This is a genomic window from Metabacillus sp. KH_069, assembly GCF_057838075.1.
In genome coordinates this window covers 4,353,481-4,411,151 of record NZ_CM174460.1, presented here as the reverse complement: position 1 = coordinate 4,411,151, position 57,671 = coordinate 4,353,481, and the positions used below count along the sequence as shown (strand labels likewise).

At 42.4% G+C, this 57,671-nt stretch carries 47 protein-coding genes, 1 tRNA gene, 1 pseudogene and 2 riboswitches (2 of these 51 only partly in view); of the genes and pseudogenes, 33 read left to right on the top strand and 16 right to left on the bottom strand.

Annotated elements, in window-relative coordinates:
- The 17 genes from AC3ISE_RS22070 to AC3ISE_RS21990 form a co-directional block, all read left to right on the top strand.
- A protein-coding gene (locus AC3ISE_RS22070) for a DHH family phosphoesterase (protein ID WP_489222628.1) crosses the window boundary here: on the top strand, nt 1–202 show its 3' portion. It extends 1,778 nt beyond the left edge of the window; the window shows 202 of its 1,980 coding nt (coding positions 1,779–1,980); its start codon lies off the left edge, out of view; it ends in the stop codon at nt 200–202.
- On the top strand, nt 199–648 hold the full coding sequence (gene rplI, locus AC3ISE_RS22065; RefSeq protein ID WP_489222627.1) for a 50S ribosomal protein L9: 450 nt from the start codon (nt 199–201) through the stop codon (nt 646–648). The genes AC3ISE_RS22070 and rplI overlap by 4 nt, the downstream gene beginning before the upstream one ends.
- A 176-nt stretch (nt 649–824) precedes the next feature.
- Nucleotides 825–2,189 (top strand): replicative DNA helicase, encoded by a 1,365-nt coding sequence (gene dnaB, locus AC3ISE_RS22060; protein WP_070878898.1) that lies wholly within the window; start codon nt 825–827, stop codon nt 2,187–2,189.
- Between the two features lie 692 nt (nt 2,190–2,881).
- Nucleotides 2,882–4,168 (top strand): adenylosuccinate synthase, encoded by a 1,287-nt coding sequence (locus tag AC3ISE_RS22055; protein ID WP_191557527.1) that lies wholly within the window; start codon nt 2,882–2,884, stop codon nt 4,166–4,168.
- Between the two features lie 450 nt (nt 4,169–4,618).
- Nucleotides 4,619–4,691, top strand: a tRNA-Phe gene (locus AC3ISE_RS22050).
- 281 nt (nt 4,692–4,972) lie between these two features.
- A complete protein-coding gene (locus AC3ISE_RS22045; RefSeq protein ID WP_489222626.1) occupies nt 4,973–6,427 on the top strand; it encodes a peptidoglycan DD-metalloendopeptidase family protein in 1,455 nt (484 codons plus the stop codon).
- A gap of 258 nt (nt 6,428–6,685) precedes the next feature.
- Entirely contained in the window at nt 6,686–7,390 is a 705-nt protein-coding gene (gene yycF, locus AC3ISE_RS22040; RefSeq protein ID WP_070878896.1) for a response regulator YycF, read from the top strand.
- A gap of 5 nt (nt 7,391–7,395) precedes the next feature.
- Nucleotides 7,396–9,240, top strand: coding sequence for a cell wall metabolism sensor histidine kinase WalK (walK, locus tag AC3ISE_RS22035; RefSeq protein WP_489222625.1), 1,845 nt, complete (start codon nt 7,396–7,398; stop codon nt 9,238–9,240).
- Nucleotides 9,230–10,576, top strand: a complete 1,347-nt coding sequence (locus AC3ISE_RS22030; RefSeq protein WP_489222624.1) for a YycH family regulatory protein — start codon at nt 9,230–9,232, stop codon at nt 10,574–10,576. Before walK ends, AC3ISE_RS22030 begins: the two co-directional genes overlap by 11 nt.
- Nucleotides 10,563–11,369, top strand: coding sequence for a two-component system regulatory protein YycI (locus tag AC3ISE_RS22025; protein WP_489222623.1), 807 nt, complete (start codon nt 10,563–10,565; stop codon nt 11,367–11,369). Before AC3ISE_RS22030 ends, AC3ISE_RS22025 begins: the two co-directional genes overlap by 14 nt.
- Before the next feature lie 6 nt (nt 11,370–11,375).
- Nucleotides 11,376–12,170 (top strand): MBL fold metallo-hydrolase, encoded by a 795-nt coding sequence (locus AC3ISE_RS22020; RefSeq protein ID WP_489222622.1) that lies wholly within the window; start codon nt 11,376–11,378, stop codon nt 12,168–12,170.
- A gap of 104 nt (nt 12,171–12,274) precedes the next feature.
- A complete protein-coding gene (locus AC3ISE_RS22015) occupies nt 12,275–13,495 on the top strand; it encodes a S1C family serine protease (protein WP_489222621.1) in 1,221 nt (406 codons plus the stop codon).
- Nucleotides 13,496–13,555: 60 nt separating this feature from the next.
- The gene (locus AC3ISE_RS22010) at nt 13,556–13,711 is read left to right on the top strand and encodes a CxxH/CxxC protein (protein ID WP_070878890.1); all 156 of its coding nucleotides are present in this window, start codon (nt 13,556–13,558) and stop codon (nt 13,709–13,711) included.
- 82 nt (nt 13,712–13,793) lie between these two features.
- Complete coding sequence (rlmH, locus tag AC3ISE_RS22005; protein WP_133312999.1) at nt 13,794–14,273, top strand: 23S rRNA (pseudouridine(1915)-N(3))-methyltransferase RlmH; 480 nt, start codon at nt 13,794–13,796, stop codon at nt 14,271–14,273.
- A gap of 171 nt (nt 14,274–14,444) precedes the next feature.
- Complete coding sequence (locus AC3ISE_RS22000) at nt 14,445–15,542, top strand: L-dopachrome tautomerase-related protein (protein WP_489222620.1); 1,098 nt, start codon at nt 14,445–14,447, stop codon at nt 15,540–15,542.
- 173 nt (nt 15,543–15,715) lie between these two features.
- Complete coding sequence (locus AC3ISE_RS21995) at nt 15,716–16,357, top strand: GNAT family N-acetyltransferase (protein WP_489222619.1); 642 nt, start codon at nt 15,716–15,718, stop codon at nt 16,355–16,357.
- A 505-nt stretch (nt 16,358–16,862) separates the two neighbouring features.
- Nucleotides 16,863–18,083, top strand: coding sequence for a TerD family protein (locus AC3ISE_RS21990; protein ID WP_489222618.1), 1,221 nt, complete (start codon nt 16,863–16,865; stop codon nt 18,081–18,083).
- A gap of 98 nt (nt 18,084–18,181) precedes the next feature.
- Here the strand turns inward: AC3ISE_RS21990 and AC3ISE_RS21985 are convergent, their stop codons facing one another.
- Complete coding sequence (locus tag AC3ISE_RS21985) at nt 18,182–19,477, bottom strand: MFS transporter (protein WP_489222617.1); 1,296 nt, start codon at nt 19,475–19,477, stop codon at nt 18,182–18,184.
- A 121-nt stretch (nt 19,478–19,598) separates the two neighbouring features.
- Here AC3ISE_RS21985 and AC3ISE_RS21980 point away from each other — a divergent pair, with 121 nt between their 5' ends.
- Both AC3ISE_RS21980 and AC3ISE_RS21975 read left to right on the top strand, forming a co-directional pair.
- Nucleotides 19,599–20,822, top strand: coding sequence for a helix-turn-helix domain-containing protein (locus AC3ISE_RS21980; RefSeq protein ID WP_489222616.1), 1,224 nt, complete (start codon nt 19,599–19,601; stop codon nt 20,820–20,822).
- Between the two features lie 129 nt (nt 20,823–20,951).
- Nucleotides 20,952–21,031, top strand: a riboswitch (glycine riboswitch).
- A gap of 130 nt (nt 21,032–21,161) precedes the next feature.
- Nucleotides 21,162–22,515, top strand: a pseudogene (locus AC3ISE_RS21975) (amino acid permease).
- A gap of 326 nt (nt 22,516–22,841) precedes the next feature.
- Here AC3ISE_RS21975 and AC3ISE_RS21970 read toward each other — a convergent pair.
- Nucleotides 22,842–24,056 (bottom strand): MFS transporter, encoded by a 1,215-nt coding sequence (locus AC3ISE_RS21970; protein WP_489222615.1) that lies wholly within the window; start codon nt 24,054–24,056, stop codon nt 22,842–22,844.
- A 509-nt stretch (nt 24,057–24,565) separates the two neighbouring features.
- On the opposite strand from AC3ISE_RS21970, the gene AC3ISE_RS21965 reads away from it, so the two are divergent.
- Nucleotides 24,566–25,870 carry an aldehyde dehydrogenase gene (locus AC3ISE_RS21965; RefSeq protein ID WP_489222614.1) on the top strand — a complete coding sequence of 435 codons (1,305 nt, stop codon included), beginning with the start codon at nt 24,566–24,568 and terminating at the stop codon, nt 25,868–25,870.
- A gap of 82 nt (nt 25,871–25,952) precedes the next feature.
- Here the strand turns inward: AC3ISE_RS21965 and rluF are convergent, their stop codons facing one another.
- Nucleotides 25,953–26,660: a 23S rRNA pseudouridine(2604) synthase RluF gene (gene rluF / locus AC3ISE_RS21960; RefSeq protein ID WP_070878879.1), complete on the bottom strand. Its 708-nt coding sequence runs from the start codon at nt 26,658–26,660 to the stop codon at nt 25,953–25,955.
- Nucleotides 26,661–27,143: 483 nt separating this feature from the next.
- Between rluF and AC3ISE_RS21955 the strand changes: the two genes are divergently transcribed.
- From AC3ISE_RS21955 to AC3ISE_RS21940, 4 genes are all read left to right on the top strand, one after another.
- Nucleotides 27,144–27,335: a hypothetical protein gene (locus tag AC3ISE_RS21955; RefSeq protein ID WP_489222613.1), complete on the top strand. Its 192-nt coding sequence runs from the start codon at nt 27,144–27,146 to the stop codon at nt 27,333–27,335.
- Nucleotides 27,336–27,662: 327 nt separating this feature from the next.
- The gene (locus AC3ISE_RS21950; RefSeq protein ID WP_489222612.1) at nt 27,663–29,162 is read left to right on the top strand and encodes a malate:quinone oxidoreductase; all 1,500 of its coding nucleotides are present in this window, start codon (nt 27,663–27,665) and stop codon (nt 29,160–29,162) included.
- 623 nt (nt 29,163–29,785) lie between these two features.
- Nucleotides 29,786–30,481 carry an AraC family transcriptional regulator gene (locus AC3ISE_RS21945; protein WP_489222611.1) on the top strand — a complete coding sequence of 232 codons (696 nt, stop codon included), beginning with the start codon at nt 29,786–29,788 and terminating at the stop codon, nt 30,479–30,481.
- An 84-nt stretch (nt 30,482–30,565) separates the two neighbouring features.
- Nucleotides 30,566–31,429 carry an EamA family transporter gene (locus tag AC3ISE_RS21940; protein ID WP_489222610.1) on the top strand — a complete coding sequence of 288 codons (864 nt, stop codon included), beginning with the start codon at nt 30,566–30,568 and terminating at the stop codon, nt 31,427–31,429.
- An 88-nt stretch (nt 31,430–31,517) separates the two neighbouring features.
- Here the strand turns inward: AC3ISE_RS21940 and AC3ISE_RS21935 are convergent, their stop codons facing one another.
- The 4 genes from AC3ISE_RS21935 to AC3ISE_RS21920 form a co-directional block, all read right to left on the bottom strand.
- A complete protein-coding gene (locus AC3ISE_RS21935; protein WP_489222609.1) occupies nt 31,518–33,461 on the bottom strand; it encodes an FtsX-like permease family protein in 1,944 nt (647 codons plus the stop codon).
- The gene (locus tag AC3ISE_RS21930) at nt 33,451–34,212 is read right to left on the bottom strand and encodes an ABC transporter ATP-binding protein (protein WP_489222608.1); all 762 of its coding nucleotides are present in this window, start codon (nt 34,210–34,212) and stop codon (nt 33,451–33,453) included. Before AC3ISE_RS21930 ends, AC3ISE_RS21935 begins: the two co-directional genes overlap by 11 nt.
- Nucleotides 34,213–34,313: 101 nt before the next feature.
- Complete coding sequence (locus AC3ISE_RS21925; protein WP_489222607.1) at nt 34,314–35,318, bottom strand: sensor histidine kinase; 1,005 nt, start codon at nt 35,316–35,318, stop codon at nt 34,314–34,316.
- Complete coding sequence (locus AC3ISE_RS21920; protein ID WP_489222606.1) at nt 35,315–36,004, bottom strand: response regulator transcription factor; 690 nt, start codon at nt 36,002–36,004, stop codon at nt 35,315–35,317. The genes AC3ISE_RS21925 and AC3ISE_RS21920 overlap by 4 nt, the downstream gene beginning before the upstream one ends.
- Nucleotides 36,005–36,144: 140 nt before the next feature.
- Nucleotides 36,145–36,249, top strand: a riboswitch (SAM riboswitch).
- 80 nt (nt 36,250–36,329) lie between these two features.
- Between AC3ISE_RS21920 and mmuP the strand changes: the two genes are divergently transcribed.
- Both mmuP and mmuM read left to right on the top strand, forming a co-directional pair.
- Nucleotides 36,330–37,733, top strand: coding sequence for an S-methylmethionine permease (gene mmuP, locus AC3ISE_RS21915; protein ID WP_489222605.1), 1,404 nt, complete (start codon nt 36,330–36,332; stop codon nt 37,731–37,733).
- A complete protein-coding gene (gene mmuM, locus AC3ISE_RS21910; RefSeq protein ID WP_489222604.1) occupies nt 37,708–38,667 on the top strand; it encodes a homocysteine S-methyltransferase in 960 nt (319 codons plus the stop codon). Before mmuP ends, mmuM begins: the two co-directional genes overlap by 26 nt.
- Nucleotides 38,668–39,086: 419 nt before the next feature.
- On the opposite strand, the gene AC3ISE_RS21905 is transcribed toward mmuM, so the two are convergent.
- Nucleotides 39,087–40,295 (bottom strand): MFS transporter, encoded by a 1,209-nt coding sequence (locus AC3ISE_RS21905; RefSeq protein ID WP_489222603.1) that lies wholly within the window; start codon nt 40,293–40,295, stop codon nt 39,087–39,089.
- A 12-nt stretch (nt 40,296–40,307) separates the two neighbouring features.
- Entirely contained in the window at nt 40,308–40,736 is a 429-nt protein-coding gene (locus tag AC3ISE_RS21900; RefSeq protein WP_489222602.1) for a MarR family winged helix-turn-helix transcriptional regulator, read from the bottom strand.
- Between the two features lie 191 nt (nt 40,737–40,927).
- Here AC3ISE_RS21900 and htpG point away from each other — a divergent pair, with 191 nt between their 5' ends.
- On the top strand, nt 40,928–42,805 hold the full coding sequence (htpG, locus tag AC3ISE_RS21895; protein WP_489222601.1) for a molecular chaperone HtpG: 1,878 nt from the start codon (nt 40,928–40,930) through the stop codon (nt 42,803–42,805).
- Nucleotides 42,806–42,849: 44 nt separating this feature from the next.
- Here the strand turns inward: htpG and AC3ISE_RS21890 are convergent, their stop codons facing one another.
- The 6 genes from AC3ISE_RS21890 to AC3ISE_RS21865 form a co-directional block, all read right to left on the bottom strand.
- Complete coding sequence (locus tag AC3ISE_RS21890) at nt 42,850–43,923, bottom strand: ABC transporter substrate-binding protein (protein WP_489222600.1); 1,074 nt, start codon at nt 43,921–43,923, stop codon at nt 42,850–42,852.
- The gene (locus AC3ISE_RS21885) at nt 43,920–44,723 is read right to left on the bottom strand and encodes an ABC transporter permease (RefSeq protein ID WP_133312960.1); all 804 of its coding nucleotides are present in this window, start codon (nt 44,721–44,723) and stop codon (nt 43,920–43,922) included. Before AC3ISE_RS21885 ends, AC3ISE_RS21890 begins: the two co-directional genes overlap by 4 nt.
- Entirely contained in the window at nt 44,716–45,528 is an 813-nt protein-coding gene (locus AC3ISE_RS21880; protein WP_489222599.1) for an ABC transporter permease, read from the bottom strand. Before AC3ISE_RS21880 ends, AC3ISE_RS21885 begins: the two co-directional genes overlap by 8 nt.
- On the bottom strand, nt 45,518–46,624 hold the full coding sequence (locus AC3ISE_RS21875; protein ID WP_489222598.1) for an ABC transporter ATP-binding protein: 1,107 nt from the start codon (nt 46,622–46,624) through the stop codon (nt 45,518–45,520). The genes AC3ISE_RS21880 and AC3ISE_RS21875 overlap by 11 nt, the downstream gene beginning before the upstream one ends.
- Before the next feature lie 209 nt (nt 46,625–46,833).
- Entirely contained in the window at nt 46,834–48,072 is a 1,239-nt protein-coding gene (pepT, locus tag AC3ISE_RS21870; protein ID WP_489222597.1) for a peptidase T, read from the bottom strand.
- Between the two features lie 16 nt (nt 48,073–48,088).
- Nucleotides 48,089–49,030, bottom strand: coding sequence for a Gfo/Idh/MocA family protein (locus AC3ISE_RS21865; RefSeq protein WP_489222596.1), 942 nt, complete (start codon nt 49,028–49,030; stop codon nt 48,089–48,091).
- 159 nt (nt 49,031–49,189) lie between these two features.
- Here AC3ISE_RS21865 and AC3ISE_RS21860 point away from each other — a divergent pair, with 159 nt between their 5' ends.
- From AC3ISE_RS21860 to AC3ISE_RS21840, 5 genes are all read left to right on the top strand, one after another.
- Complete coding sequence (locus tag AC3ISE_RS21860) at nt 49,190–50,134, top strand: AraC family transcriptional regulator (protein ID WP_489222595.1); 945 nt, start codon at nt 49,190–49,192, stop codon at nt 50,132–50,134.
- A 25-nt stretch (nt 50,135–50,159) separates the two neighbouring features.
- Entirely contained in the window at nt 50,160–50,555 is a 396-nt protein-coding gene (locus tag AC3ISE_RS21855) for a DUF1761 domain-containing protein (protein WP_489222594.1), read from the top strand.
- A gap of 97 nt (nt 50,556–50,652) precedes the next feature.
- Nucleotides 50,653–51,264: a DNA-3-methyladenine glycosylase gene (locus AC3ISE_RS21850; protein ID WP_489222593.1), complete on the top strand. Its 612-nt coding sequence runs from the start codon at nt 50,653–50,655 to the stop codon at nt 51,262–51,264.
- 429 nt (nt 51,265–51,693) lie between these two features.
- Nucleotides 51,694–52,386 (top strand): response regulator transcription factor, encoded by a 693-nt coding sequence (locus tag AC3ISE_RS21845; protein ID WP_489222592.1) that lies wholly within the window; start codon nt 51,694–51,696, stop codon nt 52,384–52,386.
- Nucleotides 52,364–54,580 carry a sensor histidine kinase gene (locus tag AC3ISE_RS21840; protein WP_489222591.1) on the top strand — a complete coding sequence of 739 codons (2,217 nt, stop codon included), beginning with the start codon at nt 52,364–52,366 and terminating at the stop codon, nt 54,578–54,580. Before AC3ISE_RS21845 ends, AC3ISE_RS21840 begins: the two co-directional genes overlap by 23 nt.
- 46 nt (nt 54,581–54,626) lie before the next feature.
- Here AC3ISE_RS21840 and AC3ISE_RS21835 read toward each other — a convergent pair whose 3' ends face one another.
- Nucleotides 54,627–56,093, bottom strand: coding sequence for an alpha-amylase (locus AC3ISE_RS21835; RefSeq protein ID WP_489222590.1), 1,467 nt, complete (start codon nt 56,091–56,093; stop codon nt 54,627–54,629).
- A 200-nt stretch (nt 56,094–56,293) separates the two neighbouring features.
- Between AC3ISE_RS21835 and AC3ISE_RS21830 the strand changes: the two genes are divergently transcribed.
- Nucleotides 56,294–57,671: the 5' portion of an AbgT family transporter gene (locus AC3ISE_RS21830; protein ID WP_489222589.1), read on the top strand. 158 nt of this gene lie beyond the right edge of the window; the window shows 1,378 of its 1,536 coding nt (coding positions 1–1,378); the start codon lies at nt 56,294–56,296; the stop codon falls past the right edge of the window.

Here is a 57,671-nt window from a genome sequence, read left to right as displayed (position 1 = left end):
TGCAAGAAGAAATGAGCACACAATCGGCATCAGTGCCCGTTCCCTTGGGGATATCAATGTGCAGCTGATCATGGAAGCCTTAGACGGCGGAGGTCACCTCACAAATGCAGCTACACAGCTTGAGCATGTATCGCTGCTTGAAGCGGAAGAAAGATTAAAACATGCGATTGAAGAGTATTTAGAAGGAGGAACTAAGTCGTGAAAGTTATTTTCTTGAAAGATGTAAAAGGTAAAGGGAAAAAAGGGGAAGTTAAAAATGTAGCTGACGGCTACGCACATAACTTTTTAATTAAACAAGGACTTGCGATTGAAGCCAATCAGGCAGAAATCAGCAAGCTTCAAGGCCAAAAGAAAAAAGAAGAAAAAGAAGCTGCAGCAGAGCTTGAAAAATCTGTCGAGCTAAAAGAAACGCTTGAAAGCTTAACGGTTGAGCTTAAGGCGAAATCAGGCGAGGGCGGCCGCTTATTCGGATCCATTACAAGCAAGCAAATTGCGGATGAGCTCCTGAAATCCCATGGCCATAAAGTGGATAAACGCAAAATTGATCTTCCAGATGCGATCCGTGCTCTAGGCTATACAAATGTGCCGGTAAAACTGCATCCGGAAGTAACAGCCACTGTTAAGGTGCATGTAACAGAACAAAAATAATCATATTTAAAATGTGATGTGTGAATGGATGCTGCTTCTTTTCGCAGCATCACATTTTTTCTTAGTATAGATAAATAGAGCTGCAGAGCCTTACTCCTCATTCAGAACGGACTGCCTGGAGGAACTGACCAAGGCGTGCTCAATTCTAATTAAATCAAAGAAGGACGGTGATCATCATGAATGAAATGTTTGATGATCGGATTCCCCCGCAAAATATTGAGGCGGAGCAAGCTGTACTCGGAGCGATTTTTCTAGAACCCGCATCTTTAATCACCGCGTCTGAAATTCTGATTCCAGAAGATTTTTACAGAGCATCTCATCAGAAGATTTACAATGTGATGCTGAAGCTTGCGGATAAAGGGGAGCCTGTTGACTTAGTAACAGTAACCTCTGAGCTTGCGGATGCCAATTTATTAGAGGAAATCGGCGGAGTATCGTATTTAAGTGATTTGGCAAATGCGGTACCGACTGCTGCCAATATCGAATATTACGGAAGAATCGTAGAAGAGAAGTCGATTTTGCGGAGATTGATCCGAACAGCTACAACGATTGCTCAAGACGGTTATTCCCGTGAAGATGAAGTGGATGTTTTATTAAATGAAGCAGAAAAAAACATCATGGAGGTCTCACAGCGGAAAAACGCGGGAGCTTTCCAGAATATTAAAGACGTACTTGTTCAAACGTACGATAACATTGAATTGCTCCACACAAGAAAAGGTGACATTACCGGAATAGCCACGGGCTTTACAGAGCTTGACAGAATGACAGCGGGATTTCAGCGAAATGATCTGATTATCGTAGCTGCCCGTCCGTCTGTTGGTAAGACCGCTTTTGCCTTGAATATCGCGCAAAACGTGGCCACGAAAACAGATGAAAACGTCGCGATCTTCAGTCTTGAGATGGGGGCAGATCAGCTCGTCATGAGGATGCTTTGTGCAGAAGGCAATATTAATGCACAGAATTTGCGTACCGGCAACTTAACTCCTGAAGATTGGGGCAAGCTCACCATGGCGATGGGAAGCTTGTCGGATTCAGGTATATTTATTGATGATACACCAGGTATCCGGGTAAGCGAAATCCGTGCAAAATGCCGTCGCCTCAAACAGGAAAGCGGCCTTGGCATGATTCTGATTGACTATCTGCAGCTGATTCAGGGAAGCGGACGAAATAAAGATAACCGTCAGCAGGAAGTATCTGAAATTTCCCGGACACTTAAGTCGCTCGCAAGGGAATTAAAAGTGCCTGTAATCGCCTTATCCCAGCTATCACGCGGAGTTGAGCAGCGCCAGGACAAGCGTCCTATGATGTCAGATATCCGTGAATCAGGAAGTATCGAGCAGGATGCGGATATTGTTGCTTTCTTATATCGTGATGATTACTACGATAAGGAATCCGAAAATAAAAATATCATCGAAATTATCATTGCAAAACAGCGTAACGGTCCAGTCGGAACGGTCAGTCTTGCTTTCGTAAAAGAATACAATAAATTCGTTAACCTGGAACGGCGATTCGATGATGCCGGCGTTCCGCCAGGTGCTTAGAGCTGTCGCTGCAGACAGCTTTTTTTTGTGGAGATAGATGATGATAAGCGATGATAGGGGATTTGTTTAGGGGGATATTGCAGTGAATTGAGTTGTGAGCACTTTTCTCGGTGTTGCGCACTCATAATGTGCTGCCAACTCGGTTATGAAGCACTATCCTGTGTCTTAGCTTAGATTAAGTGCTGCCAACTCGGTTATGGAGCACTTCCCACGGTGTTGTCACCTACATAAAGTGTAGCAAACTCGGTTATGAAACACTTCCCCCGTGCTGTAACCCACATTAAGTGTTTCAAACTCGGTTATGAAACACTTCCCACGTGTTGTCACCTACATTAAGTGCTGAAAATGCGATCATGGACCACTTATTTTATACGGGATCCCTTATTATTTGCTGCAAACTTGGTTATGACACACTTATATAAAAAACAGATCTCCATTTATTGTTTCAACTACAATTTTCAAACGTTCTCCTACGGCACACATCCTCCCTTTGGAATGAAACCCTAAAACAAGGGGAATCTATGTAAAGATGAACAAAATCATTCGCAATTACGATATATTACGAACGAAATTAAAATGTAATCTTATTAATGTTCGTCTTTTCGTTGACTTTCGATTCGTTTGCTGGTAAAATTAGCTTGTTTGATCGTGCGAAAAAAGAAAGAGTTGCAAAAAACCGGAGGTGCACATTAATGTCTTCAGTAGTAGTAGTTGGAACACAATGGGGAGATGAAGGTAAAGGAAAGATTACCGACTTCCTTTCAGAAAATGCAGAGGTTATTGCTCGTTATCAAGGCGGGAATAACGCTGGACATACGATAAAATTTAACGGTGAAACATATAAGCTCCACTTAATTCCATCAGGTATCTTTTACAGTGAAAAGACCTGTGTAATCGGCAATGGAATGGTAGTAGACCCGAAAGCTCTTATTACGGAGCTTGCTTATCTTCATGAGCGCGGAGTAAGCACAGACAATCTTCGCATCAGCAATCGTGCGCATGTTATTCTTCCTTACCATTTAAAACTTGATGAAGTAGAAGAAGAACGCAAAGGTGCCAACAAGATCGGTACGACTAAAAAAGGAATCGGCCCTGCATACATGGACAAAGCAGCGCGTGTAGGAATCCGCATCGCTGACTTATTGGACCGTGAGGCTTTCGAAGAAAAGTTAACTAGAAACCTTGAAGAAAAGAACCGCATGCTTGAAAAGTACTACGAAACAGAAGGATTCACCATTGAAGAAATCCTTGATGAGTACTATGAGTATGGTCAGCAGTTCAAGCAGTACGTTTGCGACACAGCTGTTGTCTTGAATGATGCTCTTGACGGAGGCAGACGCGTACTATTTGAAGGTGCTCAGGGTGTTATGCTTGATATCGATCAAGGTACGTATCCATTTGTTACTTCTTCAAACCCGGTAGCGGGAGGAGTAACAATCGGTTCTGGTGTAGGACCAACGAAAATCAACCATGTTGTCGGTGTTTCCAAAGCATACACAACACGTGTTGGAGACGGCCCGTTCCCTACTGAACTCGATAACGAAATCGGACATCATATCCGCGAAGTCGGCCGTGAATACGGTACAACTACAGGCCGCGCACGCCGCGTAGGCTGGTTTGACAGCGTTGTTGTCCGTCATGCACGCCGTGTCAGCGGAATTACAGATTTATCATTAAACTCCATTGATGTTTTAACTGGCATCGAAACATTGAAGATTTGTACAGCATACAAATACAAAGGCGAAATCATGGAATCTTTCCCTGCAAGCCTTAAAGTACTTGCTGAGTGTGAGCCTGTCTATGAAGAGCTTCCAGGCTGGACTGAAGACATCACAGGCGTCCGCGACCTTGGTGAGCTTCCGCAAAACGCACGCAACTACATCGAGCGTGTATCACAGCTTACAGGCATCCCTCTTTCGGTATTTTCAGTGGGACCTGACAGAACACAAACAAACGTTGTAAGAAGCGTATATAGCTAAGCAAAGGATCGAAAGGGGCTTGCCTCCTTTCGATTTTTTAGATTAAGGAGTCGAGATAGCCTTTTTCTATCAGTCTAAATCTTGATTCTAGCAATATTTTCTCTCATTCACTATAACAAGTTTCTTTATATTAAATAATTTCCTTGTGTTTCCGCGAATCATGAATTATAATAATAAAGGTCCGGTGTTAAACAACGTTTTACATAACATTGTGAAAAGATTATATAAAGGTTCGGCAGCCTGAAATTCGGGCGAAGGTCCCAAGAACAAAAACAACGATGTACTTCATACTTAAACATGGCTCGGTAGCTCAGTCGGTAGAGCACGATCGAATAAGCTGCGAAGCATTCACATCAGCGCACAAATTGAGCCGCTGCTTGGTTAAGCTTCCTGAAATTTGGGCGAAGGTCCCAAGAACAAAAACAACTATTGTACTGCATACTTTTATATGGCTCGGTAGCTCAGTCGGTAGAGCAAAGGACTGAAAATCCTTGTGTCGGCGGTTCGATTCCGTCCCGAGCCACTCAAAAAAGACATGATCCTTATAGGGTGCATGTCTTTTTATTTTGTGACTTTCGCGGCATGAGAAATCCTGCTTATATGGGCATATATTGACAGGAAACAGTAAATTATGTCACCAATAATACAGAAATGTTACATTTTGCAAAATGACTAGGTAATTGTCTGATAATATGCTAATTTAATATAGTGATAAAAAAATAGAATTTTGTCGAAATAGAACTATTTGCTTATAAAATGATAGATAAAGTACTTAGCAGTGGTTAATTGGGAGGAAATTAAATCGTGTTTAAGCGCATAAATGGATTCGTTGGAAACAACGTTCAATATACAAAAAACAGCATAATGAAGAAGGCTTTTTTTAGTTTGGGATTTGCCGGAGCACTGTCGTTTGGCATTGGATCTGCATCTGCGGAAGAAAAGCTTGAAACGGTCTATCATGTTTATTTAGATGGAGAAAGAATTGGTACAGTCGACAGTCAGCAGTTAATTGATGACCTTTCAAAGCAGAAAGTTGAAGAGGCCAAAAAGAACTATAAAGATTATCAATTAACGGTTGAAGAAATTGAAATGATCCCTGAGCAAATGTTTCGTCCTGTTTCTAACAACGAAGAAACAGTAAACAAGCTGAATGCAGAAATGGATGTTGTAGCAGAAGCTGCATCCATTAAAGTAGACGACCAAAACGTTGCTTACTTCAAAAACAAAGAAGAAGCCGAAAGTGTATTGAACAAATTTAAAGGCAAATATGTTTCCGAGGACGTTTTGAAACAGCTGGATACGATGAAAGATTCCACCGTGCCTCTGCAGCCTATTAAAGAAAATCAATCACGTATATTAGACGTTTCCTTTTCTGATAAAGTTTCAGTTTCAGAAGAAAAAATTTCTCCCGATAAGCTGATTACGGCTGAGGAAGGCTTAAAGCTTCTTGAAAAAGGAACACTTGAAGAGAAAAAACATAAAGTCGATGGTACCGATGTACTCAGTACAGTAGCTGCTGAATATAAACTTACTGTAGAAGAACTTCTTGCACTTAATCCAAGTTTAGAAGATGAAGATGTCATTAAACCTGGTGACGAACTGAATGTAAAAGAGTATAAACCATTTACAAATGTTCTTGTAAAAGAAGAAGTATCTAAGAAAGAAGCAATTGCCTATGAAACAGAAGTGATCGAAGATTCTTCTATGTTCAAAGGTGACAAGAAAACGAAACAAGAAGGCAAAGACGGTCAAAAGCTGTTAAATTATATTGTTTATAAAGAAAACGGCAATGAAGTGAAACGCGATACAACAAAGGATGAAACACTTACTGAGCCGGTAAAAGAAATTATCGTTAAAGGCACGAAAGTCGTTCCTTCACGCGGCAACGGATCTTTAGCATGGCCTGCTGTCGGCGGAACTGTAACAAGCAAACTTGGAACTCGCTGGGGCAAAATGCATAAAGGAATAGATATCGCAGGTGTAAGTGATCGTACGATTAAAGCTGCCGATAATGGGAAAATTGTTTATGCAAGAAACTCAGGAGCTTATGGAAACAAAGTCGAGATTGACCACGGAAATGGCATGAAAACAGTTTACGCACATCTAAACTCTATTTCTGTCTCTGTAGGTCAAACCGTATCTCAAGGCCATAAAATCGGTGTAATGGGATCTACTGGACGTTCAACAGGCGTTCATTTGCATTTCGAAGTTTACCAAAATGGAAACTTGAAAAATCCGCTCAATTACTTGAAAAAATAACCTCTAGCTTTGCTAGAGGTTTTCCTTATTTCAGCTCGGCAATATGCCGGGTTTTTGTCTTTCCTGAAAGAAATAATTTTTAGCGGTAAGTTTTCAGTGAGTTCATGATGAACCTCTTTTCACGCTGCAGCTGACTTACTGCAGCACATTTAGGAAATAGCTAAAAAGAAATACGCCTTGAAAAGGTGAATCTGTTTAGTAGAAGTGGTAAATTAAGAATAAGGAAAGAAACACCTTATGTAAAAGGGGCGATTGGCCATGGAAAAGAAGATCTTAGTTGTTGATGATGAAAAGCCGATTGCAGACATTCTGCAATTTAACTTAAAAAAAGAAGGCTATGAAGTATTTTGTGCCTACGATGGAAACGAAGCAGTCGAAATGGTAGAAGAAATTCAGCCTGATCTCATTCTTTTAGATATTATGCTCCCGAATAAGGACGGAATGGAAGTATGCCGTGAAGTCCGAAAAAAATATGAAATTCCCATTATCATGCTGACAGCGAAAGATTCTGAAATCGATAAAGTGCTTGGACTTGAACTCGGAGCTGATGACTATGTCACAAAGCCTTTCAGCACCAGAGAGCTTTTAGCACGTGTGAAAGCGAATTTAAGAAGATTGCAGGCTCTTCCTCCAGAACAGCAATCAGATAAAAATGAAATTGAAATCGGCTCATTAACGATTCATCCGGATGCCTATGTCGTCTCTAAACGCGGTGAAACGATTGAACTGACTCATCGTGAGTTTGAGCTGCTTCATTATTTAGCTAAACATATTGGACAAGTTATGACGCGTGAACACCTCCTTCAAACCGTTTGGGGCTATGATTACTTTGGTGACGTCCGCACTGTAGATGTGACCGTGCGCAGACTAAGGGAGAAGATCGAAGATAACCCTAGTCATCCGACTTGGATTGTGACACGAAGAGGTGTCGGGTATTACTTGCGAAACCCTGAACAGGAGTAGGTTTCATGAATAAAGTAGGTTTTTTTAGATCGATCCATTTCAAATTTGTAATGGTTTATGTGCTCCTGATTATGATTGCCATGCAGATCATAGGAGTTTATTTTGTGCAGCAGCTAGAAAGATCTTTGACAGAAAACTTCAATACCTCCATTACGCAAAGAATCAATTTTATTAATTACAGCATTGAACAGGAAATGACGAAAGAACGGACAGAGGATCCATCAGGCACCCTTCCGACGCTTGAGGAAGACATCACCGCTATATTAAAGGACTTTGCAAAGGATGAAATCCAGGAAATCAGAGTCATTGATAAAAATAGCCGCGTGATTGCTACGTCAGATCCTAATAATAGCGATATTATTGGAAAACGGACGACGGAAGTTCTTGTAAAACGGACGCTTGTTTTCGAAAAACCGGATGAAAAAGTCTATATAGAACGCGACACAAGCAGGCGTGTATGGGTTTCCTCAACGCCTATTAAAAATATTGACCAAGAAACCATCGGTGCATTGTATCTTGTAGCTTCGATGGAAGAAGTATTTTCTCAGATGAGGGTTATCAATGGAATCTTAGCCACAGGAACCGGTATTTCCTTGGCAATCACCGCAGCATTAGGTGTTTTTCTTGCGCGTACGATTACTAGGCCAATGTCTGATATGAGAAAGCAGGCAATTGAGTTATCCAAAGGTAATTTTTCAAGGAAAGTTAGAGTTTACGGCGAGGATGAAATTGGCCAGCTTGCCATTACGTTTAATAATCTGACAGATAAACTTGAAGAAGCTCAGGCCTCTACTGAAGGAGAACGTAAAAAGCTGGCATCTGTTATTGCGCATATGACGGATGGCGTCATCGCAACGAACCGAACTGGGGAAGTTATTTTGGTCAACAATCCGGCCTTGGAAATGCTTAACGTTTCACGTGAAACCGTTTATGAGGTGCCGATTACGAAAATACTCGGGATTGAAGACGAGTATACGTTTGATAGTTTAATTGAGCAGCAGGACTCCCTTATTTTAGATGCAAGCACTGAGGATAAGCCATACATCCTGAGAGTGAATTTCTCTGTTATTCAAAAAGAGCAAAAACGAAATAATGGTCTGATTGCTGTCATTTATGATATTACGGAACAGGAAAAAATTGATGAGGAAAGACGTGAATTTGTAGCTAACGTATCTCATGAACTAAGAACACCGCTTACGACGATGCGAAGCTACCTGGAAGCACTTGCCGATGGAGCCTGGGAAGATAAAGAAATTGCTCCTCAATTTTTAAACGTCACTCAAAATGAGACAGAACGGATGATTCGTCTTGTAAATGATTTGCTGCAGCTTTCAAAACTGGACAGCAAAGATTACCGCATCAATAAAGAATGGATTAACTTTACTACTTTCTTTAATCAAATTATTGACCGGTTTGAGATGACAAAGGAACAGCACGTGACCTTCCTGCGCAAGCTCCCGGACGAAAAACTCTATGTGGACATTGATCCTGATAAGATTACACAAGTGCTGGATAATATTATTTCAAATGCTCTCAAATATTCGCCAGAGGGCGGTCTGATTACATTTAAGGTTGAAGTGCAAGAGGATAAGCTTCAAATCAGCGTAACAGACCAGGGAATGGGCATTCCAAAAGGAACCGAGAACAAAATATTCGAGCGGTTTTACCGTGTGGACAAAGCGCGGACAAGAAAGCTCGGGGGAACAGGTCTCGGCCTTGCTATCGCAAAAGAGATGATTGGCGCGCATGATGGGGAAATATGGGCAAAAAGTGTGGAAGGCAAAGGAACAACGATCTTGTTTACTCTTCCATTTACCCGGGATCAAGAGGATGATTGGGATGAATCGTGAACAAGCAAAAACAGTCATATTAGTGCTGCTTGTCTGCTGCAGTGTGTTTTTTACGTATAACCTGTGGACCTTTAAGCCTAACTATGACTTTATACAAAATAGCCAGTATCTAGAAAATGCACCTATCAGTCAAGTGAAAAACGAGCCGGCTAACGTGATCCGTCCCTATCAGATGTTTGTCCATCAAAATGCCGAGCATTACGGAACGTTTAAAGCTGAAAATATTGATTTCCTGTGGAACCAGCTGCGAAACTGGAATATCAGCGAAGTGAAAAATGTCTCGAGCAGATACACGTCTGATCAGCTTGATGAATGGCTGAATGGGAAAAGCGAATCGAAAAAAATAGAATTTGTTTTCAGTGACAAAATTCCGTTTGAAATCTTTCAATCTATCTTTCAATATAAATCGCAGAAAACCATTTACTCTTCTTTTGACCGGATTGTCCTGCCTCAGGCAAAAGCCAATCAGCCGCAAAAAATTATTTTTGTTTCTGTCGAACAAAGACTTGTATATGAGGCATCTATCAGCAATGAAAACGCAAGAAACATCATTGCTTCCATCATTGAAAAAAAGGAAAACTTGGATCCATACCTTTCGATCGATCTTTTAGAAGATAAGAACTTGCTTCTGCCTGAGGGCAAGATTGAATTGAATCAGATGAAGTATATTATTAATTCGATCAGCGGTGAGAATTTCAAACAGGCGCTCTTTACAAATCCAAGCTATGTAAGAAGAGAAATGAAGCCTACACAAAACGTCTATACAGACGGAACAAGCCTGCTGACCGTTTACCCAAGCCAGGAGAGATTAAGATTTGTCAATCCGACCATCGATCCGAGCATGTTTATTGAACGGGGAAAAGCTATGAAACAAAGCATAGAGTTCTTAAATAATCATGGCGGCTGGACAGATGACTACCAGTTTTACAATATGGATTCCGACAGCCAGCTCGTCTCGTTTCGTCTGATGGTTGACTCTGTTCCCGTGTTTGAAAATAACACAAATACGTTTGGACCTACTGAGATTTCGATGCGGTGGGGAAATAATGAAATTGCGACCTATTTGCGCCCTCTCTATGATTTAGATACAGAATTTGTTCCAAATGCAGTGAAGATGCCAAATGGCAAAGAAGTCATGAATCTGCTTGAGCAGAGAAAGACGATTGAAAAAGAAAATGTGAAGCGGGTATTTCCTGCTTATGAAATGTCTGCAACAGCAGAGCCGAGAATTGTGGCCGTTAAACCGTACTGGTACGTAGAAACCGAAAGCGGCCAATTCGTTAAGCTGCAGGCAGGAAATGATACGCTTGGAGGTAACAGCGATGGATTGGAGTAAGACGAAATCCATTTTTATACTGGCATTTCTCGTTCTGAATACGTTTTTAGCAATTCAATATTTTAATATTATCATTACAAACAGCAGGTACGATGTGATTCAAAAAGCAACAGTTGAAGAACAGCTTGCAGCTGAAGGAATTACTTATGGAGAGCTGCCTAAAGGTAATGAAAAAGGTGCTTACATTACAGCTGAAAGCAAGGTTTTCTCTGAGGAAGAACTGAAGGCTTTATCCAATCAGGAGATTCTTAATGTTGAAACTAACTTCACCGGTTTAAAAGCTGAATTTGAAAAACCGATTGGACTGCCTGAGACGAATACCCAGAGTAAATTGAATCAGATTGTCCGCGAGAACATCCTTTACGGAGATCAATATGCGCTATGGAAGACGGATAAGGTAAAAAATACAATCGTCTATATTCAAACATATAATGATAGAATGGTCTTTCAGGACCTTTCTACTGACCAGAACATCGGGATGCTGACCCTTTATTTAAATGATAAGAATCAGATTGTCAGCTATGAGCAGACCATGCTTGAAAATATTGAGGATTTGGAAGAAAGACAGGACACCCTCCCTGCCCTTAAGGCACTGGAGGCTCTCTACAATAAAAATGATTTAAAGCCAAACAGCAAAGTAACAGAGGTGCAATTTGGCTACTATACACCTTTTCCCTTATCAGGAGAACAGATATTGGCACCGACATGGCATATCGTTGTAAATGAAAAAGAGGATTATTACGTAAATGCATTAGAAGGACAAGTGATCCGTTCTAATGAAAAATTGGAGTGAGAAACGATGAGCTTGCAATTCAGTGTTCTCGCAAGCGGAAGCACGGGCAATGCCACTTATATAGAAACAGATCAGCATTCATTGCTCGTTGATGCGGGATTCAGCGGTAAACAAATGGAAGTGCTGTTTCAGCTGATTGGGAAAAAAATCAATCAGTTATCCGGTATTCTTGTTACCCACGAGCACAGTGATCATATTAAAGGTTTGGGGATTCTTGCAAGAAAATACAAGCTTCCGATTTATGCAAATGAGAAAACGTGGAATGCAATGGAAGGGCTGATCGGAGCCATTCATCCCGATCAGAAGTTTATTTTCCAGACAGGCACCGTTCGGTCATTTGGAGGACTTGATGTAGAATCGTTTGGCGTGTCGCATGATGCTGCTGAGCCGATGTTTTATGCTTTTCATCATGAAGACAAGAAGCTGGCATTAATCACGGATACAGGGTACGTCAGTGACAGAATGAAGGGGATCATTGATAATGCGGATGCCTTCGTTTTTGAAAGCAACCATGATGTGGACATGCTCAGAATGGGTCACTATCCATGGAGTGTAAAACGCCGGATCCTGAGTGATGTCGGCCATGTATCAAATGAGGATGCTGCCCTTGCAATGACCGATGTGATCGGAGACAAAACAAAAAGAATTTACCTGGCCCATTTAAGCAAAGACAACAATATGAAAGAGCTCGCAAGAATGTCTGTACAGCAGACGCTTGCAAGCAAAGGGTTCATGTCCGGCGAACAGTTTGAACTGTACGATACAGATCCTAAAAACCCAACGCCTCTCGTTACTGTCTAAGATATAAAAATAGATTTTTTTGGATATCCTTGAGTATAATATTGCTAAGATATACACACTATTCATACAGGGTTTGTTTGTGTGAAAGGATGGGTGAAAAAGCGATGGGGTATTACGATCAGGACTATGAACAGTATAATCGAAAACAAAAAGGAAACCGGGGCGGAAAGTTCCTGCCAGGCCTCCTTGGCGCAATTTTAGGAGGGCTTCTCGTCATTTTCTCCATTCCTGTGCTTGCGAATATGGACATCCTTCCATATGACCTGGCTTTAGGAGATGACGACGAGGAAACTGGCGAGGATCAGACTCCGAACGAAACCGAACCTTCCAAAAACATTTCAGTCGATGTAAGCACAGCTGTTACCCAAGCTGTCGACAAAGTCTCAAAAGCTGTCGTTGGTGTGGTGAATATTCAGGAAGCCGGCTTCTGGAATGAAAAAGGCGAAGCGGGAACAGGATCAGGTGTCATTTACAAAAAAGAAGGCGGCAATGCTTTTGTCGTCACGAACTATCATGTTATCGCCGGTGCATCTCAGATTGAACTGAGCTTAAGCGATGGAACCCGTGTACCTGCTGAGGTCCTCGGAAGCGATGAGCTCATGGATCTGGCTGTTCTCAGAACAGAAAGCAAACCAGTGGAGCAAGTCGCGGAATTCGCAAACTCAGATAATGTGAAGCCTGGAGAACCCGTCATTGCCATCGGTAACCCTTTAGGCCTTCAATTTTCAGGGTCTGTCACACAGGGCATCATTTCCGGTACAGAAAGAGCGATTCCCGTGGATTCCAATAATGACGGCGAGGTTGACTGGAACGCAGAAGTTCTTCAGACAGATGCAGCCATCAACCCTGGAAACAGCGGCGGAGCACTCGTGAATATCGACGGAAAATTAATTGGCATCAACTCAATGAAAATTGCTCAATCAGCAGTAGAAGGCATCGGGCTTGCGATTCCAATTAATCTAGCTGCTCCAATCATTGATGACTTAGAAAAGTATGGTGAAGTCAGACGCCCATTCCTTGGCATCGGCATGCGTTCATTAAATGAAGTATCAAGCTACCATTGGGAGCAAACGCTGAAGCTTCCGGCAAAAGTAAAGTCAGGTGTAGTGGTCATGAGTGTGAATCCAGTATCACCGGCAGGCCAGGCTGGACTGAAAGAGATGGATGTCATAACAGAATTTGACGGCAAAGAATTAAAAGATATCATCGACCTTCGAAAACAGTTATATAAGAAAGCTGTTGGAGAAAGTGTAGAACTTGTTTTTTACCGAGAAGGGAAAAAACAATCAGTGAAGCTGAAGCTTGGAGAAGAACAGGAGGGGTAAGTTTCTCCTGTTTTTTCTTTGTACGAATAAATCCACATTGTGGATAAACGGAGGAAAATCATGAAATGCTGTGAAGAACACATCGAATTAGCGATAGATATGTATGTAGACGAGCATGAAATTGCGCCAGAAATCGAAAAAATCAGAGAAATCAACAAGTTATCCACAACCTGTGAATTGTGCACAAACCCTGCTGTATATATAGTGGGGAACTAATATTCGCACACTAAATGTGGATAAGTTGTGCACAAATGTGGATAAAATCTGTTGGTAATCTGTTCTTAAGTGGGGATAGCCTGTGAATATAACAATTTGTACAATCGGAAAGTTAAAAGAGAAATATCTAAAACAAGGAATCGACGAATTTTTAAAGCGTTTAACACCGTACGCAAAAGTCGACATCATCGAACTCCCGGACGAAAAAGCACCTGAAAACCTCAGCGAATCCGAAATGGAAATGGTCAAGCAAAAAGAAGGCGAACGCATCCTTTCGAAGATCTCCGATGACACTCATGTCATTGCGCTGGCAATAGAAGGGAAAATGAAATCATCTGAGCAGCTTGCAGCTGATTTAGATCGTTTAGCTACATATGGAAAAAGTAAAGTGGCGTTTGTAATCGGCGGATCGCTGGGGCTGAGCAATGAAGTTATGAAGCGGGCGAATGATACATTGTCTTTTTCGAAGATGACGTTTCCTCATCAATTAATGAGGCTTATCTTAGTGGAGCAAGTTTATAGGGCTTTTAGGATTAATCGGGGGGAACCATATCATAAGTGAATGAGGTTCTTAAATAACTTCATTCTAGCGTTAATAAAACCAGCATTTTTAGTAATGGGAAGTTGAAACCCACAGCATCCATATGATTGAAAATTTATCAAGAACCAGGCACTACAAAAAATTTTCATCATATATAGGTTATATCCGTTCGGATTTGATGAGGAGGATATCATGCAACCTATGTTACCTATGGAGAAATATTTTGGGCAGTTTGAACTGGTGCATGCTTTTTATGGGGCTATGCCTACAGGTGTCAGCGTTTCCGAAACCGGTCGTATTTTTGTTTGCTTTCCGAAATGGGGAGACGACGTTCAATATACTGTGGCGGAAATTGTTGAGGGTGAATTGCAGCCTTATCCCAGTTTAGAAACCAATGTGGTTAATACTGGGAATATTACGATGTCTTTCGTCAGTGTCCAAAGTATCGTTGCTGATGGAAGAGGAACACTTTGGGTACTAGATACAGGGGCACCAAATTTTTCTGAACCTATTCAAGGGGGAGCAAAATTAGTTGCTGTTGATTTAAGCACGAATACAATAAGGAGAGTATATACCTTTACAGAAGATGTTGTCTTGCCAACAACTTATCTGAATGATGTCCGTTTGGATTTTCGGGTTGGAAGAGCAGGCTATGCATATATAACGGATTCTTCTTCCAGAGGGCCAGGGGCTATTATCGTCGTAGATTTAGAAAATGGAAACGCGTTTAGACGGTTAAATGGGGCAATATCAACTTCACCTGATCCCTATTTTTTACCGAAAGTAGAAGGTGAAATTTTGATGAATCGAAATCCGGACGGCTCGACTTTCCCATTTAGGTTGGCTTCCGATAGCTTAGCGATTTCTCCTGATGGAAAGGTTTTATTTTATGCTCCGCTAGCCAGCCGTCAGCTGTTCTCTATCTCAACAGAAGCCCTAAGAGACAGAAGGATACAGGACATGAATTTATCCCAATATGTGCAGTATTGGGGGGAAAAAGGTGCGTCTGATGGAATGATCACCGGCGCAAAAGGAACCGTTTATGCGGGAGACTATGAAAACAACAGTATCCGGAAGATATTGCCGAATGGCGCAATGGAAACCATCGCACATGACCCGAGAATTTTATGGCCGGATACTTTTTCAATTGGCCCCGATCAATACTTATATGTCATTGTGAATCAATTACATCGGCAGGCGAGATTTCATTATGGAAGAGACCTGCGGGAAAAACCATATAGTTTACTTCGTATGAGAATTGATGAATTCCCTGCTCCTACCTTTTCATAATAATCTTAAACGAAGGTAGCTATCCTCATCAGGGAGCTGCCTTTTTTGGAGCATAAGTCAGCATTTGAGGGAAAGACAATGCAGAAGCATTAATGCCCCTTTAGCACCATTTCGAACAAGGTCAGTTCACAAAGTGTTTTGAAGCTTAAAAAATGAGAAAGGAGAAAAAATACTTGCTGGAAAAAATTGAAGATAAAAATTTGTTTATGATGTGTAAAGAGGTCCGCCAAGAGGCTTTTTCAGATATACCTGCTGATTATTCTTTGCGATGCTGCAGGCAAGAGGAATTAGCGATTTGGAAAAGGATGCAGTTTGATTCTGCAGAAGATGCTGCAAGCTATGACGGATTTATGAATCAGTTTTTTCAACAAGTTTATGGAGGACAGGAAGAGCAATTTTTTGAACGCTGCCTTTTCATTTGTGACAAGGAGAATCGTCCGGTCGGAACTTGTTTCATCTGGAAAGCTTACGGGCAAATTTCCACTATCCATTGGTTTAAAGTAGTGAAAGAACAGGAAGGAAAAGGTCTTGGACGAGCATTGTTAACAGCTGTGATGAAACAAGCAGGAAAAGAAGACTATCCTGTCTTTCTTCATACACACCCTGGCAGCCTGCGGGCAATCAAGTTGTATAGTGATATGGGTTTTTCCTTGCTGACAGACCCGGTTATTGGACATCGGATAAACGACTTGGAAGCCTGTTTGCCAATAATGAAGGATTACTTATCATCAGATGCTTGGAACGGATTAACGTATGCATCAGCTCCTGCTTCCTTCTTAAAGATTGTAAAGGAATCGGAATCAGACGAGTTTTAAGCAGTCCCAGTAACTCCAAAAAATGCTATATCTGGAGTTTGACAGGTGATTTTTGCCTGAAATCCCTTAATAACTTACGAAAACAGCCTTAATACAAAAATAGAAGTACCAAAGAACACCTCAAACGTTCTTAGTACTTCTTTTTATTTAGTCTTTTATCTATGACATTCCCTCAACCTACCCGCAGCTTCTCCCCACTAACCCTCTTTTTCTGCTTCTGATCCAAACGATAACTCAAGAAAGTCAATAGACTTGCTGCGACGGCAACAATTCCTTGAAACGCCGTATACGCGAACCGTACGTACGGTATTGTGAGAGGGGCGAAAATAAACTACTTTATTGTCCCTCTACTCGATTTTCTAGTAGTATTAACCCGCAAATTTTCAATAAAATGGTATAATTCACAGTGGAATGATAGACATAGTCAATGGTATAGAAGCTGCATGCAGAAACCTCTTTTGCAGTGGGATAATAATAGATTAATAGAAACAAGGAGTGGTCATAAATGAACGCATTGCTTCAAATGGGCGGAAATACCGTCTTAAGTTCCCCAAAAGGCTATTTAACTGTGAGCTATGATCGGTCAAATACGATCGATATTTCTTTAACGGCTTTTCTTTTAACAGATACAGATAAAGTCCAGGGGGACAGCGGAATTATCTTTTATAATCAACCGAATGGCCCTTCCGGTGTTGCAACTTTATTGCCATCTGAGAATGCGGGAAATACGGTAGTACATAATCTTGAATTTGATATGAGCAAAGCTCCTGCTGGAATCAGCAAGATTGCCATTACGCTGACAGAGGATAACCACACGGGGTTTGCGAATGTGCGGAATTTAAAAGCCCAGGTGCGCTCGGGTGACAAGGTGGTCGAGTTAACTCCCTCCAGTTTTTCAAAGGAAAATGGGATTGTGGTTTTAGAGTTATATGTGAGGAATGGCCAGACAAAGGCGAAATCAATCTGGCGCGGATTTGATTCCGGGCTTGAAGGCTTATGTAAGAATTACGGTGTGGAAGTGGAACCGGAGGAAGGGACTAAGCCTTCCGAGCAGAAACCGGTTCAGAAGCAACCCGTTAAAGAACCTGTAAAGGCGCCTGTTCCTGAGAAAAAAATCGTTCTCGAAAAGGTAAAGGGCAAGATCAATCTCGACAAAGGCCAGAAGCCGGTCATGATTGAAAAAACACCGGAAATTACGGCTACGGTATCTTGGAAAACTGGAACTGATTACGATATCTATGCGCTGGTTTATACGAAGGATGGCAGGCAGGTCGATGTCGCGATGTTTGGGGCAAAAGGAACACCACCTCTCAGAAGGTTCGCAGGCGGAGCGGTGGAACATATGGGAGATGTCGGGAGAGACAGCCGGGCAACGAAGACAGAAGTGATCAAACTAAGGTTAACGAACGACATCCTCGCAGTCGTGCCTGTCGTATACTCTGCCCAGTCTAACGGAGCAGGTTCCTTCTACCGATACAAGGTGTCGATGAGCATCGATAATCACAATGGAACCTCCGTTACGATTTCCGCCAAAAACGCCAATGACAACGACCGGATCTATACCTGTGTGCCCGGAATCCTCCATAATACGCAAGATGGAGTGATCATAAGTCCGCTGGAGCTGTATAGTATACCCAACTCAGAGTATAGGCCTAAACTTAGGATGGGCGCTTCCAATATGGTCGAAGTCGTCATGGATGCCGGTCCGATTAATGATTATAAATAAAGTAGGAATACATTAAAAAAAGTGGACTTACCTTTAAATTAGTAAGTCCGCTTTTTGCTTATTTTAGATTTATAGCATGCTATTTATAAAAACTACTTTTACACAACAGTCCCAGCTTCAGCCAAAACTCTCTTTTCCCTATCCAGGTCCGGATGCACCTTCCTCACCACACTCGGCCTTGCCAGAGTAATGACAACCCCAATTAGTATTGCTGCAGAGGCAAGCAGGATGTACTGTCCCGGTACGGCGTCGTACAGGAATCCGAATATAATCATTCCGAGGGGCATGAGAGCCATGGCCATCGTTTCGATAAGGGAGAAGACGCGGCCTTTGTAGTCGTCTTCGATCATTTTCTGCATCATGACCTGAATTGGTGTATTGATGATGATGATCATGGCACCGAAACTGAACATGAGAATCATGTAAAAGGTGAAGATGGCCCAGTAGGACAAGTCAATCATCAATGGCATCGCAGTGGCTCCGAGGATGATGCCAATGGCTAGTATGCCGCGTTTTGAGACGAGAAACGGGTACTTGACTTCTTTTCGGACAGAGAAGTAGATAGATAGGACGAGCATGCCGGCGGCGAAGGCTCCCTGGGTAAATCCGAAATGCCGGGACGCCAGGTTCAACTTTTCGATCAGGACGTAGGAGTAGCCTACCTCAAAGGCCCCAAACAGGAAGTTGATGATGAGGGAGAGCCAGATCAGGGTCATGAGCACCTGCTTTGTTTTTAAGTAATGCAGTCCTGCTCTCATGCTCTGCCACATGGATTCTTTCGGCTTCCCTTCTGTTCTGCGCTTTGCGAAGAGGGTAAAGTTCATGGTTGATTCAAGGAGTACGGCTATGATGGAAGCGGCGATGTAGATGATAAGAAAGGTCTCCATTGAGACGGCTCCATACAACAATCCGCCGGCTGCCGGGCTGCCGATTGCGGCGAATGACATGGCGATTTGGTTCAGTGACATTGCCCGCTGGATGCGTGCTTCATCAACTAAACCGGTGATGGATGACGAAAACGTGACGGAAGAAAAGGTGGATGCGATGGCAAGGATGCTTGTTGTGATGTAGATGGCGGTCAATGAGAGTCCATAGGTCAGGCTTACGTAAAGAAGTCCGCTGATGGCAAGGGTAGTCGAGATCTGTGCGAGGATGACAATTTTTTTCCGTGAGTATTTGTCTGCGGCATAGCCTGCAAAGGGTGAAATCAGCGTCCGCGGCAGAATGTTGCAGAGCAGGTTTGCGGCAAAGCTTGTGGCCGATCCTGTGATCTGCAGGATGTGGAAGCTGATGGCAAAGGCATACACCTGTGCGCCGAACGTTGAGATGAGCTTGCTGATGGTGAAGGTGAACAAATGGTAGGTCGCCATTTTTAATTTTCTTATTTCTTCCATTAAAAACCCTCCATATTTCAAAAGTTTAATTTAATTAAACAAATTATACCGCATTCTGCTATTCCATTTCAAGCGAAAGTTTAATAAAATTAAACTAATTAGAAAAATTGGGGTGTTAACCATGATTGGGGAACGAATACGAAACCTGCGGAAGCAGAAAAAGCTGACACTTGCAGAGCTTGCGGGATCAGAGCTGACAAAAGGGATGCTCAGCCTGATTGAGAACAATAAGGCGAATCCGTCCATGGAAAGCCTGGCCTATATCGCGAAGCGTCTTGAGGTGGATGTGTCACAGCTGGTAAATGAGGTTAACGTGGTTGAGCTGAGAGAAGTACTAAATGAAGCAGAGAAAGAATACAGCGTAAGCAAGGAAGATCCAGCCGATAAGTATGAAAAACTCATTCAGCTTATAGAGCCCCATGTCCATAAGCTCCAGCAGGGATATGAAGCGGCAAGGCTGCTCGACCTCTATGGGCGCAGTTTGTACCGGGAAGAGAAGGAATGGAAGGAACCGATTGATAAAGCGGCGGCACTGTATGAGCAGATGAACCTTACTCAAAAGCGGGCGAGTATTGGACTGTTTAGGAGTATTGTTCATTTTATCCGTCACCATTATGAAAAAGCGCTGGAGGTTCTGCTTTTTGAGCGGAAAATGATCGAAGAAAGGTTTGCCTATATCGATCCGATCACGCGTCTTGATCTCGATTATCATGAAGCGGTTTTTCACTTTGCAGTCGGCAGCACAGAGTCTGCAAAGCGCGTGATGAATGATGCGATCGCCTTTTCAAAAGAGAATAAAACGTATTACCTGATCGATGATTTGTACCGGCTGGCGGCTGCTTCCGCCCAAATGGCTGAGGACACAGAGCTGTATAACTACTACATCATGAAATTGAAGCAATATGCTGAATTCTCAGAAGATGAAGGCTCCTGGCTGAGCTATCACATTTTCAGCATCGAATCTCTCATTTCGGTCAAGCACGATTACCATTCCGCACTGGAGATCATCGATTCGTACTTAGAGGATGCTGATTCTATCCTGAAATTCAAGGAATGGTTCTATCTTGAAAAAGGGAAAGCCCTGCATGGCCTCGGGGAATATGAAGAAGCCATCCGGTATTTGGATCAGGCGGAAGTTCCGCCCTACCATCACCACCCGTTTGATCTGTCCCAGTTTTATTTGAGCAATACGTACAAAGCCCTTTGCTATGAAAAGCTTGGGAATTCAGATAAAGCTTTGGCAGCCGCCGGGACAGCGGTGGAACAGTTTGAGTCGATGCCGGATTCGCCGTATAAGGAGTTTAGCAGGAAGACTTATGAGGAGCTTGGCGGAATGAGTGGGTAAACCTGCTAATAGGAAGATAACCTGAATTCATTGACAAACCCCTCCCCACCCCCTACAATTAATCATTATTCAGAAATACTCAAATTTAATATAAAGCAAGCTATGATGGCTGTGGATCACACTACAGCCGGAGCAGCTTCTGGAGAGACCGCTGATAGTGGCGGCGCCGAAGGGTTCACAATCTCAGGCAAAAGGACAGAAGAGTATGAAATTGGGGTTTGGTTTACTCGTTTTTGCGGGGCGGCAAATGCTATTTTGGTATTCTTCAAAAAGAGATTGGGATTCTTCCAGTCTCTTTTTTTATTGGATTTTTTTACAGCTTAGAAGGAGGAGTTCAGAATGGCACAGCAGGAATTGAAGAGAGATTTGGCGAACCGCCATGTGCAGCTGATTGCAATTGGCGGAACGATTGGAACGGGGTTGTTTTTAGGTTCGGGCAAGGCGATTCAGCTTGCGGGACCGTCGATTATATTCGCTTATTTGATTGTCGGGGTTGCATTGTTTTTTATGATGAGGGCGCTTGGGGAAGCTGCTGCTGTCAAAGGCGGGATATGAATCGTTTACGGATATTGCGGAAGATTATCTTGGGCCGCGGGCGGCGTTTGTGACAGGGTGGACGTATTGGTTCTGCTGGATCATGACGGCGATGGCCGATGTGATTGCGGTCGGTGTGTACGTGCAATACTGGTATGACATTCCGCAGTGGGTTCCGGCGCTTGTGTGTTTGCTTCTTTTACTTGGGCTCAATCTCCTCACGGTGAAGCTCTTTGGGGAATTGGAGTTCTGGTTCGCGCTGATCAAGGTGGTGACGATTCTTGCTCTGATCGTGGTCGGGGTGATCTTGATTGTGATGGGCTTTCAGACAGATGCGGGAGCTGTTACGGTGAGCAATCTGTGGGAGCACGGCGGCTTGTTTCCAAACGGAATGAGCGGATTTTTGCTTTCGTTTCAGCTGGTTGTGTTTGCATTTGTCGGGGTGGAACTGGTTGGTGTGTCGGCGGCGGAAACGTCCAATCCGAGAAAGAACATTCCGTCTGCCATCAACAAAATACCGCTCAGGATCTTGTTTTTCTACGTCGGCGCTCTAATTGTCCTGCTCAGCATCAATCCGTGGACGGAATTGAATGCTTCGGAGAGTCCATTTGTGAAGACGTTCAGCCTGATCGGCATTCCGCTTGCGGCGGGAATCATCAATTTCGTTGTTTTGACGTCTGCTGCATCTGCCTGCAACAGCGGGCTGTTTTCGACAAGCCGTATACTGTTTACGTTAAGCAAACGTGACCAGGCGCCGTCCTCCTTCAGAAATCTGACGAAACAGCATGTGCCGGGCAATGCGCTGTGGCTGTCAACTGCAATCGTATCAGCGGGTGCGCTTCTCAGCAAGCTGATTCCCGAGCAGGCCTTCGGCATTGTGACGACAATCAGTGCCATCTGCTTTATCTGGGTGTGGAGCGTGATTTTGATCTGTCATATTAAATACCGGAAAACCCGTGAGGACCTGCATGCTAAATCAGCATTCAAAGCTCCGTTTGCGCCGTTCATCAACTTTGCGGTGCTGGCGCTGTTCGGACTGATTCTGATCGTGATGCTTGTGGCGGATGAGACACGTCCGGCGCTGATGCTGACGCCTTTGTGGTTTATATTGCTGTATGTTTTGTTTCGATTTAAAAGAAAATCCATTAATAGAGCATAACGAAATGTGCGCAAGTGCTAATTTGAATTTAAGCGCACTTTCAGAATGTAGAAGGAATGTGCAGTGTTCTAATCCGAGCTTAATCGCACATCCTGGCTGTAGCAGAAGACTGGAAGTGTTCTAATCGGAGTTTAATCGCACATCCTGGCTGGAGCGGGAGAACAGAAGTGTTCTAAACCGCCATTAATCGCACAATCCCGGCTGCAGCAGAAGTGCGGAAGTGTTTTAATCCGTGAACTGAAGGTCGGAACCAGAAAAAACACAAAGAAGTACCAAAGAACTAAGTTCTTGATACTTCTTTTTTTTCTTTTATTTGGTGGATTCTATCAAGAAATCCGCAGCTTCTCTCTATGGGTGGTGTCCTGTTGCTTTTGGTCTAAGCGATGGCTTAGGAAAGTTAGGAGACTTGCGGAGATGGCAACTAGTCCGCCGACCCATGTCACATTCATCAAATCTCCTTGATGGTAAACGATTCCGCCTAGTGCGGAGCCAAAAGCGATACCGACATTGCTTGCGACTGGCATCAATGAAGCGGCGAGTCCTGTTGCTTTTGGCTGATAAATACCGGCAAGGTCGATCAAATAAAGCTGGGTGGATGTTGTTAAAAGAATGGCCATTAATGACATCAGGCCAATGTTAACCAATCCGAAAATTAAATTGTTTGTTGTCCAATATAAACCGATCAGGACAATGGCTTGCACGAGAAAAACAAACCTGAGACGTCCGATCGCATTGTGGCTGGCAATTTTGCCGGCGAGTATGTTGCTGAAAATCGAAATAAATCCGTAGCCAAACAAAATCAAACTGATTGAACTGCTTGGCGCTGCCATTTCTTTAAGGATTGGAACGAGGTACGTAAAAACGGCATACGTTGCTCCGAATCCAAGAGATGGAATGAAAAAAGCCATTAAGATTCGCGGGTGTGTCAACAAAGAAAATTGATCACGCATCGAACTTCGGGCTTGCCTTTGCATATCAGGCAAGACGAAGAAAGATGCTAAAAATGCAATTCCCCCAAGAAAAGTGGTTAACAGGAAGGTTGCATTCCAGTCGTACCAATCAGCGATTAAAGTACCTATTGGAACTCCGATCACGTTTGCAAGAGTAAAACCGCCAAAAACAAATGAGATGGCAAGGCCGCGTTTTGCGATCGGCATGGTTTCACTGGCAACAATCATGGCAAGTGAGATTAAAACCCCTGTTACAATCGCCGTCATCATTCGAAGTCCAAGGAGCAGGATATAGCTTGAGGATATGACGCACAAAGCATTCAGAATGATGAACGCTCCTATCAAAAACAACATCCATTTGCGCTTTGGAAAATGGCTTGTTGCAGACATGACGAGTGGTGTGGCAACGGCAAACGTAATCGCAAATGCAGAAACAAGTGTGCCTGCTTTTGAATTTGTTATATGAAGACTCGAGGAAATATCGGTCAAGATTCCGACGATAACAAATTCGCTTGTCCCGAGAACAAATGTTAATAAAGCAAGTGTTAATATGAGCAGCCAATGCCGCTTGGTCAATTCTATGTTGTCCATAATTACCTCTTTTCTTAGATGTACATAAATGTGTTGCATGGCAAATAAACAATCTAACTATCATACCATAATACATTTTTACGCTTAATAAGGTAGGTGCCATTTATTATTACCAGCTATGGAAAATAGTAATTAGCCGATATTTTTTTGTTATGAAATTTTATGGAAGGGCAAATTTCCATTTAACTAGAATTCATAAAAAATAGGGATGTCCGTTTAAAAATAGTTGAATTTGATTTTGGTAAATAAAGGAGAGTTTGATGAAGTGAAGAGCCTGTCACGCCCTAGTTTTATCCGGTTTTTAAATGAAGCGTGTCATGAAGGGTTTCTTCAAAATCAAAAAAATTGACCCAACTCTTATAGAGGAGTAGAATCGTCATCAATTCGAATGAGGAATGTCTATTAATATAATAGAGGTTTAGTAAACAGATAACATCCACAAAACCATTAAGAGGTTTTATCCTTTTCTTTTTTTAAAGTATTTAAAAACGATCTAAGGAGAGTGCAATATGGAAAACTATCAAGAACTCACAGCGAAGCAACAGTCATTTTTCCGCAGCGGGAAAACAAAAGATGTGCAATTTCGCATTGATGCATTAAATAAATTAAAAGAGCTTATGTCGTCACATGAACAAGAAATTATTGACGCTGTAAAAGCCGATCTTAATAAACCTGAAGTAGAAGCAAAGCGTGCTGAGATTGGTCTTGTTTTAGGAGAAATTAACTTTATGATTGAGAATTTATTTTCTTGGTCTGCTCCAAAAGAAGTGGAAACACCTTCGACTCATGCAGGTGCTGCAAGTTTTATTGTGCCTGAACCCTATGGATCTGTACTTGTGATTGCACCATGGAACTATCCGTTCCAGCTTGCAGTCAATCCGCTTGTAGGAGCCATAGCAGCTGGGAACTGTGCCGTATTAAAACCTTCTGAGTTAACACCTCGGACATCCGGTCTTTTGGCTAAGATGATTAATGAAAACTTCCCAGAAGAATTTTTATGTGTGGTTGAAGGTGAAGTTGAAACGAGCACATCTCTGTTAAAAGAGAAATATGATTATATCTTCTTTACCGGCAGCACAGGAGTAGGGAAAATTGTTGCAGAAGCGGCAGCAAAACATTTGACCCCAGCCACACTGGAGTTAGGCGGTAAAAGTCCTGCTATTGTGCACGAGGATGCTGACCTGGGTGAAGCAGCAGCACGTATTGCGCGCGGGAAATTTGCTAATGCTGGCCAAACATGTGTGGCGCCGGATTATATCCTTGCACATCGGAAAGTAAAAGATCAATTGATCTCTAAGCTGAAAGATGTCATCACAAAAACATATGGAGAGAACGTTTCTGAAAATCTGGATTTCCCGCATGTGGTGAGTGAACGGCATTTTGATCGTTTGCACCAATTCTTAGAAAATGGAGATTTAGCAGCCGGAGGTAAATCAGATAGATCGCGCCTATTTCTTGAACCGACGATTTTAGACCATATTTCTTGGGAAGACTCTGTGATGCAAGATGAAATATTTGGCCCGATCCTGCCTGTACTCGTATACGACGAAACTTCAGAAGTGATTGAGGCAATCGTACAGCGTCCAAAACCATTAGCTCTATATCTTTTTTCTGATGATGAAGATGTACAAGATGAGGTGTTTCATTCCATTTCATTTGGCGGAGGTGCGATTAACGATACCATTAATCACATGACCTCTCACTATCTTCCATTTGGCGGCGTAGGTGAAAGTGGGATGGGGGCTTATCATGGCAAAGCAAGCTTTGATACGTTCACGCATTTCAAAAGCATTCTTAAACGCTCGTTTAAATAAGAAATAACAAGACGAACAAATCGAATGCAAAAGATTAGAGGATGAGCCGGGCTTTTAATAAGCTTCAGCTCATCCTCTGTTTTTACCACTCTTTCGGCTCGTAGTTTAATTCACTGAATAGCTGAGTGCGTTCTTTTTTCGATAGATCCCTCCACTGGCCGGGCGGAAGATTTCCTAAATGGATATTCATGATCCGGACTCTCTGCAGTCTTAAAACCTGGTATCCGAGTTCTTCGCACATACGGCGGATTTGGCGGTTCAATCCTTGTTTTAGGATGATTTTAAAGTCATATTTGGAAAGCTGTTCTACTTCGCAAGGAAGGGTTTTAGTCCCTAATATTTTCACACCGCTTGCCATTTTCTCCAGAAATTCGGGAGTGATCGGCTTGTCTACTGAAACGTTGTATTCTTTTTCATGTGCATTTTCGACACGCAGAATTTCGTTTACAATATCTCCGTCATTTGTGAGGAGGATTAAGCCATCTGAGTCTTTGTCCAGACGTCCAATATTGTAAATTCGCAAGGGGTGATTAACCAAATCAATAATATTTCCCTTTACGTTTTTTTCTGTTGTGCTGGTAATGCCTACAGGTTTATTGAGCGCGATGTAAACATTATTTCTAGACACTTGGATAGCGCTCCCGCTCACCCGGACATCGTCCCCTGGCTCAACCCGGTCTCCTATTTTTGCTTTTCTTCCATTAATCGTGACTCTTCCTTCTTCAATTAATTTATCGGCGCCTCGTCTGGACGCTTTTCCAGATTCACTAATAAATTTATTAATACGCATACTAATCACAGCCTTAAGTGAGAATTGTATAGTTAAGAATACCTCAACTCTCACCATGTTCTCAAGTGCCGTCTTGAATAACTGCAAATGCTGGACCGGTGATATTGTTTGTTTTCATTTAATGACTTATGATTGTGTTCAGATTCACTAGTAATAAATTTTCCTAAAAAGCAGTTCTATATATACTAGAATATTTCTGAATGAACTGGATGTAAGAATGGATTTTGAGAAAAAATAAGGCACTTTTCGTATACTTTGTTGCTTTTAGAATAGATATTTTAAACGATAAGTGGATTGCAGCGGAAGGAACTTGACTCCTGCGGGAAATAGAGCAAAATGGGAAATTCAGGAGGCAAAGCCGAGGAGGCTCCCAGCCGGACCGCGGAAAGCAAGTTCCTGCAGCGAAAAGGAACGGACAACATTCAAAATCGAAAATAAAAATCTATGCGAATATAGCCTTAAATAAAAAGGAGTGAATAGTGTATGAAATATTTCAAATCACAGATGAAACAGCTGATTAAAGAAAACCCGGAATTGCAAGACAAGCTGAATGGACTGATGAAAGACCACAGACTTGAGAAAAACTTTGCACTCAAAGCTCTTTACCATGCAGAGGTTGCAGAAGGCGGAAAATATCAGCTTGATTATCAGGCGCTGGACTTGCCTAAAAGGTAAGTCTTTTTTGTACAGAGATGATAGTCTAGTTAGTATTTTACATAAATCGGTTCACTGATAACCGCAAAACAAGGCCTTAACCCATGCTAGAAGCGGAGTTGCGGTCTTGTTTTTTTTGCAGCTGGGACCTTTTCGAGGAACTTCTTCCTTTTTTAAAAGCATAAAATAGTTTATAATTATCAGATAATAGTAAAATTTAATCTATAATTAATAGACTATGATATGGTTGTAAGTGAAAGGTATGTTCCAAGGTGGTGCCTGGCTTTTTGTGACACGTGCGCAGGCGCCTGCTCGTTTTTGCAAATTTAGGGGATAAGGATGGGTAGCATGAGCAGCTTACAGAACAAAACAGACGTGATCTTGATTGGTGCCGGAGTTATGAGTGCAACTTTGGGATCATTATTGAAAGAGTTAGCACCGGAATGGGAAATCAAAGTGTTTGAGAAGCTCGCAAGCGCAGGTGAAGAAAGCTCGAATGAATGGAATAATGCGGGTACGGGCCATGCTGCACTGTGTGAGCTTAACTATACTTCTGAGAAATCAGACGGATCTGTAGATATTAGCAAAGCTGTAAAGGTGAATGAACAGTTTCAGCTTTCAAGACAGTTTTGGTCGTATCTTGTCAGCAGAAATCTGATACGCAATCCGCAGGACTTTATTATGCCAATTCCTCATATGAGTTTTGTCGAAGGGGAAAAAAATGTAGCGTTCTTGAAAAAGAGATTGGAAGCGTTATCAGGAAATCCTCTGTTTCAAGGAATGGAATTTTCCGATGACCCTAAAAAACTGAAGGAATGGATTCCGCTTATGATGGATGGCCGTCCATCTGACGAGCCGATAGCGGCAACAAAAATCGATTCTGGAACGGATGTTAACTTTGGTGCTCTAACTCGCATGATGTTTGATCACTTAAAGAGAAAAAATGTTGAAATGCACTACAACCATAGTGTTGAGGATATGAAACGGACCAGTGACGGTTCGTGGGAATTGAAAGTGCGGAATATCGACAGCGGGACCGTCGAGCACCACACTGCCAAATTCGTCTTTATCGGCGGCGGGGGCGGAAGTCTGCCATTGCTGCAAAAAACCGGTATTCCTGAGTCAAAACATATTGGAGGATTCCCGGTAAGCGGACTATTTTTAGTATGCAAAAATCCGGAGGTTGTCGCGCAGCATCATGCAAAAGTATACGGGAAAGCAAAGGTTGGAGCTCCTCCAATGTCTGTTCCGCATCTTGATACACGGTATATTGACAACAAAAAATCCTTGCTGTTTGGACCGTTCGCCGGCTTCTCGCCGAAGTTTTTAAAAACAGGTTCAAATTTAGATTTGATTGGTTCTGTAAAACCGAATAATGTCGTCACGATGCTTGCGGCAGGCGTAAAAGAGATGGCGTTGACCAAATACCTGATCCAGCAGGTGATGTTATCGAATGAAAAGCGCATGGATGAACTGCGGGAGTTTATTCCTACTGCCAAAAGCGAGGACTGGGATATCGTGGTAGCGGGTCAGCGTGTACAGGTAATCAAAGATACAGAGGCCGGTAAAGGAACGCTGCAATTCGGCACGGAAGTTGTCAGTGCCGCTGATGGATCAGTCGCTGCCTTGCTCGGCGCTTCTCCTGGTGCTTCTACTGCCGTTCACGTGATGCTTGAGGTATTTGCAAAATGCTTCCCTCAGCATATGACAGCGTGGGAACCGAAAATTAAAGAAATGATTCCTTCTTACGGCGTATCACTAGTGGACAACCCGGCGCTTTTTGAAGAAATTCATACTTCAACAGCCCAGACGCTGGGTCTAAGTCAAAAAGAACTGGTTTATAGTTAAGGAAATGTAAGTGACACCTTTTCACTAAGAGGCTGGGACAAATGGTTTTCAGCCAAAGAAAAATCCGAACTATTATGTGAAATTCCAACTTGAATTTCGTTTTAGTTCGGATTTTTTTCTTTGGCTCTTTTCATAAATATTGTTGCTACAGGACTAAATGTTAGAAACCTTAAGTGGATTGCAGCGGAAGGAACTGACATTATTTATCATGAAAAACAACAATTTATGGCGAAAATAGCTCTTTCTTTTAATGGTTTTCTCACTATTCAATGTTCGGCTTTAATTCAGGAGATGATCGTTATGTCCCAGTCTCTTTAACATTGCTTTTGTAATATACTTATTCGCCAATCCTTCAGGAGTCAAAAGATATCCGCTTCATGGAAGCTGCTCCGCTGGATTTTGTTTGTGGCTGCTCCTTACAGGATCTGCACGAGCAGATGAAGAGGCATGTTTTCTTCCTGGCCAATCGGAAGAGAAGGATATGCATTAAAATGATAGCCAATTTGCTGTAGCTGCATGAGTTGACACCTCGTCTATTTAGAATAGGTTTATTAGAAATTGGTTTACAGGGGACTCCAATTTGGATGTTCATTATATAATAAGATAAAAAGGAGGGAGCCAAAGTGGAGAGCAGCCGTCAGGTCATTTGCGAAAAAAGAACCTATTCTAGAGAATTTCACTCACATCAGCACGATTTTGGGCAGTTTCTCTTTCCATTGCAGGGTTCATTGGAGATTCATACAGACCTGCAGAAGCTCAACCTTAGTGAAGATACATGCTTTTACATACCGCCAGACTTCACTCATCTCTATCGTTCCACGGACAGGAATGAATTTCTGATCTTGGACATTCCAACTCATTATTTGCAGGGAAAAACAGAGAGTATGTATCTAAAGCTTGATCAGCAATGGTCCTCCATCCGGTTTTTGCTGCTGGAAGAGGCCGGGAGCCATCAGGGAGGATTGAATGAACTCACAAGATATGTAGCTCAAAAACTGCAGAAGTCCCTTTCTCCTTCCATCACGTATCTTCATCAGCATTATAAGCGTCCGATCAAAATGGAAACCCTGGCGGAGATCGAACATTATCATCCTGTCTATTATTCAGCCTGGTTTAAAGAGAAAACAGGAAAAAGTACAAAGGCCTATATCTCTGAGCTGCGGATGAATGAAGCAAAGCGGCTGTTAATGGGGACTTCCTGGTCAATCTCAAGCATCAGCGAAGAGGTAGGGTTTGAGAATGTTTCTTCCTTTACGAGATGGTTCACAAGCTGCGAGGGCATTTCTCCTAAAGCCTACAGAAAAATAAATATCGGATAAAAAGAACCTTAAACTTGGTAAAGAAAAACGGTCTGTTTTTCTTTATGATACAGATGAGGTTCTTTTTTATTTGAGGTGAAAATAATGAAAGAAAAACTGGCTCCTTTGTGGGTCCTGCTAGCAGGCGTGTTATGGGGAACAACCGGTACGGCACAGACTTATGCTCCAGAAGCTGCCCATCCGATTGCCGTCGGGGCGGCGCGTCTTGCGGTTGGAGGCATCTCCTTATTGATTGTTGTTCTAATGCTCGGTCAGTTAAATCTTCGTAATTGGCCAATCAAGGTGACATTCGCGGCAGCTTTATGTATGGCTGCCTATCAGCCGTTATTTTTCACAGCGGTACAACTAACCGGAGTGGCAGTCGGTACTGTTATCGCTATTGGAAGCGCCCCTCTTCTATCGGGTGCACTGGAGTGGCTGGTGCTGAAGAAAAGTCCATCAAGAGGCTGGTGGTACTCAACGTTTCTATCAATCTTTGGATGCATCCTGCTATTTTCAAATAGTGACTCAATGAGTGTTGCTCCATCTGGTATTGTCATGGCTCTAGGGGCCGGTTTATCCTTTGCTGTTTATACGCAGGTCAGCAGGCGGCTTGTGCAGAATTATCCTTCTTTACCGGTTGTAGCGGTTGTATTTACTCTCAGTGCGGTCTTTTTATCTCCATTTCTCTTTCTATATGACATGAGTTGGATTGCGGAGCCTGAGGGGCTGGCGGTAAGTCTCCATTTGGGCATTATGGCGACGGGCATTGCCTACCTTCTTTTTGCTAAAGCCCTTTATTATGTTCCGTCCTCAACAGCGGTCACGCTCGCATTGGCAGAACCTTTAACCGCTGCTTTGCTGGGTGTGCTGCTTGTTGGGGAGCAGCTGGATTTGGTTTCTTGGGCGGGGGTTTCTTGTTTATTGGCGGGAATTGGGTTTTTGGTGTTTTTAAGAGCTAAGGAATAAGAGGAAGTATCTGTCAGTTGATGATTGATTATCTCAAAACGAATGACAAGAACAAGAAAAACTCCAGCCAACCAGCTGGAGTTTTCTCTTACAATGCCTCTTTGATCACTTTTTTAGAATACAGCACAGACAGCACTCCAAAGATCGAGTAAAGCACCGTATACAAAACCATAACAATAATCATCGGAGTCCAAACTTCAGCTCCAAATAAAAACCAACCAGACTGCACGGCGAAATAACTGTGCAGCAACCCAATTACTAGTGGAATTCCAAAGTTGAAGAGCTGTTTGGCCTGTATGCCTTTCAGCAAGTCTCCCTGTGTAAAGCCGAGTTTTCGCAAGATGGTGTAATTCGGTTTTTCTTCTTCACTCTCGCCCATTTGTTTAAAGTAAAGGATGCAACCTGATGTGACCAGGAAGGACAGCCCAAGGAAGCCGACGATGAACATGGCCATTCCCATATTGCGCTTCTGGCTGTTCAGCACTTCAAGCTGGGAATCGTTTGGGGCGTTTTCACCCAGTTTTAAGGACGTGAAAAGGGTATTCGCTTCTTTTACTTCTTCCTGATCCGGTATTTCAACAGCAATATAAGTAGATGCCGGCTGCTGAACATCAGGATTCATATCTTCTTTCAGCTGTTTAAAGACCGTATCATCGACAATTGCTGTCGGCATTCCCCCGGATGTGAAATACCAGGATACTGGAGAATCTTTTTCCATACCCAAGTAAGTTTGCGGGATTTTTGTTGTTTTTCCAAGAAGAGTAACGGTTCCGCTCTCATCAAGCGGCATGAATTTTTGCAGCAGGTCGCTGTACCCTGTGAAAATCGTTTCGTCCTTAGATAGTTCTTTTCCTGCCGCTTTTTCACTGATGACAGGAAGAGTCATCTTGCTCGGGTCATAATTCAGTCCTTCTAGTTTGGCGCTGAATATGTCGCTGATATCCACTTCAGCCATGACAATATCAGTGGAGTCCGCCTCGTACGCTATCCCAGCAGAATCCAAAGCTTTTTCAAATTGTGCAGCATCTTTGCTTTCAGTAAAGGAAAAGTCAGCAGGCACTTGATTCTGAGCGGTTTTTTCAGCTGAGTAATAAGAGATGTAGCTCAAGGACAGCAACCCGATTGCAAGTGCTGAGACCGTCGTAATGATTGTCAGCAGCAGGGCATTTGATTTCATCCGGAACATGATGGAGGAAAGAGACAGAACCTCTCCAACCTTCAAATAGCCGTCTTTTTTCTTTCTGATGAGGTGGAAAATAAAGCTCACGGACCCTTTGTAAAAAAGATAGGTACCAAGGATAACAGAACCGAGAATAAATAGCATGGCGCCATATAGGGCCATCATGGATTTAAAGTCTCCGCCAAAAAGCTTAGAGGAAACATAATACCCGGCCGCAATCATAATGATTCCAAGGATGCCAATGGCCATTTCGAAAAAGGACATCTTTTTTACTTTCTCTTCTGCTGATGAGAGCACTCTGAACAGCGAGAGAATGCTCTGTCTTTTAATAAACAGATAGTTCATCAGCATGATAAGAAGGTATATGACGATGAAGACAATCAGTGTCTGCACGAAAGCCTGGGCGGAAAAGTGGAGTTTAGCTACATCATCCACCCCGGTAATTTTGAATAAAATCATCATCACTAATTTTGAAGCCGCAAAACCTGCGAAAATACCAAGAACAAGAGATCCAAAGTACAGCAGGAAGTTTTCTGCCGTTAAAAGGCGGAAAATCTTATGCTTTGTCATTCCGATCAGCTGAAACAGTCCAATCTCTTTGCTGCGGCGTTTAATGAAAATGTTATTGGCGTAGAGCAAAAAAATTGTGACAATAGCAATCAGCAGGACAGATGCAGCCCGGATGGCGGCCCCTCCTTTGATGGAACCTTTTACCGCGTCCATAGAAGGGTCATACTGCAGCGTGACAAATGCGAAATAAAGCGCCACGCTGAAAATGAGAGCAAAAATATAGAGATAGTAATTCTTTATATTCTTTTTCAGGTTTTTGATAATCAGCTGATTAACGTTCATCCTGAACACCGCCCAGAACGCCTTGCGTTTTCATGATGTCTTTGAAGAATGCCTGCCTTGTCTGGCCGCCTTTGTTTAACTGAGTATAGATCTGACCGTCTTTTATAAAGATGACTCTGCTGCAGTAGCTTGCAGCAGCAGGGTCATGCGTAACCATGACAATGGTTGCTTTTCGTTTTTCATTAAGCTCGGTCAATTTATTCAGCAAGTCAGCAGCCGATTTAGAATCGAGTGCGCCTGTTGGTTCATCGGCAAAAATAATGCTTGGTTCGTGAATAAAGGCCCGTGCTGCAGAAGTACGCTGCTTCTGGCCGCCGGAAATTTCGTTCGGATACTTGTCTTTTAGCTCGCTGATGCCGAGTTCATTTGCCAATGCCTGAAATTTTTGGTCCGCTTCTTTCTTGGGAACATTAGAAATGGAGAGCGGCAGCAGAATATTTTCTTTCACTGTCAGTGTGTCCAGAAGGTTATAATCCTGAAAAATAAAGCCGAGATGATGCTTTCTGAATTCAGCAAGCTCCTTTTCCTTCATGCCCGTCATTTCTTTCTTTTCAATTTGAATGGTCCCGCCGCTTACTTTATCAATCGAAGACAGGACGTTCAGCAGCGTTGTTTTGCCTGAACCGGATGCACCCATGATGCTGACAAATTCGCCTTCTTGTATCGAAAGGTCAATCCCTTTAAGGACTTCCTGTTTATTAAACTTATTTCCGTAGCTTTTATGGAGCTTTGATGCTTCTAATATCGCCATACTCGCTTCCTCCTCTTCATTCATTACCTTTATTATAAAAAGGAGAAAGGTCCTTTTCCTTTTATTGTGCGAACAAAATAGAAAAGCATGTGACATTCTTGTCACACGCTAATGACGGCCGCAAAATCATTCCTTTTAGGAAAAGTTAACGCAAATGCTGTTTCTGCATTGACGATTGACTGTGCGTGAATATCGATCAGAAGGGGAGTGGCTGCTTTTTTAGCGAGATACAGCCCCATCCCTGTAGCAGCGTGATCTTGATGGTTGACGGTCGATGTGAAGCCTTTATCGAATATGCGCGGCAGGTCCTTTTGATCAATGCCCCGGCCGAAATCTTTCACCTCAAGCCTTGTTTGATCATCCTGACTCCAGCTTTTTATAGAAATGTCAGAGGCTTCGCTGTATTTCACTGCATTCGTTAAGATCTGTCTAATAATAAATGCCAGCCATTTCGCATCACTAAGGACTTCCTTTTGATCAAGCTGAATGTCAAATCCAATCCCTTTTTGAATACACCATGACTGCAGCGTCTTAATCTCATTAAAAACCACCGTTTCCAAGTCGACTGTTTCAATATACAAATCGTTTTCTATAAACGGAATCCGTTTTTGATGCAGCTGCTGATCAAGCAGAAGGTGAATCCGCAGCCATTCATACGTCAATTGCGTTTTCATTGCATCGTCTTCCATGCGTTCGATCATTAAATGCATGGCAGTTAGCGGGGTCTTCACTTCATGAATCCACGATAACAGTTCATCTTTTTCTTGTTCAAGCGAAATTCTGCTGTGCATAGCATCTTTTTTCAGCATCTCTGCCTGTTCGATGAGCGTTTTTTCGACCAACTGTTCAAATGGACTTTCCGGTACTGGAATGCTTGATAAATCAAGGTTGTTTTCCCGATCCTCCAGGCTTTTATAAAAAGCGGTTTCTTTATTGTACCGAACCGTTAAGAAAACAAAGAATGAGATCATGGAAAGGAAGACAATATACAAAACAGGCTCAAATGGAATGGCTGAATCGATGAAAGAGACAAAGAGAATCAGGACATGAATAAAAATGAAAAAGAAAATCCAGCTGCGGCGCTCTTTTAAGAAACAGCGGATCATAGCATTTCCTCTTCTGACGCAAGATAGCCCTGTCCTACTTTTGTCTCAATAAAACGGCCTAATTCAATCTCCTCGAGCCGCTTTCGCAGGCGGTTGACATTTACTGTTAACGTATTGTCGCTTATGAAGCGTTTATCATCCCACAGGCTGTTCATGAGTTTGTCTCTGCTGACAATTTTGTTTTTTTGTTCAATTAACAGTTTGAGGATGAACATTTCATTCTTTGTCAGTTCAACGGAGCCTGCTTCATTCGTAACCGTATTTCGTTCATAATCAACCGCAGCATTGCACCATGTTTTCAGACTTACTTGTTCAGTATTGTAGTTATAAACACGACGGAGAATGGCCTGAATTTTCGCGATCAGCACATCAAAGTGGAAAGGCTTTTGGACAAAATCATCGGCCCCAAGCTGCATGGACATGACCATATCAGTCGGATGATCCCGCGAGGACAGAAAGATGATCGGCACATTTGAATGGGCACGGATCATTCGGCACCAATGAAAACCGTCAAACTTCGGCAGCTGAATATCAATGATGACCAAATCAGGTTTAACTTCTGAAAATTCCTGCATCACTTTATTAAAATCAGTGATTCCATAAACATCATATGACCATTGATTTAATCTTTCTTTCATTTCATTAAACAGGGTTAAATCATCTTCAATTAAAAGGAGTTTGAACAAAAATGTCACCACACTATAAGGTTTCTTTTACAATTATTGTATAGTAAAACAGATTTGTGTGCTATAGATCACATTGCACGGAATATTCATACTAATCTTGACATTGTTTCAATAGATTGCTATTGTAATAAAAAAATAATTTCTTATCCAGAGAGGTGGAGGGACTGGCCCTTTGAAACCTCAGCAGCAGGTCTATGATGACACTGTGCTAATTCCAGCGGGTGAATGAACCTGATAGATAAGCATACCTTTATTTGTCAGCAGCGCACTCTTTTTAAAGAGTGCGTTTTTCATTTTTTTGGATTTGAAAAAAAGGAGAGTAGAAATGGAAGGTCAGCAGCAATTTCAGAGGAAAATGCAATCTCGTCATTTAGTCATGTTATCGCTTGGAGGTGTCATTGGAACAGGTTTATTTTTAAGTACAGGTTATACGATTCAGCAGGCTGGACCGTTTGGCACCATCCTGTCGTATTTAGTTGGGGCGCTGGTCGTTTATCTCGTTATGCTTTGTTTAGGGGAATTATCAGTACATATGCCGGAGACTGGTGCATTTCACAGCTATGCCGCTAAATATATTGGTCCAGGAACAGGGTACACAGTAGCCTGGCTGTATTGGCTTACTTGGACGGTTGCGTTAGGTTCAGAATTCACGGCAGCTGGGCTGCTGATGCAAAGGTGGTTTCCGTCCATTAACGTCTGGATTTGGAGCGCGGTATTTGCCTTGATGATCTTTTTATTAAATGCTGTGACGGTTAAGTTTTTTGCGGAGTCTGAGTTTTGGTTTGCATCGATTAAAGTCGTTGCCATAGTGATTTTTATTCTTTTAGGAGGAGCCGCAATTGTTGGCTTTATTCCGCTGACGGACTCGAGTTCTGCTCCATTCTTTACGAATCTTACAAGTGAAGGGTTATTTCCGAATGGTGCATTTGCCGTGATCATGACGATGCTTGCTGTGAACTTTGCTTATTCGGGAACAGAATTAATAGGGGTCGCAGCCGGAGAAACGGCAGAGCCTGAAAAAACAATACCCATCGCGATTCGAACAACATTATGGAGATTGATCCTCTTTTTTGTAGGAACGATTGTTGTATTATCGGCGCTGCTGCCTGCATCGGATTCAGGGGTTTTAAAGAGCCCCTTTGTTGCTGTTCTTGAACGAATTGGTCTTCCATTTGCAGCAGATATCATGAATTTCGTTATCTTAACGGCAATTTTGTCTGCAGCAAACTCAGGTCTATATGCTGCTTCCAGAATGCTCTGGTCTCTTTCAAATAAGAAAACCATATCACCTATTTTTGCTAGAGTGACAAAACAAGGTGTACCTATATATGCTGTGATATTCAGCATGCTGGGCGGTACTTTGGCTTTATTCTCAAGCATCATTGCGCCAGATACAGTGTATATCATCCTTGTCTCCATTTCAGGTTTAGCTGTGGTTGTCGTCTGGATGAGTATTAGTGCGTCACAGTTTTTCTTTCGCAGACAATATATCAAAGAAGGTCATTCAGTAAAGGATCTGGTTTACCGGACGCCTTTCTATCCCCTGGTGCCGATCGCATCTTTTGTGCTGTGTCTCGCATCATTAGTTGGAATCGCATTTGACCCTGCACAGCGAATTGCACTTTATTGCGGCATTCCATTTATTTTGATTTGTTATGGAAGCTATTATTTAACTCAGTATGTAAAGGAAAGAGGAGAAGGATATGCAGCAGAAAATCAATCCAATTGACGCTATTTTACATGACCATTCCATTATGATTCTTGATGGAGCACTTGCTACAGAGCTTGAGCAGCATGGCTGTGATTTGGACGATCCCCTTTGGTCAGCCCGAATATTGCTTGAAAACCCGGAATTGATTTATCAGGTTCATTCAGACTATTTCCGTGCGGGAGCGGATTGTGCAATAACGGCAAGCTACCAGGCAACAATTGATGGGTTCTTGAAGCGGGGAATCGAAGAAATAGAAGCCTTGCAATTAATGAAGAAAACGGTGCTGCTTGCCAAAAAAGCAAGAGATGATTTTTGGAAGGAAGAAATGGGAGCTGTTAGACCAAAACCATTGGTTGCGGCATCAATTGGTCCTTATGGCGCCTATCTTGCAGATGGTTCGGAGTATACAGGCAACTATGGTGTTACGGATGCAACATTAGAAGAATTTCATCGTCCAAGAATATCAGCTTTGATTGAAGCAGGTGCTGATTTACTGGCATTTGAAACAATTCCTTCCCTTCAGGAAGCAAACGTATTAAGTTCTTTATTGAAGGAATTTCCCAATACATATGCATGGCTGTCCTTTTCCTTGAAAAATGAGAAAGCGATTAGTGATGGCACCCTCCTCGAGGTGTGTGCAAATACCTTCGGGTGCAACGGACAAATTGCTGCAATTGGCATCAACTGTGCACCACTGGAATTGGTGAATGAAGCCATAAAAGTGATCAGCAGCCAGACAAAAAAACCGGTTATTGTATACCCTAATTCTGGAGAAGCGTATAATCCGGAAACTAAAACATGGCATGGGCAAAAATCTTGCCTTGAACTGGATCAACAGTCAGAAGAATGGTACAAATCAGGGGCCCGCTTAATTGGGGGATGCTGCCGGACAGCACCTCGCCATATTGAGAAGATTTCAAAAAAATGGCGGGCTGGTCAATCTGAAGTTTAATAAATAGAACAGAGAAGAGGCTGGGACAAATGGTTTTCAGCCAAAGAAAAATCCGAACTATTATGTGAAATTCCAACTTGAATTTCGTTTTAGTTCGGATTTTTTTCTTTGGCTCTTTTCATAAATATTGTTGCTGAAGTACTAAATGTTAGAAACCTTAAGTGGATTGCAGCGGAAGGAACTTGACTCCTGCGGGATATAGAGCAAAATGGGAGACCCCACAGGCAACGCCGAGGAGGCTCCCATGCTCCCCGCGGAAAGCAAGTTCCTGGAGCGGAAAGGAACGGACATTATTTATCTTGAAAAACAACAATTTATGGCGAAAATAGCTCTTTCTTTTAATGGTTTTCGCACTATTCAATGTTCGGCTTTCATTCAGGAGATGATCGTTACGTCCCAGTCTCTTTTTCTCACTGCTCTCATGCTGATGCAGAAGCATTAACTTTTGCCCACGCAGTCCTTTCACTCTTCCCGTGCAGGAAGTAATAAAGAAGAGAACTGGCTAGAACTACAAAGCCCAAAATCACATACAGCGTGCTGTAGCCTGTCACCGGAATGACAAAACCAAGCAGATATGGTCCAAATCCTAAACCAGCGTCAAGAAAGATAAAGAATGTCGAAGTGGCGAGCCCCATCCGGTGAGGCGGCGTTAATTTTACGGCAATCGCCTGTGTCGTTGATTGCATGTTTCCAAATCCAAGACCGATCAGTACACCGGACAGCAAGAAAATGAAGCTGGTGCTTGCTGTGCTGAGAAGGAACATACCTGCTCCAAACAAGAGGAAGGCAGGGTACATAATGAAGTTTGCTCCTTTTTTGTCCATTAAACGGCCGGTGAAGGGGCGTGATACCAAAACAGCTGCCGCATAGACGATGAAAAAGAAGCTTGCTGTGCTGACAAGATGAATGTCCATTGCGTAGAAATTAATAAAAGATAGGACACTTGAATAACAAAACGCCACCGCAAGGGTGATAAATGCAATCGGCAAAGCTCTTGGCTCTACAAAATTTGAAAGTTTGAATCCTCGTACTTCTGCCTTTTTTGCTGAACCATCAAGCGGGGGCACATACAGGAAAAAGGCAATGATTAAACTGCCGGCGCCTAATGCAACGCAGAAAGTAAAGATCGTATGAAAGCTTGCGTTCTGGCTCAAGTACAGTCCGATGAATGGTCCAATGGCTGTTGCAAGAGTTGCACTCATGCTGTAGTACCCGATGCCTTCTCCTTTTCGCGAAGCGGGAATAATCTGTGCTACGATGGTGCCTGTTGCTGTACTGGCCATACCCAGTGTAATTCCATGAACCAGACGGTTTACAAGAAGGAAGCCAAGGCCTAATTCAAAGAAATAAAAGGCTGTTGTCAGGGTAAACAGGATAAGCCCGGTATACAGGATTTTTTTCCGGCTGAAGGTTACGATTAGCCTTCCAATTAATAGCCTGCCAATCAATGCGCCAATAATGAAAATCCCGGTTACAAGTCCCGCCGCACTTGTAGAGGCACTGTATTCATCTACTGCAAAGACCGCAATGGTCACCATTAATAAGTAAAAGATTAACGTTAAGAAAAAATTGATGGACGACACGACAATAAAGTCTTTCGTCCATAGTTTGGATGCTGTCTGATTCACGTTTGTATCACCTTACTCTCTAATATTGTTCCGGATATCTCCCATAATCCGGATGACTTCAAGCTGTTCTTCCTCTGAAATCCCTTTTAAAATCTCCTGCTCATATTCATCGATTGTTACGCGGACATCTCCGTAAACCTTTCTCCCAATGTCTGTAAGCTGCATTCTCTTTTCACGCTTATCCTTGCCGGGAACATGCTCTACATAGCCCAGTTCCTCCAGGCGGCTGATCGTTCTTGTAACGGTAGGTTTTTCAACACTTTGATAATCAGCAAGCTCAACAAGCGTAGCTGTCCCGTAATTGGATAAGTAATGCAAAACTGACCACTGTGCTCTGTACAAATCGTGTTTGGCGAGCTCAATATTCAGTCTGTTTTCAAAAGGGCGGTATAACAGCAGAAGCTGCTGAAAAAACTTTTGGTATGTTTTTATAGGAAACACCTCATCAAATAATAGTTACCCTGGATAATTGTTACTCTAGGTAACTAATATAACAAAATCATTCAGTGTTTGTCTACCTGATGAATTCCTGAAGCTGGTTATTGACACAAAACGGGAATATATGTTATTAAATTAGTGGTTAGCACTCTCATGAAAAGAGTGCTAAAAAGAAGTCTGAAAGGAGAATGACAATGGAAAAAATGCAGTTCAAAGCAGAATCTAAAAGACTATTGGAAATGATGATCAATTCAATTTATTCTCAAAAAGAAATCTTTTTAAGAGAGCTGATTTCAAATGCGAGTGATGCGATTGATAAAATTTATTACAAAGCTTTAACAGACGACAGCCTATCATTTGACCAAAATCATTACTACATAAAAGTCAGTGCAGACAAAGAAAATAGAACATTAACAATCTCAGATACGGGGATTGGGATGACAAAGGAAGAGCTTGAAAACAATCTCGGGATTATTGCGAAAAGCGGCTCATTGGCTTTTAAAAGCGAAAATGAGCTGAAGGATGGCCGTGACATTATCGGTCAGTTTGGGGTAGGTTTTTACTCAGCCTTTATGGTAGCTGATGCCATCACGGTCACAACGAAGACAATCGGCAGCGAAGAAGCTTACAGATGGTATTCTAGGGGAGCAGACGGCTATACGATCGAACTTTGTGAGAAGGAAGAGGTTGGAACAGAGATTGTTCTCAGCATCAAAGAAAACACAGAAGATGATTCGTTTGATGAATATTTAGAAGAATACCGCTTAAAAGCCATCATTAAAAAATACTCTGATTTCATCCGCTATCCAATTAAAATGGATGTAACGGAGCGAAAAAAAGAAGACAGCGAAACAGAATTTGAAGAAATTCACGAAGAACAGACAATCAACAGCATGGTTCCTATTTGGAGAAAGAATAAAAATGAGCTTACCGAGGAAGATTACGAGAATTTCTATGCAGAAAAGCATTACGGGTTTGATAAGCCGTTAAAACATATCCATATCAGTGTGGACGGTGCCGTCAGATACAATGCGATTCTCTACATCCCTGAACAGATTCCGTATGATTACTACTCTAAAGAGTTTGAAAAAGGACTTGAGCTGTACTCAAATGGCGTACTGATCATGGAAAAATGCTCAGACCTGCTTCCTGACTATTTCAGTTTTGTAAAAGGAATGGCAGATTCGGAGGATTTGTCTCTTAACATCTCAAGAGAAATCCTGCAGCATGACCGCCAGCTGAAGCTGATTGCGAAGAACATCAAAAACAAAATTAAGAGCCAGCTGCAGAGCTTATTAAAAGATGAGAGAGAAAAGTATGAAACATTCTATCACTCTTTCGGAAGACAGCTTAAATATGGCGTTTACAGTGATTTTGGAGCAAATAAAGAAGATCTTCAGAACCTGCTTATGTTCTATTCATCAAAAGAGAAGAAGCTGATTACACTTGATGAATATGTTTCAGGCATGCCTGAAGATCAGAAGTACATTTACTATGCTGCAGGAGAAAGCTATGAACGAATTGAAAAGCTTCCGCAGAAAGAGGTTGTGGCGGATAAAGGCTATGACATCTTATATTTCACGGATGAAGTGGATGAATTTGCGATCAGAATGCTGATGACCTATCAGGAAAAAGAATTCAAATCAATTTCAAGCGGTGATTTGGGCATAGAAGCAGGCGAGAATGAATCGGGTGCAGAATCAGAAGAGAACGATAACAAAGAACTCTTTGAAGAAATGAAGACGATTCTTGCAGGCAAAGTGAAGGATGTAAGAATGTCAAAACGCCTCAAGTCTCATCCAGTCTGCATCGCAACTGAAGGCGAAGTAACCACGGAAATGGAAAAAATCCTGAAAGCCATGCCTAACAGCCAGAACATTAAGGCGGAGAAAATACTTGAGATCAACAGCAGCCACGATGTCTTTGCTTCCTTAAAAGATGCATTGGCAAACGACAAGGAAAAACTTGCGCTGTACACGAATCTTCTATTTAACCAGGCTCTTCTAATTGAAGGACTGACAATCGAGGATCCGGTTGAGTTTACGAACGATATTTGCAAAATTATGGTGTGAAGAAAAGCGGAAAGGGAGTCCTGATCATCAGGACTCCCTTTCTCTTATTTCGGATGCATCTTAAATTTCAAAAACAGCTCATTATAGTAAGCCAAATTCTTTTTGCCGAGGTTCTCATACACTTCCAGTTTTTCCGTCAGTTCAGGCGGCGGATAGAAGCGCTCATCGTTTACCATCTCTTCAGGCATGTACTTTAAGGCTTCTTTGTTCGGTGTTGAGTAGCTGACATATTCAGTGTTTTCTGCGGCCACCTCAGCATCCAGCATGAAGTTGATGAACTGATGGGCGGCTTCCGTATTTTTGGCTGTTTTCGGGATCACCATGTTATCGAACCATAAATTTGAGCCTTCCTCGGGAACGACATACTCGAGATCTTCGTTTTCATACATGATCTCAGATGCAACCCCGGACCATACAAGACCGATGGATGCTTCCTGATTTTCAAGCAGCATCCTGCTTTCGTCTCCAACTACCGCTTTGACGTTTGGAGTGAGAGAATCAAGCTTTCGTTTTGCTTCCTCTAAATGATCCTTATTTGTATCGTTAAGAGAATAGCCGAGGCTGTTGAGCCCCATTCCCATCACTTCTCTTGCGCCGTCAATCAGCAGGATCTCATTTCGCAGATCGGGATCCCAAAGGTCATTCCAGCTCGTGATTTTTTTTCCGTCTATCATCGAGGGATTATAGACGATGCCGACCGTTCCCCAGAAATAAGGAATGGAATATTTATTTTCAGGGTCGAATGGCAAATCCATAAACCGGTCATCAATATTTTTCAAGTTCGGAAGTTTCGAATGATCTAATGGGATAAGCAAATCTTCCTGTCTCATTTTATCAATCATATATTCAGAAGGAACGGCAATATCATAAGTCGTTCCGCCCTGATCAATCTTTGTCATCATCGCCTCGTTGGAATCAAAGGTCTCATAGATGACCTTAATGCCTGTTTCTTTCTCAAAGCGGTCAACCAGATCCGAATTGATGTAATCTCCCCAGTTAAAGATCGTAAGCGTATTTCCGCTTGAGTAGCCCTGTGAAGAGTTTAGTTCGGATACTGCATACAAAAGGATGCCTGACACGAGAATAATCGCGAAGAAAACACGGACCAGCTTCTTCATTTTCTTACCCCCAATCCGCTTTGCTTATTTCTCTGCGTAATGAAGTAATATACGACGACAAGCAGAACTGTGAATAGGAAAAGCAGGGTAGATAGAGCATTGATATTCAATGAAATTCCCCGGCGTGCGAGGGAATAAATCTCAACTGACAGTGTAGTGAATCCATTGCCGGTTACGAAAAAGGTAACAGCAAAATCATCAAGGGAGAATGTAAGTGCCATAAAGAATCCTGCAAAAATACCCGGTGTGATAAACGGCAGGGTCACTTTAGTCAGGACATTCCAGCTGCTTGCCCCCAAATCTCTTGCTGCATCAAGCAAAGTAGGGCTCATCTCCATCAGTTTCGGCAGCACCATCAAGACAACAATCGGAACGCTGAATGCAATGTGAGATAAGAGAACCGAATAAAATCCAAGCTTGATTCCCGCCATCGTAAACAGGATTAAAAATGAAGCGCCAATAATAACGTCAGGGCTGACAATCAGCACATTATTTAACGACAATAGTGTGTTTTTGGTTTGTCTGCTTTTAAACGAATGAATGGCAAGTGCTCCGAGGACCCCGATGATTGTTGAAATAAGAGCAGACAATAAGGCGATAACCAGGGTGTTAAGCACAATAATCAGCAGCCTTGTATCTGTGAACAGTTCTTTATACCAGTCCAGCGTAAATCCTTCAAAGTTGTACATCGTACCGCCGCTGTTAAATGAATAAAACACAAGGAAAAAAATCGGCGTATAAAGGATGAGAAAGATCAAAATTAAAAAGATCCTGGATAGAGGGGATATTTTCTTATCCAACTTTCATACCCCGCTTTCGATTTCCGGTAAGGAAGATAATCAGAAACATAAAAATAATCAAGAAGACAGCAATTGTAGAGCCCATACCCCAGTCCTGCGTCACAAGGAAATGCTGTTCAATCGCAGTGCCGAGTGTGATGACTCTGTTTCCTGCAATCAATCTTGTCAGCATGAACAGAGAGAGAGCAGGAATAAAGACGAGCTGGCAGCCGGCTTTAACGCCATCAATCGTCAGCGGAAAAATGACTCTGCGGAAGGCAGTCCAGCTTGATGCCCCCAAATCACGCGCTGCATCTAAAAGGGTTGGATTTAATTCATTAAGTGAATTGAATATAGGCAAAATCATAAATGGAATAAAGATATAAACCGATACAAAAATGAAACTGAAATCGGTGAACAATAACTGCTGTGAACCAATGCCGATAGCTTCTAAAAAGCTGTTCGCAACACCGTACGTGCCGAAAATTCCCAGAAAAGCATAGGCTTTTAACAATAAATTAATCCAGGATGGGACGATAATCAGCAGCAGCCAAAGATGCTTATGCTTTGTGTAAGTCAGCAAATAAGCCGTCGGGTAGGCGATCAGCAGGGAAAGAGCTGTAATCAAAAAGGCATACCAAAACGAACTTAAGGTCATTTTCATATAGACCGGTGTGAAAAAGTTCTGGTAATTGGCAAGCGACAAATGTCCCTCTATATCAATAAACGAATAATAAAGAACAAGAACAATCGGTGCAATAACAAAGAGAGCAATCCAAAGCGCGTAAGGAATCATATACAAATTTCGGGTCAGTTTAGTTTCCATGCTCTTCTCCATCTGCATAAGCTTCTAAACGTTTGTCAAATTCCTCTTCGGTCTCCCCGAATCTCATAACGTGTATCGCTTCAGGGTCAAAATAAAGACCAATTTCATCTCCGACAGTGGCTTTCTTTGTAGAATGAACGAGCCATTCGTTGCCATCCTTGTCATAGCTGCTGATTTCATAATGAACACCTCGGAACAATTGGGAATCAACGCGTACATGGAGTTTTCCCCGTTCCAGTGAAGTGATTTCCAAATCTTCAGGGCGAATGACGATCTCAATTGGTTCATTTGGGTTCAGACCCTGATCGACACATTCAAATTGTCTGCCTGTAAACTCCACAAGGTAATCCTCAAGCATCGTTCCTTTTACAATATTGGACTCACCAATGAAATCAGCAACAAACCGGTTGATCGGTTCATCATAGATATCGGTTGGTGTCCCGCTTTGCTGTATTTTCCCTTTGTCCAGAACAAAGATTTCATCGGACATCGCGAGTGCTTCTTCCTGGTCATGGGTGACAAAGATAAAGGTAATCCCAAGACGCTGCTGAAGCTCGCGCAGCTCATACTGCATTTCTGTCCGAAGCTTTAAGTCCAGGGCGGACAAAGGTTCATCAAGAAGAATAACTTCCGGCTCATTGACAATCGCACGTGCAATGGCAACCCGCTGGCGCTGGCCTCCGGACATTTCCCTGATTTCCCGTTTTTCATATCCGTCAAGATTTACAAAGCTTAAGGCTTCTTTTACTTTTGATTCAATCTCTTTATTGTTCATTTTTTTAATGCGCAGTCCGAATGCAACATTTTCAAAAACATTCAAATGAGGAAACAGCGCATAATCCTGAAATACCGTATTAACTTGGCGTTTGTTAGCAGGCACATCGTTTATTTTTTTTCCATTAAAAAGAATCTCCCCTTCAGACGCTTCTGTAAATCCGGCAATCAATCGCAGGATCGTTGTCTTGCCGCAGCCTGAAGGACCAAGAAGTGTATAAAATTTGCCGCGCTCGATTTCAAAACTGACATGGTTGAGGACGGCAGGGTCATTGTCGTATTGTTTCGTAACCTGCTTAAATTGAATAATTGTGTTTGTCATATCATTCTCCCTCTTAGTTTGTTCGGATTTGAACAAAGAAATATTTATAGATAAGCGGTCTATTTAGCCTTATTTAACATGAATAATTATACATGAAAGAGTGCTGGAATACGAAAGGAATTATGAAGGCTGTTTCAGTCATTATGAATGCAGAAGGTGAAAAAGGTAAACGCCTTGGACTCTCCAAAGCGTTTACCTTTTTCAGCATGTTATTCAGCTGCGTTCTCTTCAAATAATTTCGCAATCTCTACAATAACCTGTGTTGCTTTTTGCATATTATCAACTGAAATATATTCAAACTTGCCATGGAAGTTCTCTCCGCCGGTAAAGATATTCGGTGTAGGAAGGCCCATGTAGGAGAGCTGAGATCCATCTGTGCCGCCGCGGATCGGTTCAACGATTGGCTGAATGTCCAGGTTTTCCATCGCTTTGTAGGCAATGTCGACGATCTGTTTAACAGGCTCAATTTTTTCACGCATATTGTAATATTGATCGTTCATCTCAAGGATGATGCGTTCGCTTCCGTATTTCTCTTTCAATTCATCAACAGCAGCGGCCATCGTTTGTTTTTTCTGCTGGAACGCTTCCTTATCAAAATCTCTGATAATGTAGCTTAGCTTCGTTTGTTCAACATCTCCGCTGAAAGAGAGAAGATGGAAGAAGCCTTCATAGCCTTCTGTTAATTCGGGAGCTTGTTCTGCCGGCAGCTTGCTCTGGAGTTCCATTGCAATTTTAATAGAATTCACCATTTTCCCTTTAGCTGTGCCAGGATGGATGTTGGTTCCTTTAATGGTAATAGAGGCTCCGGCTGCGCTGAAGCTTTCGTACTGCAGCTCGCCTAGAGGACCGCCATCCACTGTGTAGGCGTATGTCGCATCAAAGGCAGCAACATCAAATTTATGCGGTCCGCGGCCGATTTCCTCATCAGGAGTGAAAGCTACTCGGATTTTGCCGTGTTTGATTTCAGGGTGCTTGACCAAATAATCCATCGCTGTCATGATTTCAGCAATGCCCGCTTTATTATCGGCTCCTAAAAGAGTGGTGCCGTCTGTTGTTATCAATGTATGGCCTTTATAGTTTAAAAGGTTAGGAAAGTCCTTTGGAGACAGGGTTACTTGAACGGTTTCGTTCAGGAGGATGTCCTGCCCGTCATAGTTTTCATGTATCTGCGGATTCACATTTTTTCCGGTAAAATCGGTTGCTGTATCAATGTGTGCCAGAAAGCCGATCGTTGGAACCTGTTTATCAGTGTTAGATGGGAGAGTAGCCATTACATAACCAAACTCATCCATGCTTACATCTTCTAAACCAATTGTTTTAAGTTCCTCTACAAGTTTACGTGCAAGTGTCAGCTGACCTTCAGTAGATGGACACGTTTCGCTGCTGTCATTTGATTGTGTATCGATTTTCACGTAGGAAATAAATCGTTCAATGATTTCATTGTTCATTGTTCATCAACCCTTCTTAACCTCTTAATTTTTCCAAAACATCCTGTGCCTGATAGCCTGCCTCAAAGTCAATGATCTCAGCTTCTTCGCCTTTCAGCGCTTTTACAAGCTCATCAATTAAAGAATCGGCAAGTGAGCTTTCTGCATCAATCCTTTGAATAGGCTCTCCATGCTTGCCTCCTTCAAGTGCTGACCAGTTCAGCAAGGCCAGAGTTCCTTCTGTCCCGTAAGCAGTAAATCTGATTTCTTCTGTTCCTGCAATCTGACTCATGCCATCAATTAAAATCGGCGTACCATCTTGAAGCTCCATTTGAGCCAGAATCCCAATTTCAGAAGCAGCCGGATCTTCGGGATACTGAACGGATTTATTCAGAACACGAACAGGTCCAAAGATTTTTTGGATTTGCTGAATGTAGTGTACGCCGACTTCGAGGACAAATCCGCCTTGTTCACGGCTTGCAACCCAGTCATTTTGCTGCCACGGCCGCGGCCATTCCGGAAAATGCATCTTTAACTCAATCCGTCTAAGATTTCCAACATAACCCTCATTTATGAGGGAAGCAAAGGTTTTGCTTCCGGCACTATAATTCAAAGGGAAATTCATTGCATGGATGATTCCTTTTTCTTTTGCCTGTATGTAAAGACTTTCTGCTTCTTCCAAGGAGTTTGCCAAAGGTTTTTCACATAAAACATGCTTGCCCTTTGCAATCACATCCGTCACAATCTGATGATGAAATTTGGGCGGAACTGCTGCATACACTAAATCGATTTCTGCTTCTTCAAGCATTTTTTTATGATCAGTAAATGAAGACACATTTCCCAGTCTTTCAGATGTTTCACGTGTAACTTCAGCATTCCGGTCACATATAGCTGAAATCATGATATCCGGATGGTCTGTAAAGTTCGTTATTAATCGCTGTCCGATTGCACCTAAACCGATAATGGCTGCCCTGATCATTTGATATCCGCCTTTCTGAAAATAAAACTGATAATTAATTATATTAAGAAATCTAGTATATTCATAGTACTCGTTTAAAAAAGAGAAAGACTGAGAACACACATAATCTGGTATCCTGAATAATAGACAACTAAAAAGAACAGTATTGGAGTTAAGAGCATGACTGTATTTGACCGCGAGCAGCGCACCCATATTTCAAGAGTTCAAAATTATATCGAAGAAAATTTGCATTTGAAATTAACATTGGCTCATTTAGCGAAAGTCTCCACCTATTCTCCCTATCATTTCCATCGTCTTTTCTCGGAATTTACAGGAGAAACACCTGCAGATTATGTAAAGAGGCACAGACTTGAAAAGGCTGCGCATACGTTAATCTATGAGCCGGAAAAGCCGGTGACCGAAATTGCGATCGACTGTGGTTTTTCATCCCTGTCTTATTTTACATACACATTTCATGAAACGTTTCATCACAGCCCAAAAGCCTGGCGTGAGGGTGCATACTTAGAGAAGTTTCCAAGAGTCTATCTAGACAGCAAGAAATCTAAACAAGATAGCAGTAAAAGAAAAGAAGAAAATCAAAAAAGAGAGTACACTGAATTTCAGTGGGTCGACCTGTCAAAAGTAAAAACAGTGGTATTGCCGGAACGTGCCATTGTATTGAAACATCGTCTTGGGGAATATTCAAAAGAGATTGAACAGACGTGGGAGAGCATCTACCGATTTTGCCATGCAAGAAATCTGCTGCATGAGAAAACCATGATGATTGGTGTTCCAAGGAACAACCCCTATATCACTCCTGCTGAAAAATGCCGCTATGACTGCTGTATTTCTATTGATGATTTTGGAAGTATAGGAGATGGGGCAGAGAAGTCAGCCTTTCATGGCGGAAAATATGCGGTTTATGAGTTTGAGGAACCGGTGGATTACAGCAATCGGAAGCTGCTGATTGAATGTTATTCTGAACTGTACAGCTTCTGGCTGCCACAAAGCGGCTACCGTTATTTGGGCAATCCCATCGAGCTTGTTCAGATCGTGCCAAGAGCAGGAACGTTTGAACTGGACTGTAAAATTACAGCCATTGCACTTGAAATCGAACCTAAATAAAGAAATACGAGAGTGAGGTCTTATTGTGATCATAAATTTTATAGATTTAAACTTTTTAGCTGTTATTGCAGGAGGACTGCTGTATATGGCATTTGGAGCTTTATACTATTCTCCATTTTTATTTGGAAAGACCTGGACGCGAATGAATCCAAGTGAAGTAAAAGATTCCGCAAAGTATGCGGGATCTGCTGCCGTTGCATTTCTAAGCTCATTTTTAATCGCAATCATCATTCATTCAATTGGAGCGGCCGATGTGATTTCAGGTCTGATGACAGGATTAATCATTGGCATTCTGCTTGCGCTGGCCTATTTAAAAAATGCGCTCTTCGGATTAACAGGTTTAAAGGTTTATGGAATAGCGGTGCTGGATCATGTCATTGCGTTTTCGTTACTGGGAATTCTTCACGCTATTTGGGGTTGAAAAGGGAGGCTGCTGCCTCCTTTTTGCGTTGAATATTTAGCTTGATGGTCCTCAATTTGATATGATTTAAAGACAAATCTTTAAAGAGGTGGACAACATGAGGCATCAGCCTATTCATTCGTCCTTTTTTAATAAACCTACACTGGAATTAGCTCAGGCGCTTCTAGGTAAAATACTTGTAAAAGAAACAGCAGAGGGTATTGCTGCAGGAATCATTGTTGAAACAGAAGCCTATATAGGACCAGGCGATCAGGCTGCTCACAGCTTCAACAACCGGCGGACTGCAAGAACCGAAGTCATGTTTGGGCCAGCCGGCTATACTTATACTTATGTCATGCATACACATTGTCTTGTAAATGTTGTTAGCGGAGCGGCTGATTCTCCTGAAGCCATTTTAATAAGAGGGGTAGAGCCGGTTGAAGGGCTGGAATTGATGTATCAAAGGCGAGGTCCGGTGAAAAGAGAGCAGGACCTGACAAATGGTCCCGGGAAACTGACGAAAGCATTGGGTATTGTAAAAGAAGATTATGGACGTCCTTTATGGGAGGCGCCCCTGTATATAGCAGAAGGCAATGAGCCTGAACTTACAGCCGCAGGGCCGCGAATTGGAATAGACAACAGCGGTGAAGCAAGAGAATATCCATGGAGATTCTGGGTGAGCGGGAACCGGTTTGTATCGGGTACGAAGAAGAACAACATAATAAAATAGTTTCTTTGAATAACCCTTTAAAATAAGGGTTATTTTTTTTGAAAAATTCTTAAACTTTGTTGCTTTTAGATTAAATGTTTATACCCTTAAGTGGATTGCAGCGGAAGGAACTTGACTCCTGCGGGAAATAGAGCAAATTGGGAGACCCCACAGGCAAAAAGCCGAGGAGGCTCCCATGCTCCCCGCGGAAAGCAAGTTCCTGGAGCGGAAAGGAACGGGCTAAATGTATCATCAAAAACAACGATCTATGTGAAAACAGCCTTTTGAAAAGAATAGGAGTTGGTGCATCCAAGCTGAACAGCCGTTTCCGCTTTTCTTATAAAAATTAAGAAATTCTTAAACATTCCACTGACAGAGTGTTAAGAATTTCCTATTAGACTATAGATAATCACTTGAAAACAGATATACTTTTGAAAGGAGCGTGAGAAAATGACCAATTATAACGTTTTAGTAGTGGATGATGATAAAGAAATCCGCGATGCGATTGAAATCTATTTAAAGAATGAAAACATAACTGTCATAAAAGCGAAAGACGGCATAGAAGCTCTTGAAAAACTGAATGAGCACGCTGTTCATTTAATTCTGCTGGATATCATGATGCCCCGTCTTGACGGCATCTCAACCACTTTTAAAATCCGTGAAAAAAAGAACATTCCGATTATAATCCTGAGTGCAAAGAGCGAAGATACAGACAAGATCCTCGGCCTGCAGGTAGGGGCAGATGACTATGTAACAAAGCCGTTCAATCCGATGGAGCTGATTGCCAGAGTGAAATCTCAGCTTAGGCGATATGTGACGCTTGGTACATACGAAGGTGCGAAAAAGACCGTAGATCTGAACGGTCTTACCCTTGATCAAACAGCCAAAGAAGTGACGGTGCATGGCGAAAACGTAAAGCTTACACGCATTGAATACAGCATAGTAGAGCTGCTGATGCTGAACGCCGGACGCGTGTTTTCAATCAACGAAATCTATGAGCGGGTTTGGAATGAACCTGGCTACAACGCCGAAAAAACCGTTGCCGTCCATATCCGCAAAATCAGAGAAAAAATTGAAATTGATCCTAAAAATCCGAGATATTTAAAGGTGGTATGGGGAATTGGGTACAAAATGGAAAAATAGTCTAACGTTCTTTCTCATCATGATGCTGCTGACATACGGAATCAGCGGTCTCTTTTCAGGTGCTGCAAACGGAGACAGGTACTTATTTAAAAACTATTTTCAGTCTAACGAATTTCAAGAACGGCTAAACTACTTTACAAATCTTTTAAGCTTATATGAATTGAACGGGACGACCAAAGAAGAAGCTAAGGAAAACATAACCGTATCAGCAGAGGAAATTGAAGAACATCGATATAGATACGGAAGTTTATCCGACCAGATCATGAACATAGAAAGTCAGTATGAAGAAGAAATTTTCGCTGCTAAGGAAAATGGAAACAGCGAAGTTGAAAAAGTGCTGACGGAAGAAAAAAATAAAAAAATTGCTGACATCACCATGAATTTTAAAGATGATGAGCATGTCCGAAAAAAACTTATCGCAGAAAAAGAAAAGAATATCGATCAATTCTTTGAAGAAATCTATAAGTATCCTAAGTCTGAATATGAAGCAAATAAAAATCAGTTTGTTTATTACTTGAAAAGCACCGATTCTGAAGAAGTTCACACCAACTTGCAAATGTCTGAGAAAGATGATCCCAAAGAGTTTATCAATCAAAAAGACATGTACTATATTGAAAATTATTCGGGATCAAGAGGCTATATCAATTCAACAGATGGATTTCATTATTTTGGAAGCAGTGATATTACGGAAGATCTAATCAGAGGGGAGGAAACAAGATTCACCGGACAAATCGCCTTGTCAAAAAATGCACCCGCAGACAGCGAAACCATGATTGAACTTCGGGATTTTCAGAAATCACAGGCTCTCTATTACGGACATTCACTCAGCGGCCTTGCAGCTCTTTTCATCAGTGTTTTTCTCCTGAGAAGACGTCCGCTGTTTGAACCCATTCTGAAAAACAAGTGGGCGCAAGTGTACCTCCGCCTGCCTCTGGATGTGAGAATTCTCTTCACCGGCATTGCGTTTGTCGGAAGCATGATCTGTATGTTCGGAGTGATCGACTATTATCCGTTCCGTTATGGATACGAATGGCTCTATGCGTTTATCTTTTTAATGATTGGAACGTTGTTTATCGCTGCACTCATCGTTCAGGCAGTCCTTCTCATTCACCTATTTAAAACAGAAGGCCATTTCAAGGCAGAATGGAAAACAACTATACTTTTCAGGATTGCAAAGGCTGTGGCAGACGCTTTTCTGATTCAGAAGGTAGGCATTCAGCTTTTGATATTGCTTGGCATTGTTTTCTGCTTTGGGGTTGGAGCGGCAGTAGTGATCGTTCAACCTGCGTTCCTGCTCATCTACTTTCCTGCTCTTTTGCTCATTGGCCTTCCGGTGGTGCTGTTTATGTTCAAACGGATTGGCTATTTTAATAAAATTGTGGCGAATTCAAATGACATTATGCTCGGCAATCTGGAAACAGACCTGCCGGTTAATGGGAAAACGGCCCTTGCGACACTTGCTTCGAATATGAATGCTCTGAAACACGGGGTAAAAACTTCACAGCAAAAGCAGGTGAAAAGTGAACGTCTGAAAACGGAGCTGATCACAAATGTCAGCCACGATCTGCGGACACCGCTTACTTCCATTATCAGCTACACAGAATTGCTGAAAAATCCGAATCTCTCAGAAGAGGAAAGAGCTTCCTATGTAGAAATTGTCGACCGCAAATCGCAGCGCCTGAAAATCCTGATTGATGATTTGTTTGAGGCGTCAAAAATGGCGAGCGGCAATATTGATTTAGTGAAACAAAACGCAGATATTGCACAGCTCCTGCAGCAGGCGCTTGCTGAATACAATGAAGCCATCAGCCAGTCTTCCCTGCAGTTCAGGGTGATTCATTCAGATGAACCTGTTTATGCAGTCGTAGACGGACAAAAGATGTGGAGAGTGTTTGAGAATTTGATTGGCAATATTCTTAAGTATTCTTTAGAGAATACGAGAGTGTACCTTTCCGTTAAAAAAATCGGGGAGCATGTCATCATCTCTTTTAAAAATGTCACCAAGTATGAGCTCAGCGAAAACACAGATGAATTATTTGAACGGTTTAAACGCGGAGACTCCTCGCGCCATACAGAAGGATCCGGTCTTGGCCTTACGATTGCCAAATCGATTGTTGAGCTTCACGGAGGGCGATTGGAGATTGCTGTAGACGGAGATTTATTTAAAGTAACCATAATCTTGGACGCTAAATAAATAACAGCAGGTTTCCGTATCCAGGAAACCTGCTGTTTTCATTTACTTATTCAACATCTTCATCCGGACGGGCCCAGACAGAAACACTTTGGCCGTTTACAGGGAACGTCGCAAAGCCATCATCTTCAATGGTAATATGCTCTTCGCGGGTGCCTGTTAAGTCCACCCATACTTTACCTGCATGGTGTTCGCCGACACACATCCGTTTTTCTCCTTCGTCGCCATTTGAAATGACAACTGCACAGCCGGAACGCTCGAACTCATCCACGCCGCGTCTTACCCAGCCGATTGTATTCGGATGGTCAAAGTAGTCTTCCTGCTCACCATAGGCCCTTGTCTGTCTGGCATAGAGAAGGGGATCAATCGCTTCTCTTTTGCCGTCGATTGGATTGTCTCCATCAATTCCGTAGTAATCGCCATAAAATACACAAGGATATCCCTGCTTTCTTAGAAGAATCAGAGCATAGGCACTTTGCTTAAAGCAGTCTTCAACCCATGATTCGAGGGCTTCATCAGGCTGGGAGTCATGATTATCAACAAATGTGACGGCATGCTCGGGATGGGAGCCGACAAGGGTATCCTCAAAGATCGTGGAGAGATCAAAATCATTTCCTGCCATGGATGCTTCGTGAAGCTTGTAGTGAAGGGACACATCAAATAAACTCATTTTGTAGTCAATTTTATCAAGGAAATTCTGGCATTCTTTTAAATCGGATTTCCAGAACTCTCCAACAAAAAAGAAATCATCCCCGCGGTCTTCATAAAGCTCTTCTGCAAACCTCTGAACAAACTCATGATTGATATGTTTAATGGCATCAAGGCGGTATCCATCACACTGCAGAGTATCTGCAAGCCACTTGCCCCATGAAATCATTTCATCCTGAACTTCTTCATTATCATAGTCAATGTTCGCGAACATTAAGTAATCATAATTTCCGAATTCCTCGTCAACATTTTCATTCCAGTCTTTATTGTCACCGACAATTTTAAAGACGCCGATTTTATCGTTTTTCGCATCGTAATCTGTTCCGTTGAAATGCTCAAAATTCCATTCAAAGGAAGAATACTTTCCTTTTCGGCCCGGGAAGTTGAATTTTGTCCAGCCTTCAATATTAATTGGCTCGGATAATTCTTCCGTTCGGTCCTCGCGGTCTACTTCAATCACTTTAAATAATTCCGTCTCATCAGCTCCTGCTTTATGATTCATAACCAAATCCACATAAACGGCAATGCCGTTATCGTGACAGGCTTTAATAGCAGCAAGTAATTCCTTCTTCAAACCATATTTAGTACGGACAGAACCCTTTTGATTGAACTCTCCAAGATCATATAAGTCATACACGCCATATCCGACATCATCTCCAGACTGGCCTTTTGTAACGGGAGGAATCCAAACCGAATCAATGCCTCTTTCCTTAAGCTCCGGCGCTAACTCTTTCAGCCTGTTCCAGTGTGTTCCAGTTGGTCTTACATGCCATTCAAAAAACTGCATCATTGTGTGATTCTGTTCCATCCCGAATTCCCCTTTTCATTGTGTTCTTTCTGTTATCCTACTTTCTACCCTTAATAACAGAAAACGAAGCAGAATTTTTTAAAAATTTCCCGCTTATTTAGTTAAAGCGTTTTCATCGTGAAATTACGGGTTGCGAAATAAATAGAACTCTTTATAATGAGAAATATTAAAAAATTCTGTTAAAGGAGATGAGAATGTCTATGGAACCAAACACAGCAGCAGCCGCGGACAGGAAAAGCAGGGGATTATTTAATCGCATGCTTGATGGTGTAGAGAAAGCAGGAAACAAACTGCCTGATCCTGTCACCTTATTTATTCTGTTCGCCGTCATCGTCATTCTTGCATCTCACATTGCTTCCTTGTTTGAAGTGAAGGTTGTTAACCCGGCAACGAAAGAAAGTGTTGAAGCTGTAAGCCTGCTGACAAAGGATGGATTTCAGCAGATCATGACAAATATGGTTAAGAATTTCGCAGAGTTCCCTCCGCTTGGATTAGTGCTTGTTACCATGATTGGTGTAGGACTTGCAGAGGGAGTGGGGCTGATTTCTGCTTTGCTTAGAAAGCTTGTTCTTGGAGCCCCGAAAGGGATTATTACCTTTTCAATTGTCTTTGCAGGGCTGCTTGCAAATATGGCAGGAGATGCTGGATTTATCGTACTGCCTCCTATCGCGGCACTTGTATTTATGAGTGTTGGAAGACATCCGATTGCGGGGATGGTTGTCGCATATGCTTCTGTTGCAGGAGGATTCAGTGCAAATCTGATCGTTAATATGCTTGATGCTCTTTTAGCAGGATTTACACAATCCGCAGCAGAAATTGTCGATCCCGATTTTCAGACCAATCCGGCAATGAACTGGTATTTCTTAGCTGGGTCCTGTGTGTTTTTTGTACCGCTTGCCATATGGGTCACGGAAAAGATCGTCGAACCAAGGCTGCCTGAATATAAAGGTCCCCGCATGCCGATGGACAAGCTAAGACCGGAAGAATCAAAAGGATTGAGATGGGCTGGAATAGCGACACTCGCATTCCTTATCTTAATAGCACTTACGATTGTTCCTGAGAATGGCTGGCTCCGCGGCGAAGACGGCGCGATCATCACTTCACCATTCATGAACTCTCTTGTTCCTATTATTATGGGTCTGTTTCTATTTCCTGGACTTGCATATGGGATTGCAACTAAATCGATTCGTTCAGATAAGGATGTCGCCCAGGAAATCGCCAAGTCGCTTGGAACGATGGGGATGTACATGGCAATTGCCTTTTTTGCGGCCCAGTTTATTGCCTATTTCAACTGGAGCAATTTAGGAATCATCATGGCGATCTCTGGAGCGGATCTGCTTAAAGGTCTTGGACTCACAGGCTTGCCTCTATTAATAGGGTTTATCTTATTCTGCGGAACTCTGAATCTCTTTATCGCAAGTGCTTCCGCTAAATGGGCTATTGTAGGTCCGGTCTTTGTTCCAATGTTCATGCTTCTCGGGTTTGACCCGGCATTCACGCAGGTTGCCTATCGGATTGGTGATTCAATAACAAACCCAATTACTCCAATGTTTGCGTATTTTGCTATTTTGCTTGCGG

Bases quoted from the DNA above. Each gene is read 5' to 3' on its own strand.
- dnaB (WP_070878898.1), top strand. From the start codon at position 825: ATGAATGAAATGTTTGATGATCGGATTCCCCCGCAAAATATTGAGGCG.
- AC3ISE_RS22055 (WP_191557527.1), top strand. From the start codon at position 2,882: ATGTCTTCAGTAGTAGTAGTTGGAACACAATGGGGAGATGAAGGTAAA.
- yycF (WP_070878896.1), top strand. From the start codon at position 6,686: ATGGAAAAGAAGATCTTAGTTGTTGATGATGAAAAGCCGATTGCAGAC.
- walK (WP_489222625.1), top strand. From the start codon at position 7,396: ATGAATAAAGTAGGTTTTTTTAGATCGATCCATTTCAAATTTGTAATG.
- AC3ISE_RS22030 (WP_489222624.1), top strand. From the start codon at position 9,230: ATGAATCGTGAACAAGCAAAAACAGTCATATTAGTGCTGCTTGTCTGC.
- AC3ISE_RS22025 (WP_489222623.1), top strand. From the start codon at position 10,563: ATGGATTGGAGTAAGACGAAATCCATTTTTATACTGGCATTTCTCGTT.
- AC3ISE_RS22020 (WP_489222622.1), top strand. From the start codon at position 11,376: ATGAGCTTGCAATTCAGTGTTCTCGCAAGCGGAAGCACGGGCAATGCC.
- AC3ISE_RS22015 (WP_489222621.1), top strand. From the start codon at position 12,275: ATGGGGTATTACGATCAGGACTATGAACAGTATAATCGAAAACAAAAA.
- AC3ISE_RS22010 (WP_070878890.1), top strand. From the start codon at position 13,556: ATGAAATGCTGTGAAGAACACATCGAATTAGCGATAGATATGTATGTA.
- AC3ISE_RS22000 (WP_489222620.1), top strand. From the start codon at position 14,445: ATGCAACCTATGTTACCTATGGAGAAATATTTTGGGCAGTTTGAACTG.
- AC3ISE_RS21990 (WP_489222618.1), top strand. From the start codon at position 16,863: ATGAACGCATTGCTTCAAATGGGCGGAAATACCGTCTTAAGTTCCCCA.
- AC3ISE_RS21985 (WP_489222617.1), bottom strand. From the start codon at position 19,477: ATGGAAGAAATAAGAAAATTAAAAATGGCGACCTACCATTTGTTCACC.
- AC3ISE_RS21980 (WP_489222616.1), top strand. From the start codon at position 19,599: ATGATTGGGGAACGAATACGAAACCTGCGGAAGCAGAAAAAGCTGACA.
- AC3ISE_RS21970 (WP_489222615.1), bottom strand. From the start codon at position 24,056: ATGGACAACATAGAATTGACCAAGCGGCATTGGCTGCTCATATTAACA.
- AC3ISE_RS21965 (WP_489222614.1), top strand. From the start codon at position 24,566: ATGGAAAACTATCAAGAACTCACAGCGAAGCAACAGTCATTTTTCCGC.
- rluF (WP_070878879.1), bottom strand. From the start codon at position 26,660: ATGCGTATTAATAAATTTATTAGTGAATCTGGAAAAGCGTCCAGACGA.
- AC3ISE_RS21955 (WP_489222613.1), top strand. From the start codon at position 27,144: ATGAAATATTTCAAATCACAGATGAAACAGCTGATTAAAGAAAACCCG.
- AC3ISE_RS21950 (WP_489222612.1), top strand. From the start codon at position 27,663: ATGAGCAGCTTACAGAACAAAACAGACGTGATCTTGATTGGTGCCGGA.
- AC3ISE_RS21940 (WP_489222610.1), top strand. From the start codon at position 30,566: ATGAAAGAAAAACTGGCTCCTTTGTGGGTCCTGCTAGCAGGCGTGTTA.
- AC3ISE_RS21935 (WP_489222609.1), bottom strand. From the start codon at position 33,461: ATGAACGTTAATCAGCTGATTATCAAAAACCTGAAAAAGAATATAAAG.
- AC3ISE_RS21930 (WP_489222608.1), bottom strand. From the start codon at position 34,212: ATGGCGATATTAGAAGCATCAAAGCTCCATAAAAGCTACGGAAATAAG.
- AC3ISE_RS21925 (WP_489222607.1), bottom strand. From the start codon at position 35,318: ATGATCCGCTGTTTCTTAAAAGAGCGCCGCAGCTGGATTTTCTTTTTC.
- mmuP (WP_489222605.1), top strand. From the start codon at position 36,330: ATGGAAGGTCAGCAGCAATTTCAGAGGAAAATGCAATCTCGTCATTTA.
- mmuM (WP_489222604.1), top strand. From the start codon at position 37,708: ATGCAGCAGAAAATCAATCCAATTGACGCTATTTTACATGACCATTCC.
- htpG (WP_489222601.1), top strand. From the start codon at position 40,928: ATGGAAAAAATGCAGTTCAAAGCAGAATCTAAAAGACTATTGGAAATG.
- AC3ISE_RS21890 (WP_489222600.1), bottom strand. From the start codon at position 43,923: ATGAAGAAGCTGGTCCGTGTTTTCTTCGCGATTATTCTCGTGTCAGGC.
- AC3ISE_RS21880 (WP_489222599.1), bottom strand. From the start codon at position 45,528: ATGGAAACTAAACTGACCCGAAATTTGTATATGATTCCTTACGCGCTT.
- AC3ISE_RS21875 (WP_489222598.1), bottom strand. From the start codon at position 46,624: ATGACAAACACAATTATTCAATTTAAGCAGGTTACGAAACAATACGAC.
- pepT (WP_489222597.1), bottom strand. From the start codon at position 48,072: ATGAACAATGAAATCATTGAACGATTTATTTCCTACGTGAAAATCGAT.
- AC3ISE_RS21865 (WP_489222596.1), bottom strand. From the start codon at position 49,030: ATGATCAGGGCAGCCATTATCGGTTTAGGTGCAATCGGACAGCGATTA.
- AC3ISE_RS21860 (WP_489222595.1), top strand. From the start codon at position 49,190: ATGACTGTATTTGACCGCGAGCAGCGCACCCATATTTCAAGAGTTCAA.
- AC3ISE_RS21850 (WP_489222593.1), top strand. From the start codon at position 50,653: ATGAGGCATCAGCCTATTCATTCGTCCTTTTTTAATAAACCTACACTG.
- AC3ISE_RS21845 (WP_489222592.1), top strand. From the start codon at position 51,694: ATGACCAATTATAACGTTTTAGTAGTGGATGATGATAAAGAAATCCGC.
- AC3ISE_RS21835 (WP_489222590.1), bottom strand. From the start codon at position 56,093: ATGGAACAGAATCACACAATGATGCAGTTTTTTGAATGGCATGTAAGA.